55 protein-coding genes (2 of these 55 running past the window's edge) are annotated in these 57,091 nt (G+C 59.2%); 30 read left to right on the forward strand and 25 right to left on the reverse strand.

Going from position 1 to position 57,091, the window contains the following annotated elements; genetic code table 11:
- The 3 genes in view from T3A99_RS15445 to T3A99_RS15455 are tightly spaced (at most 1 nt apart) and all read left to right on the forward strand, a layout consistent with a single transcriptional unit that may run on beyond the window.
- A protein-coding gene (locus tag T3A99_RS15445) for an ABC transporter ATP-binding protein (RefSeq protein ID WP_171061294.1) crosses the window boundary here: on the forward strand, positions 1–791 show its 3' portion. Its footprint begins 16 nt before the window's first position; only the last 791 of its 807 coding nucleotides appear in the window; its start codon lies off the left edge, out of view; its stop codon occupies positions 789–791.
- A 1-nt stretch (position 792) separates the two neighbouring features.
- On the forward strand, positions 793–1,731 hold the full coding sequence (locus tag T3A99_RS15450; RefSeq protein WP_047229799.1) for an MlaD family protein: 939 nt from the start codon (positions 793–795) through the stop codon (positions 1,729–1,731).
- Entirely contained in the window at positions 1,728–2,363 is a 636-nt protein-coding gene (locus T3A99_RS15455) for an ABC-type transport auxiliary lipoprotein family protein (protein WP_076383144.1), read from the forward strand. The genes T3A99_RS15450 and T3A99_RS15455 overlap by 4 nt, the downstream gene beginning before the upstream one ends.
- A gap of 43 nt (positions 2,364–2,406) precedes the next feature.
- On the opposite strand, the gene T3A99_RS15460 is transcribed toward T3A99_RS15455, so the two are convergent.
- The 5 genes from T3A99_RS15460 to T3A99_RS15480 form a co-directional block, all read right to left on the reverse strand.
- Positions 2,407–3,636, reverse strand: coding sequence for a nucleoside recognition domain-containing protein (locus T3A99_RS15460; protein ID WP_047229797.1), 1,230 nt, complete (start codon positions 3,634–3,636; stop codon positions 2,407–2,409).
- Between the two features lie 226 nt (positions 3,637–3,862).
- Positions 3,863–5,194, reverse strand: a complete 1,332-nt coding sequence (gene gltP, locus T3A99_RS15465) for a glutamate/aspartate:proton symporter GltP (RefSeq protein WP_047229796.1) — start codon at positions 5,192–5,194, stop codon at positions 3,863–3,865.
- A 704-nt stretch (positions 5,195–5,898) separates the two neighbouring features.
- Positions 5,899–6,363 carry an inhibitor of vertebrate lysozyme family protein gene (locus tag T3A99_RS15470; RefSeq protein WP_274090622.1) on the reverse strand — a complete coding sequence of 155 codons (465 nt, stop codon included), beginning with the start codon at positions 6,361–6,363 and terminating at the stop codon, positions 5,899–5,901.
- Positions 6,364–6,365: 2 nt separating this feature from the next.
- Entirely contained in the window at positions 6,366–6,530 is a 165-nt protein-coding gene (locus tag T3A99_RS15475) for a DUF1328 domain-containing protein (protein ID WP_003177151.1), read from the reverse strand.
- An 80-nt stretch (positions 6,531–6,610) separates the two neighbouring features.
- Positions 6,611–6,892 (reverse strand): hypothetical protein, encoded by a 282-nt coding sequence (locus T3A99_RS15480; protein ID WP_047229794.1) that lies wholly within the window; start codon positions 6,890–6,892, stop codon positions 6,611–6,613.
- A gap of 438 nt (positions 6,893–7,330) precedes the next feature.
- Between T3A99_RS15480 and algB the strand changes: the two genes are divergently transcribed.
- Both algB and T3A99_RS15490 read left to right on the forward strand, forming a co-directional pair.
- Positions 7,331–8,677, forward strand: a complete 1,347-nt coding sequence (algB, locus tag T3A99_RS15485; RefSeq protein WP_047229793.1) for a sigma-54-dependent response regulator transcription factor AlgB — start codon at positions 7,331–7,333, stop codon at positions 8,675–8,677.
- Positions 8,678–8,687: 10 nt separating this feature from the next.
- Positions 8,688–10,478, forward strand: coding sequence for an ATP-binding protein (locus T3A99_RS15490; RefSeq protein WP_322834536.1), 1,791 nt, complete (start codon positions 8,688–8,690; stop codon positions 10,476–10,478).
- Between the two features lie 6 nt (positions 10,479–10,484).
- Here the strand turns inward: T3A99_RS15490 and T3A99_RS15495 are convergent, their stop codons facing one another.
- The 7 genes from T3A99_RS15495 to T3A99_RS15525 all read right to left on the reverse strand — a co-directional run bounded on the left by T3A99_RS15495 (position 10,485) and on the right by T3A99_RS15525 (position 17,803).
- A complete protein-coding gene (locus T3A99_RS15495; protein WP_076386507.1) occupies positions 10,485–12,098 on the reverse strand; it encodes an EAL domain-containing protein in 1,614 nt (537 codons plus the stop codon).
- 75 nt (positions 12,099–12,173) lie between these two features.
- Entirely contained in the window at positions 12,174–12,953 is a 780-nt protein-coding gene (locus T3A99_RS15500; RefSeq protein WP_047229791.1) for an N-acetylmuramoyl-L-alanine amidase, read from the reverse strand.
- 99 nt (positions 12,954–13,052) lie between these two features.
- Complete coding sequence (locus T3A99_RS15505) at positions 13,053–15,125, reverse strand: diguanylate cyclase (protein WP_322834537.1); 2,073 nt, start codon at positions 15,123–15,125, stop codon at positions 13,053–13,055.
- Positions 15,122–16,000: an endonuclease/exonuclease/phosphatase family protein gene (locus T3A99_RS15510; protein ID WP_047229789.1), complete on the reverse strand. Its 879-nt coding sequence runs from the start codon at positions 15,998–16,000 to the stop codon at positions 15,122–15,124. Before T3A99_RS15510 ends, T3A99_RS15505 begins: the two co-directional genes overlap by 4 nt.
- A 14-nt stretch (positions 16,001–16,014) precedes the next feature.
- Complete coding sequence (locus T3A99_RS15515; RefSeq protein ID WP_322834538.1) at positions 16,015–16,659, reverse strand: thiol:disulfide interchange protein DsbA/DsbL; 645 nt, start codon at positions 16,657–16,659, stop codon at positions 16,015–16,017.
- A gap of 198 nt (positions 16,660–16,857) precedes the next feature.
- A complete protein-coding gene (locus T3A99_RS15520; protein ID WP_160891461.1) occupies positions 16,858–17,466 on the reverse strand; it encodes a c-type cytochrome in 609 nt (202 codons plus the stop codon).
- A gap of 46 nt (positions 17,467–17,512) precedes the next feature.
- Complete coding sequence (locus T3A99_RS15525) at positions 17,513–17,803, reverse strand: c-type cytochrome (protein WP_003196231.1); 291 nt, start codon at positions 17,801–17,803, stop codon at positions 17,513–17,515.
- Between the two features lie 191 nt (positions 17,804–17,994).
- Between T3A99_RS15525 and yihA the strand changes: the two genes are divergently transcribed.
- Positions 17,995–18,636 carry a ribosome biogenesis GTP-binding protein YihA/YsxC gene (gene yihA, locus T3A99_RS15530; protein ID WP_047229786.1) on the forward strand — a complete coding sequence of 214 codons (642 nt, stop codon included), beginning with the start codon at positions 17,995–17,997 and terminating at the stop codon, positions 18,634–18,636.
- A gap of 319 nt (positions 18,637–18,955) precedes the next feature.
- Here the strand turns inward: yihA and polA are convergent, their stop codons facing one another.
- On the reverse strand, positions 18,956–21,724 hold the full coding sequence (polA, locus tag T3A99_RS15535; protein WP_322834539.1) for a DNA polymerase I: 2,769 nt from the start codon (positions 21,722–21,724) through the stop codon (positions 18,956–18,958).
- Between the two features lie 74 nt (positions 21,725–21,798).
- On the opposite strand from polA, the gene T3A99_RS15540 reads away from it, so the two are divergent.
- Positions 21,799–22,086, forward strand: coding sequence for a DUF2782 domain-containing protein (locus T3A99_RS15540; protein WP_047229784.1), 288 nt, complete (start codon positions 21,799–21,801; stop codon positions 22,084–22,086).
- A gap of 60 nt (positions 22,087–22,146) precedes the next feature.
- The gene (locus tag T3A99_RS15545) at positions 22,147–23,097 is read left to right on the forward strand and encodes a homoserine kinase (RefSeq protein WP_288915657.1); all 951 of its coding nucleotides are present in this window, start codon (positions 22,147–22,149) and stop codon (positions 23,095–23,097) included.
- 127 nt (positions 23,098–23,224) lie between these two features.
- On the opposite strand, the gene znuA is transcribed toward T3A99_RS15545, so the two are convergent.
- On the reverse strand, positions 23,225–24,154 hold the full coding sequence (gene znuA / locus T3A99_RS15550; RefSeq protein WP_107323309.1) for a zinc ABC transporter substrate-binding protein ZnuA: 930 nt from the start codon (positions 24,152–24,154) through the stop codon (positions 23,225–23,227).
- Positions 24,155–24,220: 66 nt separating this feature from the next.
- Between znuA and zur the strand changes: the two genes are divergently transcribed.
- Genes zur through T3A99_RS15570 form a run of 4 tightly spaced genes read left to right on the forward strand, consistent with a single transcriptional unit; the run spans position 24,221 to position 27,017 of the window.
- Positions 24,221–24,703 (forward strand): zinc uptake transcriptional repressor Zur, encoded by a 483-nt coding sequence (gene zur / locus T3A99_RS15555; RefSeq protein WP_047229782.1) that lies wholly within the window; start codon positions 24,221–24,223, stop codon positions 24,701–24,703.
- Positions 24,703–25,485 (forward strand): zinc ABC transporter ATP-binding protein ZnuC, encoded by a 783-nt coding sequence (gene znuC / locus T3A99_RS15560; RefSeq protein ID WP_047229781.1) that lies wholly within the window; start codon positions 24,703–24,705, stop codon positions 25,483–25,485. Before zur ends, znuC begins: the two co-directional genes overlap by 1 nt.
- A complete protein-coding gene (gene znuB / locus T3A99_RS15565; RefSeq protein ID WP_047229780.1) occupies positions 25,478–26,266 on the forward strand; it encodes a zinc ABC transporter permease subunit ZnuB in 789 nt (262 codons plus the stop codon). The genes znuC and znuB overlap by 8 nt, the downstream gene beginning before the upstream one ends.
- Before the next feature lie 37 nt (positions 26,267–26,303).
- On the forward strand, positions 26,304–27,017 hold the full coding sequence (locus tag T3A99_RS15570; RefSeq protein ID WP_047229779.1) for a PA5502 family lipoprotein: 714 nt from the start codon (positions 26,304–26,306) through the stop codon (positions 27,015–27,017).
- Between the two features lie 116 nt (positions 27,018–27,133).
- Here T3A99_RS15570 and katE read toward each other — a convergent pair whose 3' ends face one another.
- Positions 27,134–29,272, reverse strand: coding sequence for a catalase HPII (katE, locus tag T3A99_RS15575; protein WP_322834540.1), 2,139 nt, complete (start codon positions 29,270–29,272; stop codon positions 27,134–27,136).
- 265 nt (positions 29,273–29,537) lie between these two features.
- On the opposite strand from katE, the gene T3A99_RS15580 reads away from it, so the two are divergent.
- From T3A99_RS15580 to T3A99_RS15595, 4 genes are all read left to right on the forward strand, one after another.
- A complete protein-coding gene (locus T3A99_RS15580) occupies positions 29,538–30,545 on the forward strand; it encodes a methionine ABC transporter ATP-binding protein (protein WP_274090627.1) in 1,008 nt (335 codons plus the stop codon).
- Positions 30,545–31,219 carry a methionine ABC transporter permease gene (locus T3A99_RS15585; protein WP_047229776.1) on the forward strand — a complete coding sequence of 225 codons (675 nt, stop codon included), beginning with the start codon at positions 30,545–30,547 and terminating at the stop codon, positions 31,217–31,219. The genes T3A99_RS15580 and T3A99_RS15585 overlap by 1 nt, the downstream gene beginning before the upstream one ends.
- Before the next feature lie 79 nt (positions 31,220–31,298).
- Positions 31,299–32,072 (forward strand): MetQ/NlpA family ABC transporter substrate-binding protein, encoded by a 774-nt coding sequence (locus T3A99_RS15590; RefSeq protein ID WP_288916446.1) that lies wholly within the window; start codon positions 31,299–31,301, stop codon positions 32,070–32,072.
- 249 nt (positions 32,073–32,321) lie between these two features.
- Positions 32,322–33,161 (forward strand): DUF3800 domain-containing protein, encoded by an 840-nt coding sequence (locus tag T3A99_RS15595; protein WP_052915353.1) that lies wholly within the window; start codon positions 32,322–32,324, stop codon positions 33,159–33,161.
- A gap of 86 nt (positions 33,162–33,247) precedes the next feature.
- Here the strand turns inward: T3A99_RS15595 and T3A99_RS15600 are convergent, their stop codons facing one another.
- A complete protein-coding gene (locus T3A99_RS15600; RefSeq protein WP_274090629.1) occupies positions 33,248–33,607 on the reverse strand; it encodes a DUF6124 family protein in 360 nt (119 codons plus the stop codon).
- 243 nt (positions 33,608–33,850) lie between these two features.
- On the opposite strand from T3A99_RS15600, the gene T3A99_RS15605 reads away from it, so the two are divergent.
- The 4 genes from T3A99_RS15605 to T3A99_RS15620 all read left to right on the forward strand — a co-directional run bounded on the left by T3A99_RS15605 (position 33,851) and on the right by T3A99_RS15620 (position 37,129).
- On the forward strand, positions 33,851–34,225 hold the full coding sequence (locus T3A99_RS15605; RefSeq protein WP_080962942.1) for a lysozyme inhibitor LprI family protein: 375 nt from the start codon (positions 33,851–33,853) through the stop codon (positions 34,223–34,225).
- A gap of 458 nt (positions 34,226–34,683) precedes the next feature.
- The gene (locus tag T3A99_RS15610; protein ID WP_322834541.1) at positions 34,684–35,808 is read left to right on the forward strand and encodes a diguanylate cyclase; all 1,125 of its coding nucleotides are present in this window, start codon (positions 34,684–34,686) and stop codon (positions 35,806–35,808) included.
- Between the two features lie 421 nt (positions 35,809–36,229).
- Positions 36,230–36,649, forward strand: coding sequence for an organic hydroperoxide resistance protein (locus T3A99_RS15615; protein ID WP_003196182.1), 420 nt, complete (start codon positions 36,230–36,232; stop codon positions 36,647–36,649).
- A gap of 33 nt (positions 36,650–36,682) precedes the next feature.
- Positions 36,683–37,129, forward strand: a complete 447-nt coding sequence (locus tag T3A99_RS15620) for a phage infection protein (RefSeq protein WP_322834542.1) — start codon at positions 36,683–36,685, stop codon at positions 37,127–37,129.
- A 116-nt stretch (positions 37,130–37,245) separates the two neighbouring features.
- On the opposite strand, the gene T3A99_RS15625 is transcribed toward T3A99_RS15620, so the two are convergent.
- The 4 genes from T3A99_RS15625 to tag all read right to left on the reverse strand — a co-directional run bounded on the left by T3A99_RS15625 (position 37,246) and on the right by tag (position 40,446).
- Positions 37,246–38,034, reverse strand: coding sequence for an SDR family NAD(P)-dependent oxidoreductase (locus tag T3A99_RS15625; protein WP_076383157.1), 789 nt, complete (start codon positions 38,032–38,034; stop codon positions 37,246–37,248).
- 164 nt (positions 38,035–38,198) lie between these two features.
- On the reverse strand, positions 38,199–38,552 hold the full coding sequence (locus tag T3A99_RS15630) for a VOC family protein (RefSeq protein WP_076383158.1): 354 nt from the start codon (positions 38,550–38,552) through the stop codon (positions 38,199–38,201).
- Positions 38,553–38,958: 406 nt separating this feature from the next.
- On the reverse strand, positions 38,959–39,846 hold the full coding sequence (locus tag T3A99_RS15635; protein ID WP_047230111.1) for a lysophospholipid acyltransferase: 888 nt from the start codon (positions 39,844–39,846) through the stop codon (positions 38,959–38,961).
- Between the two features lie 42 nt (positions 39,847–39,888).
- Positions 39,889–40,446 (reverse strand): DNA-3-methyladenine glycosylase I, encoded by a 558-nt coding sequence (tag, locus tag T3A99_RS15640; RefSeq protein WP_047230110.1) that lies wholly within the window; start codon positions 40,444–40,446, stop codon positions 39,889–39,891.
- Positions 40,447–40,527: 81 nt separating this feature from the next.
- Between tag and glyQ the strand changes: the two genes are divergently transcribed.
- From glyQ to T3A99_RS15660, 4 genes are all read left to right on the forward strand, one after another.
- Complete coding sequence (glyQ, locus tag T3A99_RS15645; RefSeq protein WP_022641565.1) at positions 40,528–41,481, forward strand: glycine--tRNA ligase subunit alpha; 954 nt, start codon at positions 40,528–40,530, stop codon at positions 41,479–41,481.
- A complete protein-coding gene (gene glyS, locus T3A99_RS15650; protein ID WP_322834543.1) occupies positions 41,478–43,532 on the forward strand; it encodes a glycine--tRNA ligase subunit beta in 2,055 nt (684 codons plus the stop codon). The genes glyQ and glyS overlap by 4 nt, the downstream gene beginning before the upstream one ends.
- 4 nt (positions 43,533–43,536) lie before the next feature.
- The gene (gmhB, locus tag T3A99_RS15655; protein ID WP_171061292.1) at positions 43,537–44,076 is read left to right on the forward strand and encodes a D-glycero-beta-D-manno-heptose 1,7-bisphosphate 7-phosphatase; all 540 of its coding nucleotides are present in this window, start codon (positions 43,537–43,539) and stop codon (positions 44,074–44,076) included.
- Positions 44,077–44,156: 80 nt separating this feature from the next.
- Positions 44,157–44,936 carry a lysophospholipid acyltransferase family protein gene (locus T3A99_RS15660; RefSeq protein WP_047230107.1) on the forward strand — a complete coding sequence of 260 codons (780 nt, stop codon included), beginning with the start codon at positions 44,157–44,159 and terminating at the stop codon, positions 44,934–44,936.
- Positions 44,937–45,104: 168 nt separating this feature from the next.
- Here T3A99_RS15660 and T3A99_RS15665 read toward each other — a convergent pair whose 3' ends face one another.
- A complete protein-coding gene (locus T3A99_RS15665) occupies positions 45,105–46,622 on the reverse strand; it encodes a HAMP domain-containing sensor histidine kinase (protein ID WP_322834544.1) in 1,518 nt (505 codons plus the stop codon).
- A gap of 281 nt (positions 46,623–46,903) precedes the next feature.
- Between T3A99_RS15665 and T3A99_RS15670 the strand changes: the two genes are divergently transcribed.
- Positions 46,904–47,638 (forward strand): response regulator transcription factor, encoded by a 735-nt coding sequence (locus tag T3A99_RS15670; RefSeq protein WP_076386511.1) that lies wholly within the window; start codon positions 46,904–46,906, stop codon positions 47,636–47,638.
- A gap of 76 nt (positions 47,639–47,714) precedes the next feature.
- Here T3A99_RS15670 and gyrB read toward each other — a convergent pair whose 3' ends face one another.
- Genes gyrB through dnaA form a run of 4 tightly spaced genes read right to left on the reverse strand, consistent with a single transcriptional unit; the run spans position 47,715 to position 53,913 of the window.
- The gene (gene gyrB / locus T3A99_RS15675) at positions 47,715–50,132 is read right to left on the reverse strand and encodes a DNA topoisomerase (ATP-hydrolyzing) subunit B (protein WP_047230120.1); all 2,418 of its coding nucleotides are present in this window, start codon (positions 50,130–50,132) and stop codon (positions 47,715–47,717) included.
- A gap of 5 nt (positions 50,133–50,137) precedes the next feature.
- Positions 50,138–51,241 (reverse strand): DNA replication/repair protein RecF, encoded by a 1,104-nt coding sequence (recF, locus tag T3A99_RS15680; RefSeq protein WP_047230105.1) that lies wholly within the window; start codon positions 51,239–51,241, stop codon positions 50,138–50,140.
- 8 nt (positions 51,242–51,249) lie between these two features.
- On the reverse strand, positions 51,250–52,353 hold the full coding sequence (dnaN, locus tag T3A99_RS15685; RefSeq protein ID WP_007903001.1) for a DNA polymerase III subunit beta: 1,104 nt from the start codon (positions 52,351–52,353) through the stop codon (positions 51,250–51,252).
- A 39-nt stretch (positions 52,354–52,392) separates the two neighbouring features.
- Complete coding sequence (gene dnaA / locus T3A99_RS15690) at positions 52,393–53,913, reverse strand: chromosomal replication initiator protein DnaA (protein ID WP_047230104.1); 1,521 nt, start codon at positions 53,911–53,913, stop codon at positions 52,393–52,395.
- A gap of 569 nt (positions 53,914–54,482) precedes the next feature.
- On the opposite strand from dnaA, the gene rpmH reads away from it, so the two are divergent.
- The 5 genes from rpmH to mnmE form a co-directional block, all read left to right on the forward strand.
- The gene (gene rpmH / locus T3A99_RS15695; protein WP_003213577.1) at positions 54,483–54,617 is read left to right on the forward strand and encodes a 50S ribosomal protein L34; all 135 of its coding nucleotides are present in this window, start codon (positions 54,483–54,485) and stop codon (positions 54,615–54,617) included.
- A gap of 16 nt (positions 54,618–54,633) precedes the next feature.
- Positions 54,634–55,038 (forward strand): ribonuclease P protein component, encoded by a 405-nt coding sequence (gene rnpA / locus T3A99_RS15700; protein WP_047230119.1) that lies wholly within the window; start codon positions 54,634–54,636, stop codon positions 55,036–55,038.
- The gene (gene yidD, locus T3A99_RS15705; RefSeq protein WP_010465488.1) at positions 55,031–55,276 is read left to right on the forward strand and encodes a membrane protein insertion efficiency factor YidD; all 246 of its coding nucleotides are present in this window, start codon (positions 55,031–55,033) and stop codon (positions 55,274–55,276) included. The genes rnpA and yidD overlap by 8 nt, the downstream gene beginning before the upstream one ends.
- Positions 55,277–55,278: 2 nt before the next feature.
- The gene (yidC, locus tag T3A99_RS15710; protein WP_047230103.1) at positions 55,279–56,961 is read left to right on the forward strand and encodes a membrane protein insertase YidC; all 1,683 of its coding nucleotides are present in this window, start codon (positions 55,279–55,281) and stop codon (positions 56,959–56,961) included.
- A gap of 79 nt (positions 56,962–57,040) precedes the next feature.
- Positions 57,041–57,091, forward strand: partial view of a tRNA uridine-5-carboxymethylaminomethyl(34) synthesis GTPase MnmE gene (mnmE, locus tag T3A99_RS15715; RefSeq protein ID WP_107323176.1) — the beginning only. 1,320 nt of this gene lie beyond the right edge of the window; 51 of the gene's 1,371 nt are visible here — the first part of the coding sequence; the start codon lies at positions 57,041–57,043; its stop codon lies off the right edge, out of view.

Below are 57,091 nucleotides of genomic sequence, written 5' to 3' on the forward strand. Positions count from 1 at the left end.
CCAGGCCGCCCACCGAGGCGGTGATACAGGTACGTGGCTTGTGCAATCGCTTTGGCCTGCAGAGCGTGCACGAAAACCTCGACCTGGACGTATACAAGGGCGAGATCCTCGCGGTGGTCGGCGGCTCCGGCAGTGGCAAATCGGTGCTGTTGCGCAGCATTGTCGGCTTGAACCGGCCCAGTGAAGGGGCCGTGCGAGTATTCGGCCAGGATCTGCCGAGCCTGCCCCAGCAACAGCGTTCGCAAGTGGAACGACGCTTTGGGGTGCTGTTTCAGAAAGGCGCGCTGTTTTCTTCGCTGACTGTGACAGAGAATGTCGCCCTGCCCCTGATCGAACACGCCGGGCTCAGCCGGGCCGATGCCGAACATCTGGCGGCGGTGAAACTGGCGTTGGCCGGGCTGCCGCTATCGGCGGCGGACAAATACCCCGCCTCGCTGTCCGGCGGCATGATCAAGCGTGCAGCCTTGGCCCGGGCGCTAGCCCTGGACCCGGACATTCTGTTTCTCGACGAACCCACCGCCGGCCTCGACCCCATCGGCGCGGCAGCGTTCGACCAATTGATCCTGACGCTTCGCGACGCCTTGGGCTTGAGCGTATTTCTGGTCACCCATGACCTGGACACCCTCTACACCATCACCGACCGGGTGGCGGTGCTGGCCCAGAAAAAAGTGCTGGTGGCCGATGTCATCGACAAAGTGTCGGAAACCGACGATGCCTGGATCCATGAATACTTCCACGGCCCTCGCGGCCGCGCGGCCTTGACGGCCGCTACACAATTGAACGAGGTCTGACATGGAAACCCGAGCCCATCATGTATTGATCGGCCTGTTCACCGTGATCGTGGTGGTCGGCGCCCTGCTGTTTGGGTTGTGGCTGGCCAAGTCCAGCGTGGACAGCGAATTCAAGGATTACGAAGTGGTGTTCAACGAAGCGGTCAGCGGCTTGTCCAGAGGCAGCTCGGTGGAGTACAGCGGCATCAAGGTCGGAGACGTGGTCAATCTGCGCCTGGACCCGAATGACCCGCGCCGGGTACTGGCGCGGGTACGCTTGAGTGCTGAAACACCGGTCAAGCAGGACACCCAGGCCAAACTGGCACTGACCGGCATCACCGGCACCTCGATTATCCAACTCAGTGGCGGCACCCCCAATAGCCCGCCACTGACCGGGCACGATGGCGAGCCGCCAGTGATCATCGCAGCGCCCTCGCCCATCGCCCGCCTGCTGAACAACAGCGATGACCTGATGACCAGCATCAACCTGCTGCTGCATAACGCCAACGCGGTGTTTTCCTCGGACAATGTCCAGCGGTTGGGCAAGACCCTTGAACACTTGGAGCAAACCACCGGGGTCATCGCCGATCAACGCGGCGATATTCGCCAGGCCATGCAGCAACTGGCTTCTGTCGGCAAACAGGCCAGCGCCACCCTGGAGCAGACTACGGCATTGATGCGCAGCGCCAACGGTCTGCTCAACGATCAGGGCAAAGAGGTCATGAGCAGCGCAGACCAGGCCATGCAATCGCTGGCCCGCAGCACCGCAACCCTCGACAAACTGCTCAACGACAATCGCGACGCGCTGAACAATGGCATGCAGGGGCTCAATGCCCTGTCGCCGGCGGTGCGGGAGCTGCGCGACACCCTGAGCGCGCTGCGGGGTATTTCCCGGCGCCTGGATGCCAACCCCAGCGGCTATCTGCTGGGCAATGACAAGAACAAGGAATTCACGCCATGAAGCCGTTTGCTCGGTTCGTCCGCCCTATCCTCTTGCTGGCAGGATGTGTCCTGGTTGGCGGTTGCTCGATTCTGCCCCAGGCCGAGCCCGCGGACGTCTATCGCTTACCCGCGACTCAGGCGCCCGCAGCCCCAGGCACGCCCGTGAAGTGGTCGTTGCGCCTGGCCAGCCCGCAGGCCAGCGAAGTGCTCAACAGCCCTAAAATCGCGGTCATTCCCCACGGCAATCTGTTGAGCAGCTACGCAGCCTCACGCTGGAGCGACCCGGCACCGGTGTTGCTGCGCAATCGCTTGCTCGATGGGTTCGCACAGGATGGACGTGTCGGGCTATTGAGTGTCGCCGACAGCAACTTGCAAACGGATTTGGAGTTGGGTGGCCAATTGCAGGCCTTCCAAACCGAATATCAAGGCGCGGGGGCCAGCGTGGTGATTCGCCTGGACGCATTGCTGGTGCGAGGATTTGACCAACGCATCCTTGCCAGTCATCGTTTTGAAGTCCGCCAGCCCTTGAGCGACGTGCAAGTGCCGGCAGTGGTGCAAGGTTTCGGCCAGGCCAGCGATCGACTGACCGCCGAGGTTGTGAACTGGACGGTAGAACAAGGCCAGCGCTTGGCGATACCCGCACGCCCCTAAAGGCCCGTGACTGCAATCCGGGCCTGTGGCAAGGGGATATGGTTCAGCCAAAGAACCAGTAGCAAACCCCGATCGCCGCCACGACGCCGCTGAACTCGGCCAGCAGCGCGCAGCCCACCGCATGCCGCGCCCGCTGGATACCGACGGCGCCGAAGTACACCGCCAGCACATAGAAGGTGGTTTCGGTGCTGCCCTGAATGGTCGCGGCCACCAGCGCGGGGAAGCTGTCCACGCCGGAAGTCTTCATGGTTTCGATCAGCATCGCCCGGGCGGCGCTGCCGGAGAATGGCTTGACCATGGCAGTCGGCAAGGCGTCGACGAAACGGGTGTCCCAGCCGGCCCACTGCACCAGGTGCCGGATGCCGTCCAGGCCGAAGTCCAGCGCACCCGAGGCCCGCAGCACGCCGACGGCGCATAACATGGCCACCAGGTATGGCAGCAACGTCTTGGCGACGTCAAAGCCCTCTTTGGCACCTTCAATGAAGGCTTCATAAACCTTGACCTTGCGCAGCGCGCCCACCACCAGAAACATCATGATCAAGCCGAACAGCGTCAGGTTGCCGAGAATCGAAGACAGCCCGGCCAGCGCCGTGGCTGAGAGCGTCGCCAGCAGCGCCATGAAACCGCCCAGTACCAACGCACCCGGAATCAGATAAGCCAGCACTACCGGGTCCCACAGGCGCAGGCGCTGCATGAACGCCACTGACAGCAGCCCCGCCAGGGTTGAGGCGCTGGTGGCGAGCAGGATCGGCAGGAATACCAGGGTCGGGTCCGGCGCCCCTTGCTGGGCGCGATACATGAAAATGGTCACCGGCAACAGCGTCAGCGATGAGGCGTTGAGCACCAGGAACAGGATTTGTGCATTGCTGGCGATGGTCGGGCTGGGGTTCAAGTCCTGCAGGGCTCGCATGGCCTTCAGGCCGATCGGGGTCGCCGCGTTATCCAGCCCCAGGCCGTTTGCCGCAAAGTTGAGGGTAATCAGGCCAATCGCCGGATGGCCCGCCGGCACCTCCGGCATCAGCCGCAAAAACAATGGCCCGAGCGCCTTGGCCAGCCAGTCGACAATACCGGCCTTTTCGGCGATCCGCAGAAACCCCAGCCACAGGGTCAAGGTGCCGAACAGCAGGACCATCACCTCCACCGACAGCTTGGCCATGGCGAAAATGCTTTCCACCATGGCGGCGAAGATCCCGGCGTTACCGCCGATCAGCCACTGCGCCAGCGCCGATACGGCTGCCACGATAAAGAAGCCAAGCCACAGGCCATTGAGCATCGGTTAAGTCCCCCGGAAGATGCCGCGAATGATAGCGGGGCTGGCAGAAACGACAAACCCCGGATTTCTCCGGGGTTTGTTTGGCGTTGCGCAGGGGCTACAAAAATCCTATGGCAGATCCTGTGGGAGCCGAGCTTGCTCGCGATGGGGCCGGATCAGTCAGCATTGATGTTGGCTGACACACCGCAATCGCGAGCAAGCTCGGCTCCCACAGGGATCATGCGCCTCAACGGCTGGCAGTTTCTCCCGCCGGCATCGGCTCTTTGCTGCGCCAGTGGGGCAGGGAATTCCAGTAGCGCTGGCCCTTGGCATCGTCGTACATGCCTTCCCAGCGGGAAATGACCAGCACGGCCAGGGCATTGCCGATCACGTTCAGCGCGGTGCGGGCCATGTCCATGATGCGGTCGACACCGGCAATGAACGCCAGACCTTCCAGCGGAATACCGACACTGCCGAGGGTCGCCAACAGCACCACGAAAGAGACACCCGGTACGCCGGCGATGCCTTTGGAGGTCACCATCAAGGTCAGCACCAACAGCAATTGCTGGCTGATGGACAGATCGATGCCGTACAACTGAGCGATGAAAATCGCCGCGATGCTCTGGTAAAGGGTCGAACCGTCGAGGTTGAACGAATAACCGGTCGGCACCACGAAGCTGCAAATCGCCTTGGGTGCACCGTAGGCTTCCATCTTCTCGATCACGCGTGGCAACACGGTTTCGGAGCTGGCGGTGGAGTAGGCCAGCACCAGCTCATCCTTGAAGATGCGCATCAGTTTGACCACGGAGAAGCCGAACAGACGTGCAATCAACCCCAGCACCACGAAGGCGAAGAACGCGATGGCGACGTAAACCAGGATCACCAGCTTCGCCAATGGCAACAGCGAAGCGAAGCCGAAGTTGGCAACCGTCACCGCGATCAGGGCGAACACGCCGATCGGGGCGTATTGCATGATCATGTGGGTGACCTTGAACATGCTTTCCGAGACGCCCTGGAACATTTTCACCAGGGGGTCGCGCAGGTCCGATTGCAGGCTGGACAGACCCAGGCCAAACAATACGGAGAAGAAAATGATCGGCAGCATCTCGCCACGCGCCACCGCCGCGAAGATGTTCGACGGGATCAGATTGAGAATGGTCTGGATGAACGCATGTTCATGCTGAACCTCGGCGGCCGTGGCCTGGTACTTGGAAATATCCACCGTACCCAAGGTGCTCATGTCGATGCCGCTGCCCGGCTGGAAGAAATTGGCCAACAGCAAACCGACGACGATGGCGACAGTGGTGACGATTTCGAAGTAGAGGATGGTCTTGAGGCCGATACGCCCGAGTTTCTTGGCGTCACCGACCCCGGCAATACCGACGATCAGCGAAGAAATCACGATCGGGATCACGATCATCTTGATCAGACGGATAAAGATATCGCCTGCCGGTTGCAGCACGTTGCTGATCCACCAGGCCTTCTCGGTACTGAAATGGTTGAGCAGCGCGCCAATTGCAATCCCGAGCACCAGACCGATGAGGATCTGCCAGGCGAGGCTTAGTCTTGCCTTCTTCATATCTTTACCCTTACTTCAGTTGGACTCGGGCAACTGCCACAAACCGAACCACCCGATGGCGATACGAATGCGTGCCGCTGCCCCCATATAAGGTCACCCCGAGTACGCGCCAAAGGCGCACTGGCAGGCGAAAAAAGGCGCAACTATTGCGATGCAAAGGAGGGGCGTCTAATGCCGTAAACGCCTACCCTATGCCGAATCGGCATGATGTCTTTGAAATAAAACGTGCGTACCCATCGGTTCGAATACGCCATTTCGGCAGGCAAAAATGCCGTGAACCGGCCATTTTCCGCGCAACGGGGTTTTTGTCCGGCCTCGTAAAAAGCGCTCAAAGGACGGAAGAATGAAGCACACTTGAAAGAGCGGACCGGGCGGATAAATCTCCGATATACGGTCGGATGCGGGGGAGTGGAGCAGCGTGGAAAAACGATGGTGGTACGCAGGGGTGGCGCAGACGCCAGGATAGCCAACCGCTCTGGCATGAACTTTACAACGCACGAAGCTCCACGCAAGTTCGCCAGTCGTCATGACTGTGCGAACCTGCGTGGAAGCTTTTTCCTGACCCGGCCCTTTCGCAGGCACCCCTTGTGCCCGTAGGTCACTGCGCCCTTAGACGGGCAGAGCGTCCCGGCCCCCTGGTCATGCATCGGCCCTCTTCGGACTGTGCAGAGGAGAAAAACAACGTGCTTTTCTCGCTTTCAGAATCAGTACCAGTTCGGATCTTTCTTGAGTTGCTCCATTAACAGTTCTTGCATACCTTCATCAGGATTGCCGAGGAACCGGTAATCAGCATGACGTGTCGGCGACTTGTCGGCCGGAAGTCCGGCAGGGACTTCAACCAGCAATGCATAAGCCTCGTCCCTGTCGAAACTGAAAGCGACGAACAAGCGCTTGCTGCGGCATGTCGCCTGGGTTTCGCACAACGGACCGACCAAGTATTTGTCGCCATCTTCCTCGACAGCATTCATCTGCTGCGAATCGCCTGACAGGTTCATCACCCATTCCGGCAGGCGTTCTTCCTTTTTAACCACTTGCTGCCAAGTCTCGACATATTGCGGGTCGGCCTTGAGCAACTGATTGACCCGCATCTGTCCGTCGTTGGCAGCCATGGCCATGGTGCCGCCGCCCAGCAGCAGGGCAGCGACCAATCCTTTGAGTGCGACGCTCATGGTCAGCCTCGGCCACGGCGGCCAAAGAAGAAGGAAGCGATGAACATCACCAGGAACACGACAAAGAGAATCTTGGCGATGCCCGTGGCGGTGCCTGCGATACCACCGAAGCCCAGTACTGCGGCGATGATGGCAATGATCAGGAAAGTAATTGCCCAGCTCAACATGGTGATTCTCCTTACGCTTTTCTATTTAGTTAGGGTCTTGCAGTGATGGTTCCGGCGCAGTGGACGACCGGTTCATCGAGTTAAAACACCCAGCGCTCCTGGTGGGGCATGCCGTTCACAGACTGATCGACTTCCATCATTCGCATCGAGGCGGAAATATCCGAGAGGCTGCTGACAGCGCTGAAATGAGTTTGCGGGGCGCGCTGAATTGACAACAGAGGCGCTTCAGGCTGTTGGCTCTGATGCCAAAGCATCAACTGCTGGCCAGCCACAAGCGTGATCAGCAGGGCCACTGCTGCCCACAAACCCTGCTGAACATGCAGGGCAGAGATTCGAAACTGAGCGGCACGTTGACGATTCATCCTGAAATTCCTCCCCACCCCGAGTGGTGACCTGGTTGAGGCGCCTTGACGCCACGTTGAGCTAACCATTGCACTCGGCATGCCAGAATTTTTGGCGATATAAATATCTTTAAAATCAATTAGTTATGGATGACTTGCGAGCCAGCCGGAGCGCATCCTGCACGATGGCCACGACAAAGGTCGTGCGTAATGCACGAACGGCGGAGATAGACGCGATAGAATCTTTTTGAATTGCCCGTCGGAAATAGATGTCGGAATGGGCAAGCCATACCGTACGAGGCGGCCGCGGGCGCAAAAAAGGGACCTAAATCAACCTTTTAGGAGTCAGACACTCGCAAGTACGCTGTCGGTGGGTAATATCCCCTCAGAAACGACCATGCAACTTGCCCGATTTTTCTGACACTAACCAACATCATTCATTAAAGGAGCGTAGGAAAAATGGAATCCGCCACTGAGCATCAAGGCCGCATTCTGCTGGTAGACGACGAGTCCGCCATCCTGCGTACATTCCGTTATTGCCTGGAAGACGAAGGCTACAGCGTCGCCACCGCCAACAGCGCCGCCCAGGCGGACACCCTGCTGCAGCGGCAGGTGTTTGACCTGTGCTTTCTGGACTTGCGCCTGGGAGAAGACAACGGCCTTGATGTCCTGGCGCAAATGCGCATCCAGGCACCCTGGATGCGGGTGGTGATTGTCACCGCCCACTCGGCGGTCGACACCGCCGTTGATGCGATCCAGGCGGGCGCCGCCGATTATCTGGTCAAGCCTTGCAGCCCCGATCAACTGCGCCTGGCGACCGCCAAACAGTTAGAGGTGCGCCAGTTATCGGCGCGACTGGAAGCCCTGGAAGGGGAAGTGCGCAAACCCAATGACGGCCTCGACTCCCACAGCCCGGCGATGAAAGTCGTGCTCGAAACCGCTCGCCAGGTCGCCAGCACTGACGCCAACATTCTGATCCTCGGCGAGTCCGGCACCGGTAAGGGCGAACTGGCCCGAGCCATCCATGGCTGGAGCAAACGCGCGAAGAAGTCCTGCGTCACGATCAACTGCCCGTCGTTGACCGCTGAGTTGATGGAAAGCGAACTGTTCGGCCACAGCCGCGGTGCATTTACCGGCGCCAGTGAAAGCACGCTGGGACGGGTCAACCAGGCCGACGGCGGTACGCTTTTTCTCGACGAAATCGGCGATTTTCCCCTGACATTGCAGCCCAAGTTGCTGCGTTTCATTCAGGACAAGGAATACGAACGGGTCGGCGATCCGGTGACCCGTCGTGCCGATGTGCGGATCCTCGCGGCGACTAACCTCAACCTTGAAGACATGGTGCGCGACGGGCGCTTTCGCGAAGACCTGCTGTACCGCCTGAATGTGATTACCCTGCATCTGCCACCACTGCGCGAGCGGGCCGAAGACATTCTGACGTTGGCCGACCGCTTCCTGGCGCGCTTCGTCAAGGAATACGCCCGCCCGGCGCGCGGCTTCAGCGACGAGGCTCGTGAAGCGCTGCTAGGCTATCGCTGGCCTGGCAACATCCGGGAGCTGCGCAACGTGGTCGAGCGCGCCAGCATCATCTGCGCGCAGGAAAAAGTCGAAATCAGCCACTTGGGCATGGCCGAGCAACCCGTCAACAATGCACCGCGAATCGGGGCTGCGCTAAGCCTCGACGAACTGGAAAAGGCGCATATTGGCGCAGTGCTGGCCACGGCCGACACGCTAGATCAGGCCGCCAAGACCCTGGGAATCGATGCCTCCACGCTGTATCGCAAACGCAAGCAGTACAACCTGTGAGCGTCATCTTATGAAACTGGCGATGAAGCTGCGCACACGGCTGTTTCTGAGTATCTCGGCGCTGATTACCGTGGCATTGCTGGGGCTGTTGCTTGGCCTGGTCAGCGTGGTGCAGATGGCCAATACCCAAGAACAATCGGTGCGCGACAACTTCATCCTGCTCGACCTGGGCCTCAAGCTGCGTCAGACCCTGGGCGACCAGTTGATGATCATGCTCGATGAGAAGCCCGACCTGGTGGCACTGGAAGCATCCAAACGGCAATACTTCGAGTTGCTCGACGAGGGCATCGCCCACGAACAGGTGCTGGACGTTTCAGCCGACAGCTTCAGCAAGGCCAAAGCCGATTACATCAGTTTTCTGGAGGCTTTTTCAGCCTCTCGCCAGCTACCGGCCCAACTGTCCGGAATCCAGAACCTCACCGAAAAATTCAACGTGCTGCGCACGGGCTTGATCGACGCGTATCGGCAGGCGCTGAACAACATCAGCGACACCCAGAACAAAGCTCGCGAGCGCGCGTTGCTGATTTCCGGATTACTGGGGCTGGTAGGGTTGGCAGTGCTGATCATCGGCTTCATCACAGCCCACGGTATCGCCCGACGTTTCGGGGCGCCGATCGAGGCGCTGGCGGCGGCGGCGGACAATATCGGCCAGGGCAACTTCGAGGTGACGCTGCCGATCTCCTCGGCCTCGGAACTGAACTTGCTGACCCGTCGTTTCGGCATCATGGCCCAGGCTCTGCGCGAGCATCAGGCCACCAACGTCGATGAGCTGCTCGCCGGCCAGCAACGCTTGCAAGCGGTACTCGACAGCATCGACGACGGCTTGCTGATGATCGATCGCCAGGGTCGCCTGGAGCACCTCAACCCGGTGGCCCAGCGTCAATTGGGCTGGGACGAGGAGCGCCTGGGCCAGGGATTGGGCGAGGCGCTGGAACGCAAGGATTTGGATGAGGAACTGCAACTGGTGCTGCGCGGGGGAACGCTGGAGCGGGCGCCGGACGACTTGAGCATCGAAGTGGATGGCGAGTCGCGGTTGCTGACGTATAGCCTCACCCCCGTAAGCCATACCCAGGGGCACATCCTCGGGGCGGTGATGGTGTTGCACGATGTCACCGAACAACGCGCTTTCGAACGGGTGCGCAGTGAGTTCGTGTTGCGCGCGTCCCATGAGCTGCGTACCCCAGTGACCGGCATGCATATGGCGTTCGGCCTGTTGCAAGAGCGCGTGCATTTTCCTGAAGAATCGCGCGAAGCCGATCTGCTCAACACCGTCAACGAAGAAATGCAGCGCCTGATGCAGCTCATCAATGACCTGCTGAACTTCTCCCGCTACCAGAACGGCCTGCAAAAGCTGACGCTGGCACCTTGTTCCATCGAAGAACTGCTGGAGTCGGCCCGGCTGCGGTTTGCCGCACAGGCCCAGGCCAAGGGCATCCAATTGCTCGTGGCGATCCAGGGACCCTTACCACGCCTGCATGCCGACGCTGCGCAACTGGACCGGGTGCTGGATAACCTGATCGACAATGCCATGCGTCACACGGGCGACCACGGTCAGATCCGCCTGCAGGCCCGTCGCCACGGCGAACGGGTGATCATCAGCGTCGAGGACAATGGTGAGGGCATTCCCTACGGCCAGCAGGGACGGATCTTCGAACCTTTCGTCCAGGTCGGTCGCAAGAAGGGCGGCGCAGGGCTGGGGCTGGCGCTGTGCAAGGAAATCGTCCAGCTCCACGGTGGGCGCATGGGCGTTTATTCACGGCCGGGGCAGGGCACCCAGTTCTATATGGCGCTGGCGGTCTGAGTCGGTTCAGGCCTCATCGTCCAGGCGTCGCCCCAACAGGCGCCGGCCGCGGGTAATCAGCTCGATCAACTGCACGGCACTGAGCGCATGGGCAAACAGCCAACCCTGCCCGAAAGTCACGCCTTCGCTGCTCAGGTAAGACGCCTGGGCTTCATGCTCGATGCCCTCGGCAATCACCTTGAGCTCTAACGCGTGGGCCATGCGGATAATATGCGGGGCCACACCGCTGCTGGCGGCATCGTGCCCCAAGGCGTCAATGAAGGCTTTGTCGATTTTCAAGCAGTCCACCGGCAAGGTTTGCAGATAGGCGAGGCTGCAATAGCCCGTGCCGAAATCATCGATCAACACCTGATGCCCGACATCGCGCAGCGATTGCAGATTATCCCGGGCGACCAGGACATCGACCAATCCGCGTTCGGTCACTTCAAAGGCTATCTGGTGCGCCGACACCCGATGCAACGCCAGCAGGCGGGCGATCACTTCGCCGATACGTGGCACCATGACGTCGCACGCTGCCAGGTTCACCGAGATGTACAGCTGCGGATTGGCCCGCAGCAGCTGACCCAACTGGTCGAACAGGCGTTGCAGCACGAAGTCTGTGATCTGACGGATCTGCCCGGTGTTCTCTGCCATCGGAATGAACAGATCCGGGCTGGTGAGGGTGCCGTCCGGGCGCCGCCAGCGCAACAGGGCTTCAGCACCGACGCAATTGCGACTGCGCAGGTCGAAGATCGGCTGGTACAGCACCTGCAATTCCCCGCGCCGGATGGCCCCGTGCAGTTCGGCGTCCATCGATTGGCGCTGACGCGCCAGCAGGAATACCTGGAAACCAATCCCCAGGCCCAGCATCAGGCTGATGGGCAGCAACCACCAGGCGTTGGAGGGAATATTGAAACCATTGCGTTGAGCAATCAGCACCAGTTGATATTCCGGGCTGTCGGTCTGCATCCGATAGATCAGGCGGTTCTGCGTCACTTGCAATGCATTGCGGCTTTTCGAGGGCCAAGGCTCCGTGGGCGGCCAGTACTGATCGGTGCCCAGCACCGGTATCGCCCGCTCGCCATGATCGAGCACCACAAGCAGGCTACTGCCGGGGGGCAGGTCGACCACGTCGGTCAGATGCCCGCGGGAAGTCGCAACACGAAAATTGCCACGCCCCAGCATCAATGCAGCACGGTTTTCATCTGGCTCGGTGGTGGTATTGAGCCAGTAGCTGTAGGTCGGCCCCCGGATGTCAGGCGGTCGGATCACCGATAACCCGCTGCGGCGTGGACGATTGGAACAAACCCCGCTGCTATCGATATACGCCGCTTCGTAGACGAAACGATAATTGAAGCTGACCTGCTGCAACGTCGCGATCATGTCGTCGTCGCATCTGCGCAACGGCTGGTTTTGCAGATCGTCGAGGCTTTCGCGCAACTGTCCGAAAAGCTGCTCAAGTCGCTGCAGAAAGCGCTCGCCCTGAGCATTCATCTGGTCGCTTTCGCGCTGCTGGATTTGCTGCATCACCACGAACAGACTGGCGCCCAGCAATAGCACGGTACTCAGGACAGCCGCCATCATCGCCAAGAGAAACGGGCGATGGAGCCAGCTTTGCAGGGTTTCGCGGGCAGGCGTCATCATTGGTAATCCGAAAGTTACCAATGAGTTATAGCTTCTGATTTGGATTTAGCCCTGACCGTCGGACGGGCGTCATTATTTTGTCTGGTTGAGCACCTGCAGGATAGCCGCACTTTGCGCATCCGGCATGCCGTCGAACCGGGTCGGCCGGAAGCGCATCTGGAAGGCAGCGAGCACATGATGAGTGGCCACATCCCATTCGCCGGTGCGGGGCGTCGGGTAACCGAAACGGGCCAACTCGGCCTGGAACCAACTGGCGTTCGGTACCTGCGCCGCGAAAACCGCCTGCTGGCGGATTACGGCCTGCTCGTCTGGCCAAATCCCCACCCCAGCTTGCGCCAGGCGCTTCCAGGGAAACAGCGGCCCAGGGTCAAGCTTGCGCATCGGGGCAATATCGCTATGCCCAATGATGTTGCGCGGGTTGATCCCATTACGCTGGGAGATGTCCTTGAGCAAGGCGATCAAGGCCTGGACCTGAGCTTCGCTGTAGGGATACCAGAGGCGCCCGGTGGGCGTATCGACGAAACCGGGATTGACGATCTCAATGCCGATGGAGCTGGAATTGAGCCAGGTCCGGCCATCCCATTCACTGTCTCCGGCGTGCCAGGCGCGCCGGCCTTCATCTACCAGCTTGTAGACGGTCGCGCTTTTATCATCGCCGATCAGGTAATGCGCACTGACTTCGCCGTGGGTGAGCAGAGCCAGGGACCGCTCCAGGGAAGCGGAAGTGTAATGCAGCACCACGAACTGGATACGGTTGTCATGATTGACTGAAGGGTGGCTGGTATCGAGCCTGGGGCCGCTGGCGCAACCGGCCAGAACCAGTAAGAAGGCAATGAGCGAAAAAAATTTCATGGCAGGTGCATTACGCGCTGAGGTAATGCAACAGTGTAACGTATCGCGTTGCGATGATCTGGCTCGTATAGCGGGATTCACAAAATGGAACAATTGCCTTCAGCCCCATTCCACTCGGTTGCGCCCGGCATTTTTGGCTCTATATAGCGCCTGATCGGCTCTTTTAAGCACCGAATCGCTGTGCTCCCCGCTTTTGAACGCGGTCATGCCCACGGACACCGTGATCGTGACCGGCTCACCCTTGAAGTGAAACGGGCAGGCCTCGATGGCTGCGCGCAGGGACTCGGCCAGTCTTGCCCCGGCCGCCAGCGGTGTGTCGGGCACCAGCAGGACAAATTCCTCACCACCAAAGCGGGCGATGAAATCGCTGCCACGCAGACGTCTGCGCAGCACCGAAGCGATGATCTTCAGCACCCGATCACCTGCCAGGTGGCCGTAGTTATCGTTGATGCGCTTGAAGTGATCCAGATCGAGCATGGCCAGCAGCAGACTGTTGCCGTGCCGCTGCCATTGGGCAACTTCCTGTTCGAGACGCTCAGACCAGGCGGCGCGGTTAGGCAGCCCAGTGAGCGGATCAATAAGCGCTTTTTGCCGCTGCTCTTCAAGATTATCCCGGACAACCTGGGCATCCTGCTCCATCAGCGCGACGCGCTCGGCCAGGCTTTTGAGGCGAGCCGACACTTCCTGCTCGCGCTGATCGCGCTGCTTCTGGTGCTGGTCCATCGTGCCAAGCAGGCCTTCGAGGTGGTTCTCCAGCACTTGCTTGAGACCTTCCAGGTCATCAGCTTCCTGCACGCTGCTTTGCAAGCCATCCACCTGCTCGCGAATCTGCGTGTCCATTTCCCGGGAGGCCGACTGGTTATCGGCATGGTCTTCACTGGCTGCCCGTAAACTGCTCTGGAAGGACTCAAGCCGATCATTGAGGCGCTGCAGGTACGCTTCGAATTCATGTTGGCCGGTGTCGGTAATTGCCAGCATAAGCACGGCAAGATCGTCGAGAATTGGCAGTAATTCATACCAGTTCAAGCCATTTTGCAGCCGTTCGCGCATGGCCTCGGCCTGGGGACGATGACGCTCGGGCAGGGTTAGATCGCCCAGCAGGCCCAACAGGGTGTCTTCTATATGCCTGGCCACCGAACTGTAGGACGGCTCCGGTGAGTCGGGCAGTTCATAATGGTCGTCCTCCGGCTCAGACGCTGCCGGCTCGACCGCGGCCGAGGGTTCGACGGGCTCTTCCGGGAGGGGCAGCGACTCGTCCAGCGCTTGCGGCGGCTCCTCGGGCATCAGCTCATCAGGGTTCCCAAGGGCGGCTACCGGCACCGCCTGTTCCGTGGGAATCGGCGCCGGCTCGGTTGCCTCCTCCTGCTCGGTAGCTTCATCTCGTTCCAGAGTCGGCTCGGCAGCTTCGGATACCGGCGACGGAGAGCGTTCTGGATCGGGATCGACCATTGGCGGAATGAACGCGACCGGTTCAGGCGCTTCATCGACCGTTGCCGCGGGTCCGGCTAACACTGCCGGGGCTGGAACTGGAGTTATGACAGGCGCAGCGTCAGTCGCTAACTGTGCCGGTGCCGGCGGTGTCGTTTCCAAAACCGGTACCGCGCTGCGCTGGGCAGGTTCGTGCGGCGGAGGCGCCGCTTCTTCCTGGCCGTGGCCACCAAACAACCGTTGCAGCAGGCCGGGACGATTCGGTTCAGTGGGCGCTTCCAGCACACTCAGCGCCTGGCCCTGCAAGCTGCTCAGTTCACTGAGCAGCAAAGGAATCTCCCGAGCCTGGTCCACCCGGTCTTCCAACTGCTTGGAAAACTTTTTCAAGGGCCGGCTGACTTCCTTTGGCAGCGGCAAGGTTTGCAACTGAGCGACCAGGGAAGTCAATGCGGCGCTCACCTGTTCGACCCGAGTCTCGCGACGCTGCTCGGAATCAAGCACAGCTTTTTCCAGGCGGGGCAAAAGAGCGGCGAGGGCGGCATCCATGTCATCGCTGCGCACCACTTCGCGCATTTCTTTCATGCACTGATCGACCGCCCGGTCAGTGCCTTCGGCGGCCAGCGTACTGCGCACCAGGCCGCGACGCAGCAAGTCGAGCCGAGCCGCCCAGCGGCGCTCGAGCTTTTCTTGCTGTTCGATGCTCTTGAAGTACTTCTCTCTCCAGCGTTCGGCTTCGTCGCTCATTCATGGGATCCGCGAGGGGCAGGACTCAGTGCGGGGAATGCATCCGCCGTGAGCGAACCCGGCAGACGAATTTCGACCGCGACAGGCAGGTGGTCGGAAATGGGGTGAGCCAGCACCTCGAACCGTTCGAGGGTCAAGGTGGGGCTCAGCAGAATATGGTCCAGACAGCGCTGGGGGCGCCAGCTGGGGAATGTGGCTTCGAGTTGTGGGGCGAGCAGCCCAAGATCACGTAACGGCGAATTTTGCAGCAAGTCGTTGGCATGGGTATTCATGTCGCCCATCAATACCTGGTGCTTGTAGTCACCAATCAGCTCGCGGATGTAGGCCAGTTGCATCGTTCGGGTACGAGCCCCGAGGGCCAGGTGCATCATGACCACGATCAACGCCTCCGGACCTTCGCCAAAGCGCGCCAGGATCGCTCCGCGTCCCTTGGGACCGGGTAACGGGTGGTCTTCTATCGCCCACGGCCGCAGGCGGCTCAACACACCATTGCTGTGCTGGCCCAGGCGTCCGAGGTTGCGATTGAGTTGTTGGTACCAGTAGGGGAAAGCACCCAGTTGAGCCAGATGCTCCACCTGATTGACGTAGCCCGATCTCAGGCTCCCACCGTCGGCCTCTTGCAAGGCCACCAGGTCGAAATCTTTCAGTAGGTCGCCGATCTTCTGCAGGTTGACGGCGCGTCCGGTGTGCGGCAGCAGATGTTGCCAGCCACGGGTCAGGTAATGCCGGTAACGCTCTGTGCTGATGCCCACCTGAATATTGAAACTGAGCAGCCGCAGGCAGTTGTCGGCAGGCAGGCCCGTGGAGGCGATATGATGCTCATTGACCCGCGGTTCATGCAGGCCAACGACGCGTTCGGTGCTCCAGCGGGCCATGGTCAGCGCCGCGCTTAGTTGGCGGCGGCCTTGGTTGCCGCTCGCTCTTTGGCAATCAGCTGGTCGGCCAGCTCCAACGCCTGGTTAGCACCACCGGCCGAACCGATATCAAAGCGGTATTTGCCGTTGACGACCATGGTGGGTACGCCAGTGATCTCGTATTTCTTGGCAAGTTCTTTGGCTTTGTTGATCTGGCCCTTGATGGCGAAGGAATCGAAGGTGGCGAGGAACTTGTCCTTGTCGACGCCTTGAGTCGCAAGGAAGTCAGCCATGTCTTCTTTCTTGACCAGTTTTTTGCCTTCCTTCTGGATCGCGTTGAAAACCGCCGCGTGAACCTTTTGCTCGACGCCCATGGCTTCGAGGGTCAGGAACATCTGGCCGTGGGCGTCCCATGGGCCGCCGAACATGGCCGGAATGCGTACGAAGTTAACGTCCGAAGGCAGTTTCTCGACCCATGGGTTGATGACCGGCTCGAACGCGTAGCAATGCGGGCAGCCGTACCAGAACAGTTCCACCACTTCGATCTTGCCAGGCACGGCCACCGGAACGGGATTGCTCAATTCGACGTAAGGGGCTTTCGATTCCTCGGCGTTGGCTTGGGCGGCCATGCCGAACAGGCTGACAGCGGCGAGCGCGGCGCTGATGATCAGATTACGCATGCTTTACTCCTGGACAATGAGGTGACCTCGCGAGGCGTGTTTTTCAGACAGGCCGTGACGGGTTCAAGTTCGCTAGTGTAACGGTAGCGGCCACAAAAAAGGGCGGCCAAAGCCACCCTTTTGATGTTCGCATCGACAGATTAATCGAGCGTTAACGTTGCAAGAGATGTAAACCCTCACAACGCCCGGCCAACGGTCTTAGTGCAGGCCCTGAATGTAACTGGCCACCGCCGCGATCTCTTCGTCGCTCAGCTTGCGGGCAATGGTGCGCATCATCGCCTCGCCATCATTGTTACGACCGTCTGCTTCCTTGCGGAAGTCAGTCAACTGCTTGGCAACGTACTGAGCGTGCTGGCCCCCAAGGTGCGGGAAGCCGGCCGCTGCGTTACCTTTGCCGTCAGGCGAGTGGCAACCGGTGCAAGCTGGAAGCCCCTTTTCCAGGTTGCCTCCGCGAAACAGCGCTTCACCACGTGCGACCAGTTTTGGATCGGCGGCGCCAACGCTGCCCTTCTGGCTGGCGAAATAAGCCGCCATGTCCGCCAGGTCCTGATCGTTCAGGTTGGTCAGCAGGCCGGTCATTTCCAGCACGACACGCTTGCCGTCCTTGATGTCCTTCAACTGCTTGGTCAGGTAACGCTCGCCCTGGCCCGCCAGTTTCGGAAAGTTTGGTGCCATGCTGTTGCCATCCGGACCATGGCAGGCCCCACATACGGCGGCTTTCGCCTGGCCGGCGGCGGCATCGCCAGCGGCATGGGCTACGCCGGATATCCCCAATGTCAACAGCAGACTCACGATCAGTTTGTTCATCAGCTAATCCAACTACGGCTAAGGGTTAAAGAGTTATGGACCGGGTTTACTCGCTCATCCACTGGATGATGGCTCGGTAATCCTCGGCACTGCAGTCCATGCACAAACCACGCGGCGGCATCGCCTTGAAACCCTGGGTCACGTGTTGCACCAGCGTCTCCATACCTTTCGCCAACCTCGGCGTCCAAGCTTCCTGATCACCCTTGCGGGGTGCCATGGGGAGTTGGCCGGAATGACAGGCACCACAAACACGGTTGTACACAGCTTCCGGATCCTGTGTAGCCTGAGCGCTGTAAAGCGGCATCAAGACACCGGCAGCTAGCAGCCATTTCGTCATAAAACGACCTTTTCAGGGTTGAGAGCGAGCTGCGTTCTAGTGCGCAATTTCAGTCGGTCGCTCCCGTGAGCTTCATCCTACGCTGGGACAAAGCGCACACAAAATCTGCGGCATTATATACTGGCGTCACTGAAACGGAAACGACACAGCTTGCCGCGTCCATTCCCGACGCCGCCCACATCGGAAATCCCATGCAACTGAAGAACCCCATCCTTGGCCTGTGCCAACAGTCCACCTTCATGCTCAGCGCCGCCAAAGTCGATCAATGCCCCGACGACGAAGGCTTTGAAGTGGCTTTCGCCGGGCGTTCCAATGCCGGTAAATCCAGCGCGCTGAACACCCTGACCCATGCAAGCCTGGCACGCACCTCGAAAACTCCGGGCCGCACGCAGCTCTTGAACTTCTTCAAGCTAGACGATGAACGCCGTTTGGTCGACCTGCCCGGCTACGGCTACGCGAAAGTACCGATTCCGCTCAAGCAGCATTGGCAGCGCCATTTGGAAGCCTATCTGGGCAGCCGCGAGAGCCTCAAGGGGCTGATTTTGATGATGGACATCCGTCATCCAATGACCGACTTCGATCTGCTGATGCTCGACTGGGCTGTCGCCAGCGGCATGCCGATGCACATCCTGCTGACCAAGGCAGACAAGCTCACCTACGGCGCAGCCAAGAACACCCTGCTCAAAGTGCAGTCGGAAATCCGCAAGGGGTGGGGCGAGACGATCACCATCCAGTTGTTCTCGGCGCCCAAGCGCATGGGCCTGGAAGAGGCCTACACTGTATTGGCCGACTGGATGGAATTGGCAGACAAGGGCAGCGAAGAGGCGGAATAAGCCAAATCGCGGGCAAAAAAAACCCCGGACTTCGTATGGGGAGGGGGAAGTTCGGGGTCCAAGTTCCGGACCGCTAGGGCGGGGTCCAGATATCTGCCAACACTTAACACAACATAGGAGCATTGAAGGGCTTCACCAGCCTTTCAGAAACTCTGAGTAGCAATTCACGGTTTTAGTTCAGATTATTTTTGGAAATAACCTTAGGAATTTTCCGAACTAATGAGGCCAGGATTCGATTTGGCGAGGGGATTTCCCTCGCCACAGGGCCTACCATATCCCCCCGACCCACACAGGTCCCCGCAATTTCAGCAGTTGAGACTCAGTGAGCCTCATCCCAGTTATTGCCCACGCCCACTTCCACCAGAAGCGGCACATCCAGCGTGGCGGCGGCGCTCATGTGCTGGCGTATTTCCTCGCGCACCTGGTCGACCAGATCCTCGCGCACCTCCAGCACCAATTCGTCGTGGACCTGCAGGATGACCTTGGCATCCAGCCCCGACGCAGTCAGCCAGCGATCCACCGCCACCATGGCTTTCTTGATGATATCTGCCGCTGTGCCCTGCATCGGAGCGTTGATGGCCGTGCGTTCTGCGCCTTTGCGCAAAGCCGGATTTTTCGCGTTGATATCCGGCAGGTACAACCGACGACCGAAAATGGTCTCGACGTAACCTTGCTCGGCTGCCTGGGCACGGGTGCGCTCCATGTAGGCCAGTACGCCTGGGTAGCGGGCAAAGTAGCGGTCGATGTAAGCCTGGGACTGCTTGCGATCCACACCGATCTGCTTGGCCAGACCGAAAGCACTCATGCCGTAGATCAGGCCGAAGTTGATCGCCTTGGCGCTGCGGCGCTGGTCATGAGTGACGGCGTCCAGCTCTACGCCGAAAACCTCGGCGGCGGTGGCCCGGTGCACATCCAGATTATTGCGGAAGGCGTGGAGCAGGCCTTCATCCTTGGCCAGGTGCGCCATGATCCGCAGTTCGATCTGCGAGTAGTCCGCCGCCAGCAGCTTGTAGCCTTTCGGCGCAACGAATGCCTGACGAATCCTGCGGCCTTCGGCGGTGCGAATCGGAATGTTCTGCAGGTTGGGGTCGATCGAGGACAGTCGCCCGGTAGCGGCGACCGCTTGCTGATAATTGGTATGGACGCGGCCCGTGCGGCTGTTGATCTGCTCTGGCAGGCGGTCGGTGTAGGTGCTCTTGAGCTTGCTCAGCGAGCGGTACTGCATCAATACCTTGGGCAGCGGATAATCCTGCTCGGCCAGCTCGGCCAACACCGCTTCGGCGGTAGACGCCTGGCCCTTGGCGGTTTTGCTGAGCACCGGTAAGCCAAGTTTTTCGTAGAGGATCACCCCCAGTTGCTTGGGTGAACCCAGGTTGAATTCCTCCCCGGCGATGGCAAATGCCTCGCGCTCCAGGGCCACGAGCTTCTCGCCCAACTCAACGCTCTGCACCCCCAGCAGGTTGGCATCGACCAGCGCACCCTGGCGCTCAATGCGTGCCAGGACCGGCATCAACGGCATTTCGATTTCGTTGAGCACCTTGCCCAGACTTGGCGTGGCAGCCAGTTTTTCCTGCAAGGCCTGGTGCAGGCGGAAAGTCACGTCCGCGTCTTCGGCGGCGTAAGGGCCGGCCAGTTCCAGGGCAATCTGGTCAAAGGTCAGCTGTTTGACGCCTTTGCCGGCGATGTCCTGGATATCGGTCTTGCTTTGTCCCAGGTACTTGAGCGCCAGGCTGTCCATGTCGTGACGGGTTGCTGTGGAGTCCAGTACGTAGGACTCAAGCATGGTGTCGAAGGCAATGCCTTGCACAAGAATGCCGTTGTTTTGATCACCACCGATGGCGCAGTTGGCCAGGATGTTGGTTTCGAATTTGGCATGCTGGCCGACCTTGAGCTTGTTCGGGTTCTCCAGCAATGGCTTGAGCGCCTTGAGCACCGTGTCGCGATCCAGTTGCTCCGGCACGCCCATGTAGGAATGGGTCAAGGGAACGTAGGCCGCCTCAAAGGACGCGACGGCAAACGACAACCCTACGAGTTGCGCATGCTGGGCGTCGTTACCATTGGTTTCGGTGACGAAAGCAAACAGCGGCGCCTGTTCAAGCTTGGCGAGCCAGGCGTCGAAACGTGCCTGGTCGAGAATGATCTCGTACTTGGCCTCAGCGGCGCCGGGTTGTTCGTCGGCAGCTTCGACGATCTCCTGACCGGCACGCTTGGCATCGCGCTGGTTTTCTTCGAACCAGCTCTTGAACTCCAGCAGGGTATACAGCTCGGCGAGTTTCTCGTGATCCGGCTGGCCCATTTGCAGGTCGTCGAGACCGACATCCAACGGCACGTCGGTCTTGATGGTCGCCAGCTCGTAGGAGAGGAGGGCCATTTCCTTGTGTTCTTCGAGTTTGGCGGCCAGGGTCTTGGCGCCACGAATCGGCAAGGTGGCGACGATCTCCAGTTGCGCATACAGCTCGGTCAGGCCGCCATTGACGCCCACCAGCAGGCCCGAGGCGGTCTTCGGACCGATGCCCGGAACACCGGGAATGTTGTCGGAAGAATCGCCCATCAATGCCAGATAATCGATGATCTGCTCCGGAGCGACGCCAAACTTCTCCTTCACGCCAGCCACGTCCAGGGCGCTACCGGTCATGGTGTTGACCAAGGTAATGTGCCCGTCAACCAGTTGCGCCATGTCTTTGTCGCCGGTGGAGATCACCACCGGACGGTCGGCTGCGGCGCTGCTGCGGGCCAGGGTGCCGATCACGTCATCGGCTTCGACGTTGTCCACGCACAGCAGCGGGAAGCCCAGGGCCTTGACGCTGGCATGCAGCGGCTCAATCTGCACGCGCATGTCGTCGGGCATGCTGGGGCGGTTGGCCTTGTATTCGGCGTACAGCTCATCGCGAAAGGTCCCACCCTTAGCATCGAACACCACGGCGAACGGGCTGTCCGGATACTGTTTGCGCAGGCTCTTGAGCATGTTCAGCACGCCCTTGACCGCGCCTGTCGGCAGGCCTTTGGAGGTGGTCAGCGGTGGTAGCGCGTGAAAGGCGCGATAAAGATAAGAAGAACCGTCCACCAGGACGAGGGGGGCTTGGCTCATGAGCAGGATCAACCTTTTCGGCGGGTCCGGGGCTAGAATAGCGGGACCGTTGACGACAAAGGGACAAGGTTATCATGCGTACACTAAATCGCCTGTTACTGGCTGGCTTGTTTGCAATCACCCCGCTGGCCGTCATGGCGGCGGACGACGCCCCCTCGGCGGACCCGGATGTCACCATCCGCACCGAAGGCGATAGGACCATTCAGGAGTACCGGCAAAACGGCTTTCTGTACGCGATCAAGGTCACGCCCAAGAACGGCAAGCCTTATTTCCTGGTCCGTGCCGATGGCAGCGACGGGAATTTCATCCGCTCGGATCAGCCGGATATGCTGATTCCATCGTGGAAAATCTTTGAGTGGTAATACCGCTCTCGACTTCAACCGGCGCTCGCTGATGGGCGCCCGTACTGGCAGTTTTTAACCATGTCTGTGTTCACTCCCCTGGCTCGGCCCGAGCTGGAAACCTTTCTCGCCCCTTATGGGCTCGGCCGCCTGCTTGATTTCCAGGGGATCGCCGCCGGCAGCGAAAACACCAATTTTTTTATCAGCCTGGAGCAGGGTGAATTTGTCCTGACCCTGGTGGAACGCGGCCCGGTGCAGGAAATGCCGTTCTTCATCGAGCTGTTGGATGTGCTGCATGACGCCGACCTGCCGGTGCCTTACGCCTTGCGTACCACCGACGGCATTGCGCTGCGAGAACTGGCTGGCAAGCCGGCGCTGCTGCAACCGCGCCTGGCCGGCAAGCACATCAAGCAGGCCAACGCACAGCATTGCGCCCAGGTGGGGGAGTTGCTGGCCCATCTGCACCTGGCGACCAAGGAAAACATGATCAAGCGCAAGACCGATCGCGGCCTGGACTGGATGCAGGAGGAGGGCGCGAAGCTGTTGTCGCACCTGGATACCGAACCCCGCCGGTTGCTGGAGGCTGCGCTGGATGAAATCGCCCAACAGAAGGTAAAAATTCTGGCGCTGCCCCGGGCCAACATCCACGCGGACCTGTTCCGCGACAATGCGATGTTCGAGGGCACACACCTGACCGGGCTGATCGACTTCTATAACGCCTGCTCCGGGCCCATGCTGTATGACGTTGCCATCGCCCTGAACGACTGGTGTTCGGATGACAACGGTGTGCTCGATGGCCCACGGACGCGGGCCTTGTTGGGGGCTTATGCGGCGCTGCGCCCATTCACCGCTGCCGAGGCCGAGTCATGGCCGACGATGCTGCGCGTGGCATGCGTGCGCTTCTGGCTGTCGCGGTTGATCGCCGCCGAGTCTTTTGCCGGGCAGGATGTACTGATCCACGATCCGATGGAGTTTCAGCAACGCCTGGCGCAGCGGCAGACGGTCAGTGCGATGTTGCCGTTCGCCCTCTGACGCAACTGAATGCCTCTGTGGCGAGGGAGCTTGCTCCCGCTGGGGTGCGCTGCAGCCCTAAGATTTTGCGGTCGCTGCGCAACCGAGCGGGAGCAAGCTCCCTCGCCACAGGGTTTGCGCTCGGCAGTTATAGCGACTCCAGACACCCCGCCAGATCATTCCCCAACTTCTCCAGCAACTGCTCATACCCTTGCGCCGTCGCAGGGGTATAGCCGCCCAGCGCATCCAGCTCCGCCAATTTCACCGGTAACCCGGCCACCAGGGTTTCGGCCAGGCGCGGGCGCAGGGGCGGTTCGCTGAAGACGCACGTCTTGCCCACGGCCTGCAAGCGATTGCGCATCGCCGCCACGTGTTGGGCGCCGGGCTGGACTTCGGTGGCCACGGCAAAAACTCCGGCGTGCTTGAGGCCGTAGTGGTCTTCGAAATAGTCGAACGCTTCGTGGAACACGAAATACGGCTTGCCCGCGACGCCGGCCAGACGGGTCTTCAAACGCGCATCCAGCGCATCGAGACGCTGGTTGAAACCCTTGAGGTTGCTTTGATAGCGGCTGGCATTGGCCGGATCGGCCGCGCTCAGGTCGGCAGCCATCTTGGCGGCAATCACCCGGGCATTGGTTGGCGAGAGCCACAGATGGGCATCGATGGTACCGGGGCGATGGTCGTGATCATGCTCATCGGCGTCATGCTCATCTTCGGCGTGGGAATGACTGTCCTGGGCGAAGTGACGCAACTTGAGCCCCGGCACATCCTGCACCGCGACGGACGGCAACGTACGACCGTTCAGCACGCGCGGCAGGAAACTTTCCATGTCGGGGCCAATCCAGTAGAGCAAATCCACCGACTGCACCTTCCGTACGTCGGAAGGCCGCAGGGCGTAATGGTGAGGTGAAGCGCCGGGCGGCAGCAGGACCTCAGGAACCGCCACGCCGTCCTGCACCGCGGCGGCAATCAGTTGCAATGGCTTGATGCTGGTAAGCACTTTGACTTCGGCCTGGGCCGGGCCGATCAGCAGAAAACTGGCGACAAAAGCGACAAAGATCGAAAAATTTCGGGACACGATGACCACTCGAAGAGGCGAGAACGGGTAACATAATAACGTCTCTCACTAAAATCGTCGCTGCCCATGCCTATTACGCCCCTTGCCAGTCGTCCCCATGACCATTCTCACTGCGTGCACACCGCGCTGTCCGAGGCCGACGCCATCTGCGCGCGCCAAGGGTTGCGCCTGACCGCTTTGCGTCGACGCGTGCTGGAGCTGGTCTGGCAAAGCCACAAGCCGCTGGGCGCCTACGACATACTCGCGGTGCTCAGTGAGCAGGACGGCCGCCGCGCCGCGCCGCCCACGGTTTATCGGGCGCTGGATTTCCTGCTGGAAAACGGCCTGGTGCATCGCATCTCGTCGTTGAATGCCTTCGTTGGCTGCAATCATCCGGAACACGCGCACCAGGGCCAGTTCCTGATCTGTCGCGAATGCCACGCAGCCATCGAGCTGGAGCAGAAGTCCATCAGCGATGCCATCGTTGCCAGCGCCAAAGAAGTGGGTTTCGTGGTTGATACCCAGACCGTCGAAGTGGTCGGGCTCTGCTCCGGTTGCCAGGGGGCCTGATGAGCAATGCGTTGATCCGTCTCGAGCACGTAGGCGTGACGTTCGCCGGCCAGAGCGTGCTGGATAACATCCACCTGAGCGTCGAGCCGGGGCAGATCGTCACCCTGATCGGCCCCAACGGCGCCGGCAAGACGACCCTGGTGCGTGCCGTGCTGGGGTTGCTCAAACCCGACAGCGGCAGCGTCTGGCGCAAGCCGAAGCTGCGGGTCGGTTACATGCCGCAAAAGCTTCATGTCGACCCGACGCTGCCCCTGTCGGTACTGCGCTTCTTGCGCCTGGTGCCTGGCGTGGATCGCGCACGGGCCCTGGCGGCGCTCAACGAAGTCGGTGCCGAACAGGTGATCGACAGTCCGGTACAAAGTGTTTCCGGCGGCGAAATGCAGCGCGTGTTGCTGGCTCGCGCGCTGCTGCGCGAACCCGAGCTGCTGGTGCTCGACGAGCCCGTACAAGGGGTCGACGTCGCCGGTCAGGCCGAGCTGTACAGCCTGATCACCCGCCTGCGCGACCGTCACCGCTGCGGCGTGCTGATGGTTTCCCATGACCTTCACCTGGTCATGAGCACCACTGACCAGGTGGTCTGCCTCAATCGCCACGTCTGCTGTTCCGGGCATCCCGAGCAGGTCAGCGGCGATCCGGCATTCGTCGAACTGTTCGGAAAGAACGCACAAAGCCTGGCGATTTATCACCACCATCACGATCACGCCCATGACCTGCATGGTTCGGTGGTCAGCGACTCGTCTGTTACTACCCATGTTCATGGAGATGGCTGCAAGCATGGCTGATTTTCTGTTGTACGCCCTGCTCGCAGGCCTGGCCCTCGCGATGGTGGCCGGCCCCCTGGGCTCGTTCGTGGTCTGGCGGCGCATGGCCTATTTCGGCGATACCTTGTCCCACGCGGCCTTGCTGGGCGTGGCCCTGGGCTTTTTGCTGGACGTCAGCCCCGCAGTGGCGGTGACCGTCGGCTGCCTGTTGCTGGCGGTGCTGCTGGTGACGCTGCAACAGCGTCAACCGCTGGCGTCCGACACGCTGCTGGGCATTCTGGCGCCCAGCACCCTGTCTCTCGGGCTAGTGGTACTAAGCTTCATGCATGACGTGCGGATTGATCTGATGGCCTACCTGTTTGGTGATCTGCTTGCCATCAGCCCCATGGATCTTTCGTGGATCCTGGGTGGCAGCGCGGCCGTCCTGCTGCTGCTGGTAGCGCTCTGGCGCCCGTTGCTGGCGGTTACGGTGCATGAGGAACTGGCGCGGGTCGAAGGCTTGCCCGTGGTGGGTTTGCGGCTGGCGTTGATGCTGTTGATTGCGGTGGTCATTGCCGTGGCGATGAAAATCGTCGGTGTATTGCTGATTACTTCTTTGCTGATTATCCCGGCGGCCGCAGCACAGCGGCACGCCCGCTCCCCGGAGCAGATGGCCCTGGGCGCCAGCCTGCTGGGCATGCTCGCAGTGTGCGGTGGGCTGGCGCTATCGTGGTTCAAGGACACCCCGGCCGGGCCGTCGATTGTGGTCAGCGCCGCCGCGCTATTTCTGCTGAGTTTTGTCCTGCCCCGCCGAGGGGTGTAGACTTGCTCGCTTTTTGCGCAAATAGAGAGTCGCAGGAATGAAGCCGTTCGCCTCCCGTTATCTGCTCCTTGTCGCATTTTCCCTGCTGCTGGGCGCCTGCCAGAGTTCGCCGCCGGTCGCCGAAGCCCCCGACACCCGGGGCCCGGCCCTCGCGCAGTTTGAACAAAGTCTGGCCGGCAATGAGCTGGCCACTGCTGAAGACCAGCTGGCCGCCTTGCAGGCCCAGTCGCCGGAAGACCCGGCGCTGGAACCCTACCAACGGCAACTGGCCGAGGCGTATCTGCGCCGCAGCCAAATTGACCTGCAAAAAGGCGATGTAAACGCCGCCGCCACCGCCCTGAGCCGAGCCCGAGCCTTGATGCCCAAGGCGCCGGCGCTCTCCGGTGAGGTCAACAGCGCCATTGCCGAGGCCCGCAAGGTCGAGCTGGAAAAAGCCGAAGCCGCCCTCAAGGCCGCCGAAGCCAAACCGGTCGCCAAAGTGATCGACCCGAGTGCTGAAAGCACGACAGTTGCGCTGAATATCGGCGATATCCAGAAAATGCGTCGACAACTGGATGCCATTGCCGCCGACGTGGTGAATTTTCAATGTGACGTCAGCATCCAGGCGCCGCGCACCGACGATTATCCGTGGTTGGCGACTTTGCTGACCAAGCGGGTTAAGAAACTGGACCCGGGGTTTGATTTGAAACTGCAGAAGCAGATTCTGCGCAACGTGCCGGCGCAAATGGTGCTGACACCGCGCAATCCCTAAAAAGCATCGCGAGCAGGCTCGCTCCCACATGAGGCTTTGTGATCGACACAAAACCACTGTGGGAGCGAGCCTGCTCGCGATAGCGTCCTACCAACAAAAGCTCTGTCAGCCGCCCATCAAACCGGAATCGCCTTGGCCTTAGGCTCCCGCGCCCACACCCGATGTTGGGCAATAGCGTCGAAAAATGCCGGGAACTGGCTGGCATCCGCGTCAGGAATCAGCCCCGCATCCGCCTCCAGCTTCAACAGCACCAGCAATTGCCGGGCCTCGCCGTTGAGCGCGATGGCTTTCAGGTGCTTGTAGGCTTCCAGTACGTAATGCAACGCCACGCCGTCCGCACTCAAGGCTTTGATCGATTCCGCGCCACCTGGGACGAACACCGCATCAAAGGCAATGGACGGCATACCTTCCATGGACGCATCCACCGGCAGCTTTTGCCCAGCGGCTGTGGTGACCGGTGCGGAGGTTGGCCCCAGCACTTTGGCGTGAGCCCCCTTGGCTTCCAGGGCTTGCTTGAGCGCATCGATAATCGCTCCATCGACACCGTTGGCCACCAGCACAGCCACCTTACGGGTCTTGATGTCCCCGGACAGCAGGTTCGCCTGACTCAAGGCGGGGGATTGTTCCAACGAAGGTTTCGGTACGTCCACGGTGCAGGCGGTCGGTGCTGGCAGCCCGAGGTTTATTGCCACCCGCTCGGCCAACTTCAGATCAATGTTGGCGAGGATTTCATTGACCTGTCGTGCCCGAATGAACTCCCGCTCCACCTTGCCCAGTTCGAAACTGTAGGCGGCGATGATGTGTTCCTGCTCGTGGGGGCTCATGCTGTTGTAGAACAGCCGCGCTTGGGAAAAGTGATCGCCAAACGACTCGCTGCGTTGACGAATCTTGTGGGCATCAATGCGCTCTGGATAACTTTCGAAGCCGCCGTCCTGCGGGCCGGGCGGGGTTTCCTTCGGCCAGCCGCCATCGATGGAGTTCGGCTCGTAGGAAGCGCGGCCCTTGTCGATGGTGGTGCGGTGCATGGCGTCACGCTGACCGTTATGCACCGGAGTAATCGCCCGGTTGATCGGCAGCTCATGAAAATTCGGCCCACCGAGTCGGCTGATTTGCGTATCGGTGTAGGAAAACAGCCGGCCTTGCAGCAGCGGATCATTGGTGAAATCGATGCCCGGCACGATATGCCCAGGGCAGAACGCGACTTGCTCGACCTCGGCAAAGAAGTTATCCGGGTTGCGGTTCAATACCATCTTGCCCAGGGGCGTGATAGGAACGAGCTCTTCGGGAATGAGCTTGGTGGGGTCGAGGAGGTCGAAGTCGAACTTATGCTCGTCTTCCTCGGGGACAATTTGTACGCCAAATTCCCATTCCGGGTAGTCCCCCATCTCGATCGACTCCCAAAGATCGCGACGGTGGTAGTCGGTATCTTTACCGGCGAGCTTCTGCGCTTCGTCCCACACCAGCGAACAGGTGCCGACTGTGGGGCGCCAGTGGAATTTGACGAAGCTGCTCCGGCCCTCGGCGTTGATCATGCGGAAGGTGTGTACGCCGAAACCCTGCATGGACCGCAGGCTTTTGGGAATGGCCCTGTCAGACATGGCCCAAATCACCATATGGGCCGACTCCGGCACCAGCGAGACAAAATCCCAGAAGGTGTCGTGGGCCGAACCGCCCGTAGGAATTTCATTGTGGGGTTCGGGTTTCACCGCATGGACGAAGTCTGGAAACTTCACCGCATCCTGGATGAAAAACACCGGCATGTTGTTGCCCACCAGGTCGAAGTTGCCTTCGTCGGTAAAGAACTTCACCGCAAAGCCCCGCACATCTCGCACGGTGTCGCCGGATCCTCGTGGACCTTGCACCGTGGAAAAACGCACAAATACCGGCGTTTTTTTGCTCGGATCCTGTAGGAAACCAGCCTTGGTCAGCGCCGAATGCGCTTCATAACTCTGAAAGTATCCATGGGCGCCGGTGCCGCGGGCGTGGACAATACGCTCCGGGATGCGCTCATGGTCAAAGTGCGTGATCTTCTCACGCATGATGAAGTCTTCCAGCAACGAAGGCCCGCGCGCCCCGACCCGGAGGGTGTTCTGGTTGTCGGCAATCTTCACGCCCTGATTGGTGCGTAGCGCCTGCTCGGTGGCGTCGGAGCGAAACTGTTCCAGGCTTTCAAGCTTGGCATTGGTGTTGCCGCGATCCAGCGTGTCGGTCCCGGCCAGTTGGCTTTCGGTGCCGGTGGGCTTGTTGGTACTCATCAGACATAACTCCTCGTTGCGATCCCCGCCGTGGCCAGGACTCTTGAGTTCGATGCCGCAGGCACGGTACCCGGGCATTTTCGAGTTGCTTAGTGAGTGACCGATACCGGTTCGCCGCGTTCCTTTTTTATGTCCTTTGATCGCCTTATTGCCAAATGGCTGGTTCAATCGCAAATAAATGCTAAGAACCTCTATACGGACAGGCTAAAATGCGCGCCCGGCTAACCGCTGATCCTTTTCCAACGCGCCCCACAAGGTTCGCTACGTGATCGAGTTTCAAAACGTCCATAAAACCTACCGGGTCGCCGGTAGGGATATCCCCGCCCTGCACCCGACCAGTCTGACGATTGAGAACGGTCAGGTCTTCGGCCTGATTGGCCATTCCGGTGCGGGAAAAAGTACCCTGTTGCGCCTGATCAATCGCCTGGAAGACTCCAGCGGCGGCAAGATCATCGTCGACGGCGAGGAAGTCACTGCCCTGGACGCCAGCGGCTTGCGGCGTTTCCGTCAGCAGGTCGGGATGATTTTCCAGCACTTCAATTTGCTGGCGTCCAAGACCGTGGCCGACAACGTGGCGCTGCCACTGACGCTGGCGGGTGAATTGTCCCGCAGCGAAATCGACCAGCGCGTCGCCGAATTGCTGGCGCGGGTGGGCTTGTCCGACCACGCCAAAAAATACCCGGCGCAGTTGTCCGGTGGCCAGAAGCAGCGCGTCGGCATCGCCCGCGCCCTGGCGACCAAGCCCAAGATCCTGCTGTGCGATGAAGCCACCAGCGCACTGGACCCACAAACCACCGCATCGGTGTTGCAACTGCTGGCGGAAATCAACCGCGAGCTGAAGCTGACCATCGTGCTGATCACCCATGAAATGGACGTGATCCGCCGCGTCTGCGATGAAGTGGCGGTGATGGACGCCGGCGTGATCGTCGAGCAAGGACCCGTGGCCGAGGTCTTCTTGCATCCCAAGCACCCGACCACCAAGCGTTTCGTCCAGGAAGACGAGCAGATCGACGAAAGCGAACAGCGCGACGACTTTGCCCACGTACCAGGGCGCATCGTGCGTCTGACGTTCCAAGGCGAAGCGACCTACGCGCCATTGCTCGGCACCGTCGCCCGGGAAACCGGCGTGGACTACAGCATTCTGGCCGGTCGTATCGACCGCATCAAAGACACCCCCTACGGGCAACTGACCCTCGCCGTCACTGGCGGTGACATGGAGGCGGCATTCGCCCGTTTCACCGCGGCTGACGTCCACATGGAGGTGCTGCGCTGATGGAACTGTTGAATTCATTCTTCGCCAACATCGATTGGCTGGAAATCTGGCTGGCGACCGGCGACACCCTGCTGATGCTCTTTGGCTCGCTGCTGTTCACCGTGCTACTCGGCCTACCGCTGGGCGTGCTGCTGTTCCTCTGCAGCCCGCGCCAGTTGCTCGAAGCCCGCGGCGTTTATGCGCTGCTGTCGCTGATCGTCAACATCTTGCGCTCGCTGCCGTTCATCATCCTGTTGATCGTGATGATTCCGTTCACGGTATTGATCACCGGCACATCCCTGGGCGTGGCCGGCGCAATCCCGCCACTGGTGGTCGGCGCAACACCCTTCTTCGCCCGCTTGGTGGAAACCGCCTTGCGTGAAGTCGATCGCGGCATCATTGAAGCGACCCAGGCCATGGGCGCGACCACGCGCCAGATCATCGTCAACGCCTTGCTGCCGGAAGCCCGTCCAGGCATTTTTGCCGCGATTACGGTGACAGCGATTACGCTGGTGTCCTACACGGCCATGGCCGGTGTGGTCGGTGCCGGTGGTTTGGGTGACCTGGCGATCCGTTTCGGTTACCAGCGCTTCCAGACCGATGTGATGGTGGTCACGGTGGTGTTGCTGCTGGTGCTGGTCCAAGTCCTGCAAACCGTGGGCGACAAACTGGTTGTGCATTTCTCTAGAAAGTAAGGCCTCGCGGCCAATAAACCATGAGCCGGCCATTCGCTGGCAGGCGCCGAGAGCGGGCGCCCCACAAGGAGTTAGCTGAATGAAAAAACTACTGGTTGCCTTCGCTGCCGCCGCAGCATTTTCCGTCCACGCCGCCGAGACCCTGACCGTCGCGGCGACGCCGGTGCCGCACGCGGAAATCCTCGAATTCGTCAAACCGGCCCTGGCCAAAGAAGGCGTGGACCTCAAGGTCAAAGTCTTCACCGACTACATCCAGCCGAACGTACAGGTCGCGGAAAAGCGCCTGGACGCCAACTTCTTCCAGCACCAGCCGTACCTGGATGAGTTCAACAAAGCCAAGGGCACCCACCTGGTGAGCGTGACCGGCGTGCACCTGGAACCTTTGGGCGCGTACTCCAGCAAGTTCAAGACACTGGCAGAAGTGCCAGGCGGTGCCAACGTGGTCATCCCTAACGATGCCACCAACGGCGGCCGTGCGCTGTTGCTGCTGGCGAAGCACGGGGTGATCAAGCTGAAGGATTCCAACAACATCCTGTCGACGACCAAGGACATTGTTGAGAACCCGAAGGATTTGAAGTTCCGTGAGCTGGAAGCCGCGACCATTCCGCGGGTGCTGACTCAGGTGGATCTGGCGTTGATCAATACCAACTATGCGTTGGAGGCCAAGCTTGATCCGTCCAAGGATGCGTTGGTGATTGAAGGGAACGACTCGCCGTATGTGAATATTCTGGTTGCCCGTGAGGACGACAAGAACAGTGAGGCGATGAAGAAGCTGGCGGCGGCGCTGCATACGCCGGAAGTGAAGGCTTTTATTCTTGAGAAGTACAAAGGGGCGGTTTTGCCGGCGTTTTGATCTGATCGGGTGGTAAAAAAAACGGGGCTGCGTGGGAATGCAGGCCCGTTTTTTTGCTCGGAAATACGGCGTTACGGAAAGGCCCTCAAGATCATGGGCATTCATCAAACTTGATTGACATAGTGTTTGTTCCGCAATAATAATTGTCCCCAACGCATGAGGGTTTAACTCTCGTGCCTACCTTCCGAGGCCCGCTTGAGAGAAATCTCTGCGGGCTTTCGTGTTTCTATGACAAGGAGTCCGGTCACTATGACGCATTACGTCGCGTACCTGGATGAGTTCGGGCACGTCGGCCAGTACGTCTCACGCCACCATCCAAGGTACAAAACGCATCCCGCTTTCGGGTTTGCTGGTCTGATCCTTCCAGCTACCGAAATCCGCGAGTTCGCAATCTATTTCTACAAGCTAAAATGCCACCTCCTTGCGTTCGACCTTGCCAACGATAACCCCAAGAATCTGCCCGCCTATCAGTGGGAAAAGAAGGGCTCTCAGCTATACGCCCTCCGCAACGTCACCAAATATGAGCAACTCCGGCGCTCCACGTTCCGTCTCCTGAGCCACATTGAGAAAATCGGCGGTCACGTGTTCTACACAGGAGAGCACAAGACCACTGATCCTGGTGCCCATGACTCCACCGAGACGTTCAAACGGCAGCTTCTGCAGGCCGTGCGCAAAATAGACCGATTCTGCGTACAGAGCGGCTCAACCTTCATGTTGATGCTCGATGAACAACGCTGCGGTAACGAATGGCGGGAAACCAACGTGGAGGTCTGCACGCTGGCCATGTTCGAGGATGCCTCGCAAAAATGCAGGGCACTCATTGAGCCGCCAATTCAGGCCGAAAGCCATCTGTTCCAAACCATCCAGTGCGCCGACTGGATCTGCGGCCTTATCGGGCGCCTGACGGCCTTGTTGGTTGCCCCTGATGAATATCCGGAGCTGGAACCATTCGACAAATATTTTTCTGATCGTATCGCCAAAGTCACAATGCCAAGCAGCGGCCTGGAACATCAGAAGACCGCTGAGGTACCCGCCGAGCAGGCCGGAGAGACTATGCCCGATGCAACTGGTGCCCTCGCAGGCGACTAATGTCCCTCATGTAAGGCCCATAGAGCGTTAGTAAAGCAAACCCGACACAAGATGTCGGGTTTGCTTTTCGGGAGGATATTTACCTGCTATCGCGGATCGACGTTATCCAACACCCGATTCGTCAGCAATGAACTCAATTCGATCAATTGCTGGATGCCGAGAAGGATATGACGGCGCGGTCCTTCCAGGTCAAAGGCCAGGTTGCTGACCGTCGCGTCGGCTGCCGCCAGGGTTTCGCTGAGGTTGGCGAGGAGGGATTCGTTGTCGGCGCTTTTTGCGACGGTGAAGAGTTGGCCCGGTTGGGACGCATCTTCGGACTTTTCCGGTTTGGGTAGCAGGTAGTAATCCAAGGTGCGTTTGGCGGCTTCGTCGTGTTTTTTGCCCTTGGATTTGCTGCGCGAGGCGGTATGGTCTGTTTCAGGCGGATTCGGTGTAGGTTTGAACATGCACTAAGTCCTGTAAGTGAAGCCGTAACCCTCTAGCTACTAAACAAGGGGTGGCAGCTGTACGCAGGTTAGCGAGAGCTACGCAGCCTTTTTCAGCAATCACTTGCTCCCGACCCCCTAGCAGCATTTGCCCGTTGTTCAGGCCGAATAAGCCCTAGGATCTGCTTCATTGTTCTACAACCCTCATGATAAATTCCCCGCCGCGACCTCTAATGAATAGAGGGCATTCAGGGAGTGAAGTGAGTGATCAAGTCTTTGTTGGTTGGGACATTGCTGGCAATGGCATCAGCATCGGCATCTGCGATGAGTTGCGATAACCCTAGAAACGCCTATGACAGGACCTATTGCGCGTCGCTGAAAATGGTTCAGTCGGATCAGGAAATCAACGAGCAATACAAGAAGACGATGAGTGCTCTGAACCCGGAGCAAAAGAAAAAAGTGAAAGCCGCTCAAATCCAGTGGATCAAAATCCGTGACAACGCCTGTTCCAACGATGGCCTGCTCTACCTGGACTGTGCCAATGAGAAGACCGAGGCGCGTATCGTCATACTCAAGGCTGTCGAGCGCGAGTGCCGTGCTGCCGGTTGCGACGACGCTAAGCTGTCGCAAGTCGAGTAACCCGTAAACAATGAGCGCGTCGGGCTTGCTCGCGTTCATTCGACATTGCGCTCCATCCCTTCTGCACCCGTGACTCACGCGCGGGTCGGAATAAGCTGCGTTTGAGCCGCTCCACGAAAAACCCGACGTAAAGCGTCGGGTTTTTCTTTGGCGGGTTTACCCGCTATCGCGGCTCAACGCCACGCTCGACCATGGCACGCCATGTCTGCACGCTAAAGCGTTCCTGCATCCTGGCATGCCATGTGCGACACATTCTTCAGGAACGCACCCGCGAGGATGATGCGATTTGTCTGTAGGAATGGTTGGCGCTGCTTCGCAGCCCAGCGGGAGCAAGCTCTCTCGCCACGGGGCTCGGTTTAATCGGGATATCGGGGCGGTGGGTGTAATTCAGTTGTTCGCCTTACTGGCAGGGTGCCACAATCGCTCTCTTTCAGTTGCGTCACGATCAGGTGGATCACATGGATTGCCCAGGATCTCGGAATGACCAGGCTTTCTTCATAGCCGAGCAGGTGCGAACTGACCGGCTGCAGCAACTGTTTCGCCAATCGGTTTCTGCGGTGTTCGGTAGCTACCTCGCGGCCATCATGCTGTGTTGGCTGTGCTGGAATCGGTTTGAGCACAGCGTCATCTTTTGGTGGTTGGCCATCTTGACTGGCTCGACGCTGTTGCGCATTTCGTTGTTCGTTGCCTATGTTCGCAGCGACGAAAGCGAGCGCACCCCCCAACGCTGGGAGCGCAAATACTGGATCACACTGGTATTGTCCGCCAGCATCTGGGGAGGAGGCGCATTAGCGGTCATGCCGGCGGACGATCTGTTGTCCCAGGCATTGGTCATGCTTTTTACTGTCGGCATGTCCGTCAGCGCGGTGTCCTGCTACTCCGCCTACCGTGATATGACTCTCGTCTCCATTGGCCTGGTGCTGTTGCCGTGCACCGCCTGGCTGCTGTTTCAACCGTCGCCGATTCAAGTGGGCATCGCACTCTCGATTTTGGTGTTCGCAGCATTTGCCGCCCGTGCTACACACAAAATGTCCCAGGCACTGGAAACCGCTTTTCGACTCACCCGCGAAATGGAACAGGCCAACAGCATTTCAACTCGCGCAGCCCAAACCGATGAACTGACCGGCCTGAAGAGCCGTCGGGCTTTTTTCGAGCATGCCCAACAGCTCTACGACGAATGCAAGGCCAAGCGGGTAGGGTTGTGCGCCGTCATGCTGGACATGGATCACTTCAAGCACATCAACGACACCTACGGCCATCAGGTGGGGGATCAGGTTCTGCGCCAGATGGGGGCGGTCATCAGTTCGTCGTTTCGGGGAACGGATATTCATGGCCGGCTAGGCGGGGAAGAGTTCGCCATCCTGCTTCCGGACACTTCCATCGAAGTCGCTACCCAAATTGCAGAACAGCTCATCGATACGATTGCGGGTTTGATGATCGAGCCTGTTCACTGCATATCAGCCAGCCTCGGCGTCGCGTCGACGGAGGCTTGTAATAAGGACCTTCACAGCCTGATGAACGATGCGGACAAAGCTCTGTATCGAGCAAAGGCCTTGGGGCGTAATCGAGTGGCTGTTGCTTAGTCGGATTGGCTTACATCATCAGTTGGAATTTGATCGTGTCCACGCTCTGCATCACCTTCCAAAAGCGGAACGCGGAGCGTCCCTGGCGGCATTCCCACGCAGGAGCGTGGGAATGATCGAGAAGCCCATCATTCTACTTTGAACGCCCTTTCTCCGAAGCTCTGCAATTACGCTGGCCCTGCTGATACCCCTAGCACCTCCTTCCCCTTGAATCACTTCGCGGCCCACACGCTCTGTCGACACGGCGGCGCTTAAAAATAAATTTCCTTTTGGATCAACTGGTTAATTCAAATTCGGCAAATTTTCAAAAATTTATCTTGCGCGCAAACTATTTGCCCTTTAACTTTATCTCAACTGGTTAGCGCACAAACATTTAGCGCAAACCAAATCGGTCAAACCAATCAGCAAGCGAGGAAACACCATGAACGTTCTCTATACCGCAGTCGCAACCTCCACCGGTGGCCGTGATGGCCGTGCTGTTTCCAGCGACAAGATTCTCGACGTGAAACTGGCCACACCAAAAGCCCTGGGCGGCGCCGGTGGTGAAGCCACCAACCCTGAGCAGTTGTTCGCCGCCGGTTACTCGGCCTGCTTCATCGGCGCATTGAAGTTTGTCGCCAGCCAAAGCAAACGCAGCATCCCTGCTGACGCCTCGATCACGGCACACGTCGGCATCGGCCAGATCCCTGGCGGTTTCGGTCTGGACATTGACCTGCACATCAATCTGCCGGGTCTGGATCAAGCCGATGCTCAAGCGCTGGTCGACGCGGCTCACCAGGTCTGCCCGTACTCCAACGCGACACGCGGCAACGTCGACGTCCGTTTGCACGTCACCGTCTAACTCACTTCATCTACGAATAAAAAGGATCAGGACATGAACACTTTCAACAAAACGCTTGTTGGCTCGCTTCTCGCACTGGCGCTCGGCAATGCATTCGCAACTTCTTTTGTTCAACCTACGGTCGCTGAGGGCGGCTCGGACCGGCTGATCGAAAAACGTGTCGCTGAAGGTGGTTCGGATCGGCTGATCGATAAACGTGTCGCCGAAGGCGGCTCGGATCGGCTGATCGATAAACGTGTCGCTGAAGGTGGTTCGGATCGGCTGATCGATAAACGTGTCGCTGAAGGTGGTTCAGATCGACTGATCGAAAAACGTGTCGCCGAAGGCGGTTCGGATCGGCTGATCGATAAACGTGTCGCTGAAGGTGGTTCAGATCGGCTGATCGAAAAACGTGTCGCCGAAGGCGGTTCGGATCGGCTGATCGATAAACGTTTAGCCGAAGGCGGCTCGGATCGCTTGATCGAAAACCGGGTAGGCTGAACAAACCCTTCAACGCTCCGAAAACGGGTCAAATCAACCCATGTTGCTTCCAAAAGAAAAAACGCCGCTTATCTCTCATGAGGAAGCGGCGTTTTTTTGCAACGTGTCATTGAGCCCTAAACGATGCTATCCACCACACCACCATCCACACGCAACGCCGCACCGGTGGTGGCCGAGGCCTGTTCCGAGCTGGCATAGATGATCATGTTGGCGACTTCCTCGACGCGCGCCGCACGCTGGATGATCGAGGTGCTGCGGTGCTGGTTGACGAAATCCGCCGCGACTTTTTCCAGGCTTTCCCCGCTGCGCTCGACGTCTGCCTGGAGCATCTGGGCAACTCCTTCGGAAAGCGTCGGCCCAGGCAGTACCGAATTCACCGTAACGCCGGTGCCGGCGAGGCGCTTGGCCAGGCCGCGAGCAATGGACAGTTGGGCGGTTTTGGTAAAGCCGTAGTGGATCATGTCGGCGGGGATGTTCAGACCCGATTCCGACGAGACAAACACAATCCGCCCCCAACCGCGCTCGACCATGCCAGGCGCGTAGGCCCTGGAAACCCGCACGCCCGACATCACGTTGGTTTCGAAAAAGCGCTGCCATTCGCTGTCCGGCGTTTCGAAAAAGTCTTCCTGTTTGAAAATGCCCAGGTTGTTGATGACGATATCGAAGCTTGGGTGCTTGGCGATCAGTGCCTGGCAGCCAGCCTCATGACTAAGGTCACCCACAAAGCCAGCGGCATTTGAAGCAAGGTCGCCCAACCGCTGCAACGCGTCCTCCACGCTGCTCTCGCTGCGACCATTGATGACCACGTGGGCGCCGGACTCGAGGAAGCCTTTGGCTGTGGCGAAACCAATGCCGCTGGAGGAGCCGGTGACTAAGACGTGGCGTCCGGTGAAGTCGATTTTCATGAGGGGACTCCTTGATTAATGAACCAGAGGAAGTGCGATATTTCTGAACGGACGGTAATCCGACGGATTTAGAGATGGCTTTGCCATTCCAACGTCACCGATATCGCAGGTCCTTAATCATGGACACGATTGAGGCTTTGCGCCTCCTCGTGATCAATCAGCCATCAGGAAGCCGACCACACCGCCAGCTCATAGCCATCCGGATCGATAAAGTGAAAACGTCGGCCACCGGGGAAATCGAACACTTCACGGCTGATGATCGCCCCAGCGGCCTTGAGTCTGAGTTGGGTGCCTTCAAGGTCATCCGCGTACAGGATGATTAACGGGCCGCCTGGGCGCACAGGTTCACCGGTCGTGAAGCCACCGGTCAGACGACCGTCGCTGAATTCGGTGTAGGTCGGGCCGTAGTCGACGAAACTCCAGCCGAATGCGCTCGCATAGAAGGCTTTGCTTCGGGCGATGTCGCTGACATTGAGCTCGATGTTGTCGATCTGGCGGTCATTACCTCGAATGCCCATTGACGCGTCCTTGGCTGATTGGGGCTAGGCGAGATTAGGACATTCAGCCCGCACTGTGCTTGGAAAAATAGACCTCTGTGCCTGAAAGAATGTGTCAGCTTGGTTGGGGCTGCTGCGCAGCCCAGCGGGAGCTAGCTCCCTCGCCACAGGGTGAGCCGTTCGGTTGGATATGTGTTGTCTGTCAGGCTCGCTCCCACAGTTTTTCCGGGTTGTTCACAGATATCGCATCCATCACAAATCCCCGTGGGAGCTGAGCTTGCTCGCCATAGCGGTGGTTCAGCTTGCACTGATGTTGAATGGGCCGCCGTCATCGCGAGCAAGCTCGGCTCCCACATGGGTTCTTGGGTGTTCGCATATCCTGCATTCACCACAAATCCCTGTGTCACTCATATGCAGCAACAGGCCTTCAGTACCACCGCGCCTCGCCTGGCGGGCGTTTTTTGAAGCGTTTCATGCTCCACATGTACTGGCTCGGGTAGGCGCGTACATAACGCTCCACAACCTGGCTCATGGCGGCGCAGGCGGTTTCGGTGTCGGTGCTGTACATGGCGTCTGGGGCGGCTTCGAGGATGACTTTGTAGCCGGAGCCGTCCGGCAGGCGCAGGGCGTGGAGGAATACGCCGACGGCCTTGCCACCGGCGAGCATGTTCGGTACGAACTTGCTGGTCAGGGCCTGGGTGGCGAAGAAGGGGACGAAGATGCCGGCAGACTCGGCCGGTTCCGGGTCGGCGGGAATGCCCACTTGACCGCCCTTTCGGACCTCTTTGATGACGCTGAGGATACCTTCCTTAGTCGACGCCGCGACTTTGTTGCCCAGTTGCACGCGCTGTTTGCGCAGCAATTCATCCACCGCTTTAAGCTTGGGCGGACGGTAGAAAATGATCGGTTTGCACTGGCTGCAATAGAAGTGGTTGAGCACTTCCCAGTTGCCCAGGTGGCTGGTGATGCCCACCACGCCTTTGCCGGAAGCGAGCGCTTCTTTTAATACGTCCAGGCCTTCGACTTCCCGCACCAGGTCGATGGAACGCTGGGCCGGCCAGATCCAGGCGCAGGCGCTTTCAGTCAGGGATTTGCCGATGTCCTTGAGGCTTTGGCCCACCAGGCGTTCGCGCTCGGCCGGGTCCATCTCGGGGAAACACTTGGCGAGGTTGATCCGCACCACGTCGCGGGAACGATTGGGCAGCTTCCACATGAGCCAGCCGATGGCCGAACCCGACGCCTGCACCGCGCGCCAAGGCAGCATCGCAAACAACCGCAGAGCGCCGACCAGCAAGGCGCCTTTCAACTTATCCACAGGTCACTCCTGAATTCATGGGCGTGTTGCGAGCCGGCTATTCTAACCGCCGTTTGCCAGCTCCGCGTAGCGGTCGCAGTCCTGGGTGTGGTCCATGACCATTCCCGAGGCCTGCATCAAGGCGTAACAAATGGTCGGCCCGACAAAAGTGAAGCCGGCTTTTTCCAGGCCCTTGCTCATCTGCACGGCCTGGGGCGTGATGGCCGGCACTTCGGAGCGATCCTTGAAGTGGTTGATGACCGGCTTGCCGTCCACGAACGACCAGAGGAACGCCACCGGATCCTCCAGGGCCAGCCAGGCTTGGGCATTGCGCCGGGCCGCATTGAGCTTGAGGCGGTTGCGGATGATGCCGGGGTCGAGCATCAGCTCATCGATTTCTGCATCGCTCATCTGCGCCACGCGCTGGACGTCAAAGCCGAACAGCACTTGCCGGTAGCGCTCGCGTTTGCGCAAAACGGTGATCCAGGACAGCCCGGCCTGGAACCCTTCGAGCAAAAGCAACTCGAACAAACCCTGCGCATCGCGCAGCGGCGTGCCCCACTCCTGATCGTGATAAGCCATGTACAAAGGATCGTCAGAACACCAAAAGCAGCGTGGCATAAGGCTCCAGGGGGCGTGCGCACGAACGAATCGGGTATACTCCCGCTCTTTAAATCGCAGCCCAAGAAACAGGTGAATTTCGTGAGCCAGCCTACGCCAGCCGTGCGTACCTTCCAAGACTTGATCCTCGCCCTCCAGCAATACTGGGCCGAGCAAGGTTGCGTGGTACTTCAGCCCTACGATATGGAAGTAGGCGCCGGCACTTTCCACACTGCCACGTTTCTGCGTGCCATCGGCCCGGAAACCTGGAACGCCGCTTATGTGCAGCCCAGCCGCCGCCCGACTGACGGCCGCTACGGCGAAAACCCGAACCGTCTGCAGCACTACTACCAGTTCCAGGTGGTCCTGAAACCGAACCCGGAAAATTTCCAGGAGCTGTACTTGGGCTCGCTCAAGCACGTCGGCCTCGACCCGCTAGTGCACGACATTCGTTTCGTTGAAGACAACTGGGAATCGCCAACCCTGGGCGCCTGGGGCCTGGGCTGGGAAGTCTGGCTCAACGGCATGGAAGTGACCCAGTTCACTTACTTCCAGCAAGCGGGTGGCATCGAGTGCTACCCGGTGACCGGCGAAATCACCTATGGCCTGGAACGCCTGGCCATGTACCTGCAAGGCGTGGACTCGGTCTACGACCTGGTATGGGCCGACGGCCCGTTCGGCAAAGTGACCTACGGCGACGTGTTCCACCAGAACGAAGTGGAGCAATCGACCTACAACTTCGAACACGCCAACGTCGACAAGCTGTTCGAGTTGTTCGATTTCTATGAAAGCGAAGCCAAGCGCCTGATCGAACTGGACCAGCCGCTGCCGTTGCCGAGCTATGAAATGGTGTTGAAGGCGTCCCATACCTTCAACCTGCTGGACGCACGCCGGGCGATTTCCGTGACTGCGCGCCAGCAATACATCCTGCGTGTACGCACCCTGGCGCGTTCCGTTGCGCAAGCCTACCTGCTGGCCCGTGCCAAGCTGGGCTTCCCGATGGCGACCCCGGATTTGCGTGATGAAGTGTTGGCTAAGCTGGAGGCTGCACAATGAGTGCTCAAGATTTTCTGGTTGAACTGGGCACCGAAGAACTGCCACCCAAAGCCCTGAACACCTTGGCCGATGCGTTCCTGGCCGGTATCGAGAAGGGCCTGCAAGCCGCTGGCCTGAACTTCGAAGCCAAGCATGTCTACGCCGCACCGCGTCGTTTGGCCGTGCTGATCACCGCCCTGGCGACCCAGCAGCCGGACCGCAGCATCAACCTCGACGGCCCGCCACGCCAGGCCGCGTTCGATGCCGACGGCAACCCAACCCAGGCCGCCCTCGGTTTCGCCAAGAAATGTGGCGTGGACCTGAGCGAAATCGACCAGAGCGGGCCGAAGCTGCGCTACAGCCAGAGCATCAAGGGCAAGCCGACCGCCAGCCTGTTGCCGACCATCGTCGAAGATTCCCTGAACGACCTGCCGATTCCCAAGCGCATGCGCTGGGCCGCGCGCAAGGAAGAGTTCGTGCGTCCGACCCAATGGCTGGTGATGCTGCTCGGTGACCAAGTCATCGACTGCACGATCCTGGCCCAGAAGGCCGGTCGCGATTCCCGCGGTCACCGCTTCCATCATCCGCAGAGCGTGCGCGTCACCTCGCCGGCCAATTACCTGGCCGACCTGCGTTCCGCCTACGTATTGGCTGACGCCAACGAGCGTCGCGAACTGATCAGCAAGCGCACCGAAGAGTTGGCCACCCAGCAGGAAGGCACCGCCATCGTGCCGCCAAGTCTGCTGGACGAAGTGACCGCGCTGGTGGAATGGCCAGTGCCGCTGGTGTGCTCGTTCGAGGAACGTTTCCTTGAAGTGCCGCAGGAAGCGCTTATCACCACCATGCAGGACAACCAGAAGTATTTCTGCCTGCTGGACGCTGAAGGCAAGTTGCTGCCGCGCTTCATCACCGTCGCCAACATCGAAAGCAAGGACCCGCAGCAGATCATCGCCGGTAACGAGAAAGTCGTTCGCCCGCGCCTGACGGACGCCGAGTTCTTCTTCAAGCAGGACAAGAAGCAACCGCTGGAAAGCTTCAACGAACGCCTGCAGAACGTGGTGTTCCAGGAAAAACTCGGCAGCGTCTACGACAAGGCCGAGCGCGTTTCGAAACTGGCTGCTTTCATCGCTCCACGCATTGGCGGCGACGCCCAGCGCGCCGCCCGTGCCGGCATCCTGTCCAAGTGCGACCTGTCCACAGAAATGGTCGGTGAGTTCCCGGAGATGCAAGGCGTTGCCGGTTACTACTACGCCCTCAACGACGGCGAGCCGCAAGACGTGGCCCTGGCGCTGAACGAGCAGTACATGCCCCGCGGTGCCGGCGCTGAACTGCCGACCACCCTGACCGGTGCGGCCGTGGCCATCGCCGACAAGCTCGACACCCTGGTGGGTATCTTCGGCATCGGCATGTTGCCTACCGGCAGCAAAGACCCGTACGCCCTGCGTCGCGCGGCGTTGGGTGTGCTGCGGATCCTGATCGACAATCAACTGGACCTGGACCTGAACGACGCTGTGGCGTTCGCCGTCAATGCGTTCGGCAGCAAGGTCAAGTCTGCCGGTCTGGCCGACGCGGTGCTGGAATTCATCTTCGACCGCCTGCGTGCGCGTTATGAAGACGAAGGCGTCGATGTCGCCACCTATCTGTCGGTGCGTGCCCTCAAGCCCGGTTCGGCCCTGGACTTCGACCAGCGCGTCCAAGCGGTGCAGGCTTTCCGCCAACTGCCGGAAGCAGCAGCGCTGGCGGCGGTGAACAAGCGGGTGTCGAATCTGCTGAGCAAGGCCGAGCCTACAATTTTCGCCGTACCTGAGGCGCGGTACTTTGATAACGCCGTGGAGTTCTCACTCAACTCGGCTATCCAGCAGGCGTCTACGTCCGTGCAACCGCTGATGGAAAAGCGCGAGTATGCCGAAGCGCTGGCACGCCTGGCAGCACTGCGCGATCCTGTCGATGCGTTCTTTGAAGCCGTGATGGTGAATGCGGACAACGAAGATGTTCGCAAGAATCGCTATGCACTGCTGGCGCGCCTGCGGGGCCTGTTCCTCAATATTGCCGACATTTCCATGCTGGGTTGAGGGGCTGCTTTTGAAACTGCTGATTCTCGATCGGGACGGAGTGATCAACCACGACTCCGACGCTTATATCAAATCGGTGGAGGAGTGGTTGCCGCTCCCCGGTTCGATCGAAGCCATCGCGCAGTTGAGCAAGGCCGGCTGGACGGTGGCGGTTGCCACCAACCAGTCGGGCATTGCCCGCGGTTACTACGACCTCGCGGTCCTTGAGGCCATGCATGAGCGCTTGCGCGCATTGGTGGCCGAGCAGGGCGGTGAAGTCGGGCTGATCGTCTACTGCCCGCACGGGCCGGACGAAGGTTGTGATTGCCGCAAGCCCAAGCCGGGCATGTTGAAAACCATTGCCGCTCACTACGATGTAACGCTGGCGGGAGTGTGGTTCGTCGGCGACAGCCTGGGTGACCTGGAGGCGGCCAAAGCCGTCGATTGTCAGCCCGTTTTGGTAAAGACCGGCAAAGGCGAGAAGACTCTGGGCAAGACCCTGCCGGTGGGCACCCTGATTTTTGAAGACTTGGCGGCGATTGCCGCTGAACTTATCCACAATTAGAGCTCCCAAGACATCCTGATCAAGGACTGTTCGGGAAGCGCTTAAACAGTCGGGCACTGCCCGCAACGGTAAATGCCGCTATGTCGATATTGCAGGCCATCAGAACCTTTCTCTTTTACCTGCTGCTGGGCACCAGTTCGTTGTTGTGGTGCACGTTGAGTTTTTTTGTAGCGCCTTTCATGTCGTTCAGGACGCGCTACCGTTTTATCAATGTGTACTGGTGCCGTTGCGCGCTGTGGCTGAGCAAGGTTTTTCTGGGGATACGGTATGAAGTAAAAGGCGCCGAAAACGTGCCTGAGCGGCCGTGCGTGATCCAGTCCAACCACCAGAGCACCTGGGAGACTTTCTTCCTTTCGGCTTACTTCGAGCCCCTGAGCCAAGTGCTCAAACGTGAGCTGCTGTTCGTACCTTTCTTCGGCTGGGCCATGGCAATGCTGCGCCCCATCGCCATTGACCGGGACAACCCCAAGGTTGCTCTCAAGCAAGTGGCGAAAAAAGGTGATGAGCTGCTCAAGGACAAGGTTTGGGTTTTGATCTTTCCAGAGGGTACCCGTGTTCCCTACGGGACGATCGGCAAATTCTCCCGCAGTGGCAGCGCATTGGCGGTAAACGCTGACCTGCCGGTGCTGCCGATTGCACACAATGCCGGCAAGTTCTGGCCCAAGGGTGGCTGGCTCCGGACACCGGGCGTCATCACCGTGGTGATCGGCAAGCCCATGTATGCCGAAGGTAGCGGGCCCCGTGCTATTGCCGAGCTCAATGAACGCGTACAAACCTGGAACGAACAGACCCAACGGGAGATGGGTTCGCTTCCACCCGGTCCTGTCGCGGAAGTGCCCACGGAACAAGCCGCTGTTTGATATCTGTGGATAACCTGTGCACCGTTTTTTCGAAATCCGTTACTTTTCTGTTTTATGTCTTTGTTTTTAATACATATTTCATAAACACATAAAAGCCACGTACAGGTGCATAAGTTTTTTATAGCACCAAAAGATCGTCCGAAGGCTCGGGCCGCGTTCGGGCGATCTTTACTCCGCCAACAACGGGAATCGCAGGCTGAACGTCGTGCCTTTGCCTACCACGCTATGGCATTCGATTTTCCCCTCGTGATGGTCCACCACGGCCTTGACCATCGACAGTCCCAAGCCAATGCCATCCACACCGTGAGCCGAGGAAAACCGTCGATACTGGCTGAACAGGTTCGGTAGTTCTTCGGCGCTGATGCCCTTGCCCTGGTCGGCGACGTTGCAGGTCAACCAACCCGACGTGCAATGAACCTGCAGGGAAATGCAGGCGTCGGGCGGGCTGTACTTGATGGCATTTTCCAGCAGATTGAACAGGGCACGGGTCAGCAATGATTGATCCGCGCTCACCATCGCCTCTTCATCCTCTATTTCATGAATCAACTGGATGCGTTTTGCCTGGGCGATGGGCAGCGCCTGGTCAAGTACATCCAGGACCAACATGGCGAACAGCGTCGGTTGGAATTGATACGCCTCAGACTCGGCCTTGGCCAGTTGCACAAAGCCGTCGGTCAATTCCAAGGCGCGACGCACCTGCCGCTCGATCTGATCGAAGAGCGGATTATTCGCCCCGGCCTGATGCCGCTGCACATCCAGCAGGGCCAGGATCGCCGAGTGGGGCGCGCGCAAATCATGGGACAAAAAACGCAGCATGACGCTGCGCTGCTCTTCGGCTTCGCGCTCCGCGCTCAGGTCGATGAGGCTCAGTAACCAGCCTATCGGCGCCTCTCCATCAACCGGCAATAGCGGGGCTCGTTCCAGACGCAGGCTGCGCTCCCGGCTGTCGCGAAACTCCACCAGGGGCAATGTGGATAACCGGTGAGGCACCCCGCGTTCCAGTCCTGGGTAACCCAACTGCGCGAGATGCTCCAATACATCGCCCCCCGCCAAGCCACGGCCGAAGAGATCACGCGCTTTGCGGTTACCCAGCAATATCTTGCCCTGAGGATCGCTGATCATTGTTGCCACCGGCAGGTATTCGAGGCCATCGGCAATAAAGCGACGGGTGTCCCGGGTTCTCCCCATGGCTTGCTCCAGGGCCATGATCTGGCCCTGCAAGCGGTCGCTGCCCGTGTAGGGCGCACGACGCCGTTCGGGGAACACCTTGGGCTCCGCATCCAGGCGCGCCAGTTCCCAGCCAAAGTAGGCCAGCACCACGCTCAGCCGCCGCCAATTCCAGATCAGATAACCAAACACGATGCCCAGCACGCTCGCCATGGGCGACCACCACCAACCTTCAGCCGCGAGTACGACACTGATCAGCAGGGCCATGCTCATGCCACCCACTGTCGTCCACAGCGCCAGGCGAGGGCGCAGCAATAGCAACCCCAGCACAACAGCGACCACAAACACCGACAACAACGCCGCTTCTGGCCCGTGGCGTGTTGGCTGGGTACTGAACGACAACAACGCGGTGAGCGGTAATAGAAGAAGACTTATCCACAACCATTCCCGTACCAATTGGCGAAACATGCGTTGGACTTGGGTCGGTTCACGGCTTTCACGACGACGCTGGTTGCTCATAAGCACCCTGACAGAACATAGGAACGGGGGATTTTTTTCATGGGGGGTCGCGTGTCGCACCAGCAGGCTGAAGACCAAAGACTATAGCGGACTCGATAGGTGGCGCGCTGCTACCTTTCCCTGCGCGTCATGAGCCGGTATTGTCACTGCCAGCGACAGGGGACCTGCAACCCGACAACTTATCGGCCCGCCGAGGTTACATCGGGCAAGTGGAATATTTGTTCAGATTGCAGGCCACCCTGATGATGTCCGTTACTCTCGAGATCAAGGAATCGCATCCCATGCGTGTCGCCATACTGGATGACGAACCGGCCGAGCTGCGCCGGGTGGAACAGACACTGCAACAAATCCCCGGCAGGGGAGAGCAAGCCTGGACCTTGCACAGTTTTGAGCGCGGCGAAGACCTGTTGCGGCAGCTGCGCCGGGAAACCTTCGACCTGTTGATCCTCGACTGGCAATTGCCCGACATCAGCGGGTTGTCGCTGCTGCGCTGGACGCGGGAGCACATGGACTCGCCCCCGGCCGCCATCATGCTCACCAGCCGCGACGGCGAGCACGATGTGGTCCAGGCCCTCAACGCCGGGGCCGACGACTACGTGAGCAAACCCTTCAGGCCTAACGAACTCAAGGCCCGGGTCACAGCCGTGTTGCGACGCCATAACCTGCAACGTGCTCCAGCCAGCGACGTGCTGGTATTCAACGACCTGGAATTCGACGACGCCGAACTGACCGTCACCCGCGCCGGTATCCCCATCAGCCTGACCGAACGGGAATACCGCCTGGCCCGCTGCCTGTTCGCCAACCTGGGCCGTCCACTGTCCCGGGAGTATTTCTACGAGCGCTTCTGGACCCACGAGGAAATGACCTCGTCGCGCCCGCTCGACACCCACATCTACCGTCTGCGCAACAAACTCGGGCTAACGGCGGATCGGGGTTGGCAGTTGCTGACGATTTATGGGTATGGGTATCGGTTGGAGAGTGTGGCGGCGGGGAGTGAAGCTTCGGTGGCGAGTTAGGGTTAGGGCCAACGGGCGAAAAAAAAGGCCAACGCATATGCGTTGGCCTTTTTCGTTGGGGCAGGGTGGCTGTGGATCAGAAATCCAGGTTAGACACCGCCAAAGCATTGCTCTCGATGAAGTCACGACGAGGCTCGACCGCATCACCCATCAGGGTGTTGAAGATCTGGTCCGCGCCAATGGCGTCTTCGATGGTGACTTTCAGCATCCGGCGCGAGCCTGGGTCCATGGTGGTTTCCCACAGCTGGTCCGGGTTCATTTCACCCAGACCTTTATAGCGCTGGATAGTGTGGCGCTTGGTGCTTTCGGCCATCAGCCACTCAAGGGCTTCCTTGAACTCGGTAACGGCTTTCTTGCGCTCACCACGCTGGATGTACGCGCCTTCGTCCAGCAGGGTGCTCAGTTGCGCGCCCAGGGAGACGACAGTCTTGTAGTCGTTGCTGCCGAAGAAGTCGCGGTTGAAGGTGACGTAGTTCGACAGGCCGTGGGAGATCAGTTCGACCTCTGGCAGCCAGACGTTACGTTCACGGTCTTCACGCAGGCTGGCTTTGTACACCAGGCCAGACTTCTCTACGGTGCGCAGACGAACTTCGTACTGGGCCAGCCAATCCTGCATTGCAGCGTGATCTGAGAGCTGTTCCATGCTGACAGCCGGCAGGTAGATGAAGTGCTCGGTCAGCTCCTGTGGGTACAGGCGCGACAGGCGCTTGAGAGTCTTCATCACCAGGCGGAAGTCGTTGACCAGGCGCTCAAGGGCTTCGCCGGAAATGCCTGGGGCCTCTTCGTTCAGGTGCAGGCTCGCATCTTCCAGGGCCGACTGCGTCATGTACTCTTCCATGGCGTCGTCGTCTTTGATGTATTGCTCTTGCTTGCCTTTCTTGACCTTGTACAGCGGAGGCTGGGCGATATAGATGTAGCCGCGCTCGATCAGCTCCGGCAACTGACGGAAGAAGAACGTCAGCAACAGGGTGCGGATGTGCGAACCGTCGACGTCGGCGTCGGTCATGATGATGATGTTGTGATAACGCAGCTTGTCGATGTTGTACTCATCGCGGCCGATGCCACAGCCCAGCGCAGTGATGAGCGTGCCGACTTCCTGGGAGGAGATCATCTTGTCGAAGCGCGCCTTCTCGACGTTCAGGATCTTGCCCTTGAGCGGCAGGATGGCCTGGGTACGGCGGTTGCGGCCCTGCTTGGCGGAACCGCCAGCAGAGTCACCTTCCACGAGGTACAGTTCGGACAAGGCAGGGTCTTTTTCCTGGCAGTCGGCCAGCTTGCCCGGCAAGCCTGCGATGTCCAGCGCGCCTTTGCGGCGGGTCATCTCACGAGCCTTGCGCGCTGCTTCACGAGCACGGGCGGCGTCGATCATCTTGCCGACCACCAGCTTGGCTTCGTTGGGGTTTTCCAGCAGGAAGTCGGAGAAGTATTTGCCCATTTCCTGTTCGACCGCGGTCTTCACTTCGGAAGAAACCAGCTTGTCCTTGGTCTGGGAACTGAACTTCGGATCCGGCACTTTCACCGAAATGATCGCCGTCAGGCCTTCACGGGCATCGTCACCGGTGGTGGCGACTTTATGCTTCTTCGCCAGACCTTCCTGTTCGATGTAGTTGTTCAGGTTACGGGTCAGCGCCGAACGGAAACCCACCAGGTGAGTACCGCCATCGCGCTGTGGAATGTTGTTGGTGAAGCACAACAGGTTCTCGTTGAAGCTGTCGTTCCACTGCAGGGCGATTTCCACGCCGATGCCATCTTCGCGCTGGACGTTGAAGTGGAACACCTGGTTGACCGCAGTCTTGTTGGTGTTCAGGTATTCAACGAATGCACGCAGGCCCCCTTCGTACTTGAACAGCTCTTCCTTGCCGCTGCGCTCGTCCTTGAGGACGATGCCGACACCGGAGTTGAGGAAGGACAGTTCACGAATCCGCTTGGCCAGGATGTCCCAGCTGAAGTGGATGTTCTTGAAGGTTTCGCTGGAAGCCTTGAAGTGAATCTGGGTGCCGGTGGTTTCGCTGTCGCCTACGATCGCCATCGGCGCCTGAGGCACACCGTGGACGTAGGTTTGTTCCCAGATCTTGCCACTGCGGCGAACGGTAAGAACAAGCTCTTCGGACAGTGCGTTCACGACCGATACACCTACGCCGTGCAGACCGCCGGAAACCTTGTAGGAGTTGTCATCGAACTTACCGCCGGCGTGCAGCACCGTCATGATGACCTCGGCTGCGGAAACGCCTTCTTCCTTGTGTACGTCTACCGGGATGCCACGACCGTTGTCACGAACAGTGATGGACTCATCCGGGTGGATGATGATGCTGATGTCATCGCAATGACCGGCGAGGGCTTCGTCGATGGAGTTGTCGACCACCTCGAACACCATGTGGTGCAGACCGCTGCCATCGTCGGTGTCACCAATGTACATACCGGGACGTTTGCGTACGGCATCCAGGCCTTTCAGCACTTTAATGCTCGTTGAGTCGTACGTATTTTCTTCGCTCAATGCCTTCACTCCCGATGGTCGTGGGTCTGGGTGATACGGCCCTGTTCCACGTGGAACAGAGCGACTGGCGTTTCCGTCTGCCAGCCTTCCCTCAATAATTCGTGATCTACACAGGTGATAAAAACCTGGCAGCGTAAGTCTTCCAGCAAGCGGCAGAGTGCGCGGCGGTGGGCTTCGTCCAATTCGGACGGCAAGTCATCCACCAGATAAATACACTGACCGCGTCGAGCCTGGCTGACCAAATGGCCCTGGGCAATACGCAATGCACACACCACCAACTTCTGCTGCCCCCGGGACAAGATGTCCGCGGCATTATGTGCGCCCAATCTAAGGCGCAAGTCAGCGCGTTGCGGTCCAGCCTGGGTATGGCCCATCTGCTGGTCCCGCTGCAGCGAGCCAGCCAGTACGGTGCTCAGTTCCCGGTCCTTGTCCCAGCCTCGGTAATAGCTGAGCGTCAGGCCCTCAAGCTCAACCAGTTCGCTCAAGGTCTGCTCGAAGACCGGTTTCAAGGCTTTGATGTAAGCGCGGCGGTATTCATCTATTTCAGCGCTGGCCTGGCACAGTTCCCTGTCCCAAACCGCTTGCGAAACGGCGTCAAGTGTACCATGCCGCAGCCAGGAATTTCGCTGGCGCAGCGCCTTCTGCAAGCGCTGCCAAGTGGCCATGAACCGCGGTTCCACGTGGAACACGCCCCAGTCGAGAAACTGTCGACGAATCTTCGGCGCGCCTTCCAGCAAACGGAAACTGTCCGGGTTGATCAACTGCAACGGCAGGATCTCCGCCAGTTGCGCGGCGCTGCGGGCATTCTGCCCATCGATGCGGATCTGGAATTCGCCTTGCCGGTCCCGTGATATCCCCAAGGCACTGTGACCGCCTTGCGCCAACTCCACCTGTCCGAACACGGTGCAGGCCAACTGATCGTATTGGATGACCGGTAACAGACGGGTGCTACGAAACGAACGAGCAAGCCCCAGCAGGTGAACAGCTTCCAGAACGCTGGTTTTGCCGCTGCCGTTAGCGCCGTAAAGGATATTGATGCGGGGGGAAGGGGAGAAGGTCACCGGGTGCAGATTGCGCACCGCGGTGACCGAGACGCGACTTAAGGACATCTAGCTGATTACAGACGCATCGGCATGACAACGTAGGCCGAGTCGTCGTTATCGGATTCCTGCACCAGCGCACTGCTGTTGGAGTCCGACAGGATCAGACGCACTTGCTCAGTGGTCATCACGCCCAGTACGTCGAGCAGGTAGCTGACGTTGAAGCCGATTTCCAGAGAGCCGCCGTTGTATTCAACGCCCACTTCTTCTTCCGCCTCTTCCTGCTCCGGGTTGTTCGCCTGGATTTTCAGCTGACCGTTGGCCAATTGCAGACGAATGCCGCGGTACTTCTCGTTGGACAGGATCGCGGTACGGCTGAACGCCTCGCGCAGCGCCTGGCGGTCACCCAAGACCAGTTTGTCGCCGCCTTTGGGCAGCACGCGCTCGTAGTCAGGGAACTTGCCATCGACCAGCTTCGAGGTGAAGGTGAACTCACCCGTGGTGGCGCGGATATGGTGCTGGCCCAACACGATACTGACATTGCCGTCCGGCTCGGTCAGCAGGCGCGCGAGCTCCAGGATACCTTTGCGCGGAACGATGACTTGGTGGCGGTCTGGCTGACCGATATCGGCCTGCATCGAGCACATGGCCAGACGGTGACCGTCGGTGGCGACGGCGCGGATGATACCGGCGGACACTTCCAGGAGCATGCCGTTGAGGTAGTAACGCACGTCCTGCTGCGCCATGGCGAAGCTGGTGCGTTCGATCAAACGGCGCAATTTGCTTTGCTCGAGGCTGCAGGTCAGCGAGCCTGGGCCTTCTTCCACCGTCGGGAAGTCGTTGGCCGGCAGCGTCGACAAGGTGAAACGGCTGCGACCGGCCTTGACCACGAGCTTCTGCTCATCGACCTTGATGTCGATCAGCGCATCGTTGGGCAGGCTTTTGCAGATGTCCATCAGCTTGCGCGCCGGCACGGTGATGGAACCTGGATCGGCCGGTTCCTCAAGCTGTACACGACCGACCAGCTCGACTTCCAGGTCGGTACCGGTCAGCGACAATTGCTGGCCTTCGACAACCAGCAGCACGTTGGAAAGTACCGGCAAGGTCTGGCGGCGTTCGACGACGCCTGCGACCAGTTGCAGGGGTTTCAACAGGGCTTCGCGTTGAATGGTGAAATGCATGGTCTAGTCCCTTGCCTTAATAAGCTGCGCTGGTGGTCATCAAGTGGTCAGTGTTCGCAGCAGGTTCTTGTAGTCCTCGCGGATGTCCGCGTCGGATTCCTTAAGTTCGTTGATCTTACGACAGGCGTGCAACACCGTGGTGTGGTCGCGTCCGCCAAACACATCGCCAATTTCCGGCAGACTGTGGTTGGTCAGCTCCTTGGACAAGGCCATCGCCACCTGACGCGGGCGAGCCACCGAACGCGATCGGCGTTTGGACAGCAGGTCGGATATCTTGATTTTGTAGTATTCAGCGACAGTGCGCTGAATGTTATCCACAGAAACCAGCTTGTCCTGGAGCGCTAACAAATCCTTCAAGGACTCGCGAATCAACTCGATGGTGATGTCGCGGCCCATGAAGTGGGAATGAGCGATGACCCGCTTAAGGGCGCCTTCGAGCTCACGGACGTTCGAGCGGATACGCTGGGCAATGAAGAATGCGGCATCGTGAGGCAGTTCGACCTTGGCCTGATCAGCCTTCTTCATCAGGATCGCCACCCGGGTTTCCAGCTCCGGCGGCTCGACGGCAACCGTCAGGCCCCAGCCAAAACGCGACTTGAGACGTTCTTCCAGACCTTCGATTTCTTTCGGGTAGCGGTCACTGGTAAGAATGACCTGCTGCCCGCCTTCAAGCAATGCGTTGAAGGTGTGGAAAAACTCTTCCTGGGAACGCTCCTTGCGGGCGAAGAACTGAATATCGTCGATCAGCAAGGCGTCCACCGAACGGTAGAAGCGCTTGAACTCATTGATCGCGTTCAGCTGCAGCGCCTTGACCATGTCGGCCACGAAACGCTCGGAATGCAGGTACACGACCTTGGCATTCGGGTTCTTCTTTAATAGGTGGTTACCCACCGCGTGCATCAAGTGGGTTTTACCCAAGCCTACGCCACCATAAAGGAAGAGCGGGTTGTAGCCATGCTTGGGGTTGTCCGCGACCTGCCAGGCTGCCGCTCGCGCCAGTTGGTTGGACTTGCCCTCAACGAAGTTCTCGAAGGTAAAGGTGCGGTTCAGGTAACTGGTGTGCTTGAGCGCGCCTTCGACCTGGACGGTGCGCTGTTCGGCGCGTACCGGAGCTTGTTGGGAGCTGGCGCCGGCCATTGGGTCGAAGCTGTCCCGCGAGGGCTCTTCGCTGACCTCGGCCACTTTTTGTGCATTACGCTTGCTCGGTGCCGGCGTGGGGGCCGGTGCGGCATGGTTAACCGGCGCCGCGACAGCCTGGGCCTGGGAGGCCGCAGCGGCCAACGGGGCGTTGGGGGCGGCGCGCGGCGCAGAGCTGCGTTTGCTGCCTATTAATAAGGACAGCGCAGGCGCCATGCCATTGCCATGCTCATCGAGCAGTTCCATGACCCGTCCCAGGTACTTTTCGTTGACCCAGTCAAGAACGAAACGGTTCGGTGCATAGACGCGCAACTCGTCGCCTTCGGCTTCGACCTGTAGCGGACGGATCCAAGTGTTGAATTGTTGGGCAGGCAGCTCATCGCGCAAAAGCTCCACGCACTGCTGCCAAAGTTCCACTGACACGGATATCCCCTAAGTTGAAAGCCGGTGAGGCAAAAACAAGCGGCCATTGTAGCGAGCGGACGCCCACTTATCCACATGCAGGTTGCTCATCCACCATGATTTATCAATGCCTTAACAACGAGCAAGACGACAGGCGGTCGGTGGATAAGCTCTGTGGATAACCGCCCGTGAGGTCGTTGCACAAGTGGGGGTTGAAGTCGGTGGATAACCTCCCTGTGGATAAGTAGCCATTCCACACACAGCTTATCCGACAGCGCAGCACAGGCTGAACACCGCTTTCCCCTGTAGTTGTCATTCTCTGTACATGGCGGACTACAAGGCCTAGGGATGGTTATCCACAGATAGGTGCCAGCCTTGCTTTTATAAGCTTTACAGAAAAGCTTTAAATAATTCCCTTCTTTTTATTTCTATATCTGGAGTCCTGCGATGAAGCCGCTATCCAGGCGCGATATCTATTTGAAGTAAACGCTGGTTGGAAATTGACCTAGAGGCTTGCTTTCTCTAGAATCCCCGGTCTCTTAAAACGGGGGCCATTCCGGCCCGTTGTGGACGAACCCAGGTAACACGACATGAAACGTACTTTCCAACCAAGCACTATCAAACGCGCTCGTACCCACGGTTTCCGTGCTCGCATGGCTACCAAGAACGGTCGTGCCGTCCTGTCGCGTCGTCGCGCCAAAGGTCGTGCGCGTCTGGCAGTTTGATAATCCGGCACTGGAGGTGAGTCAGGACTTCAGTCGGGAAAAGCGTCTGCTTACACCCCGGCATTTCAAGGCAGTCTTTGACTCCCCTACCGGCAAGGTTCCGGGGAAAAATCTCCTGCTCCTTGCGCGCAGCAACGATCTTGATCACCCCCGACTAGGGCTGGTTATCGGGAAAAAGAGCGTCAAGCTCTCCGTTCAGCGCAATCGCCTCAAACGTCTGATGCGCGAATCGTTTCGCCTGAACCAGGATTCTCTGGTCGGTTGGGACATTGTTATCGTCGCGCGCAAAGGTTTGGGTGACGTAGAAAACCCCGAATTGATTCAGCATTTCGGCAAACTCTGGAAGCGCTTGGCTCGTAACAAGCCAGCACCGCCAGCAGTCAACACCGAAACTGTAGGGGTAGACAGTCCCGATGCGTAAACTGGCACTCGTTCCGATCCAGTTTTATCGCTACGCCATTAGTCCCCTGATGGCCAGTCACTGTCGTTTCTACCCCAGTTGTTCTTGCTACGCGTATGAAGCCATAGAAAATCATGGCCTTCTGCGCGGTGGCTGGCTGACCTTTCGTCGTTTAGGTCGCTGTCATCCGTGGAATCCCGGCGGTTATGACCCGGTTCCGCCTATCCCTACCTCCCGTTCTTCTTCGATGGCCGAGTAATCATGGATATCAAACGCACGATCCTGATCGTCGCCCTGGCAATCGTGTCCTACGTAATGGTTCTTAAATGGAACCAGGACTATGGCCAGGCTGCCCTGCCGACTCAGAATGTTGCAGCCAGCAATACCGCACCGAGCTTGCCGGACACCACGACTGGCAATAGCACCGCCAGCAATGACGACATCCCCCGCGCGGCAAACGATACCACTGCTCCTGCCGAAGCCCCTGTGGCTGCAAGCAAGGATCTGATCCAGATCAAGACTGACGTGCTTGAGCTGGCAATCGATCCACAAGGTGGTGACGTCGCTCAGTTGAAGCTGCCGTTGTATCCGCGCCGCCAGGACCATCCGGAAATTCCATTCCAGTTGTTCGATAACGGCAATGAGCGGACCTATCTGGCCCAAAGTGGTCTGATCGGCACCAACGGCCCGGATGCAAACCCGGCCGGCCGGCCGGTTTACTCCTCCGAGAAGAAGACTTATCAACTGGCTGACGGTCAGGACCAGTTGGTCGTGGACCTGAAGTTCAGCAAGGACGGCGTCAATTACATCAAGCGTTTCACTTTGAAACGTGGCCTGTATGACGTGACTGTTTCCTATCTGATCGACAACCAGAGCGCACAGCCCTGGTCTGGTGCGATGTTCGCGCAGCTCAAGCGTGACGCCAGCGATGATCCTTCCTCCAGCACCGCCACCGGTACCGCGACTTACCTGGGCGCTGCCCTGTGGACAAGTTCGGAGCCGTACAAGAAAGTGTCCATGAAAGACATGGACAAGGCGCAGCTCAAGGAAACCGTACAAGGTGGCTGGGTTGCCTGGTTGCAGCACTATTTTGTAACCGCCTGGATCCCGCAGAAAGGCGAGAACAACGTCGTCCAGACGCGTAAAGACAGCAAAGGCAACTACATCGTCGGTTATACCGGCCCGGCATTGACCGCTGCACCAGGTGCAAAAGTCGAGACCAGCGCGATTCTGTATGCCGGTCCAAAAAGCCAAGCGGTGTTGAAAGAGTTGTCCCCAGGTCTGGAACTGACCGTGGACTACGGGTTCCTGTGGTTCATTGCCCAGCCAATCTTCTGGCTGCTGCAACATATCCACAGCATCGTCGGTAACTGGGGCTGGTCGATCATCTTCCTGACCATGCTGATCAAGGGGATCTTCTTCCCATTGTCGGCAGCCAGCTACAAATCCATGGCTCGCATGCGCGCAGTGGCACCGAAACTGGCCGCCCTGAAAGAACAACATGGCGATGACCGGCAGAAAATGTCCCAGGCCATGATGGAGCTGTACAAGAAAGAGAAGATCAACCCGTTGGGTGGTTGCTTGCCGATTCTTGTCCAAATGCCTGTGTTCCTGGCGCTGTACTGGGTGCTGCTGGAAAGCGTCGAGATGCGCCAGGCACCGTTCATGCTGTGGATTACCGACCTGTCGATCAAGGATCCGTTCTTCATCCTGCCGATCATCATGGGCGCGACCATGTTCATTCAGCAGCAGCTGAACCCAACGCCTCCGGACCCTATGCAGGCGAAGGTCATGAAGATGATGCCGATCATCTTCACCTTCTTCTTCCTGTGGTTCCCTGCGGGCCTGGTGCTGTACTGGGTTGTGAACAACGTGTTGTCGATTACCCAGCAGTGGTACATCACGCGTAAGATCGAAGCGGCTACGAAAAAAGCCGAGGCGTAACTTGCTCTGTGGATAACCACACAAAACGCCCCCTAGTGGGGCGTTTTGCTATCTGCCACTTTTGTCTGGATACCGGTTTATGAGCGCACCTCGTGAAACCATCGCCGCCGTTGCTACTGCCCAAGGTCGC

Origin of the sequence: Pseudomonas sp. N-137, assembly GCF_034555295.1 — a bacterium.
Lineage (GTDB): Bacteria > Pseudomonadota > Gammaproteobacteria > Pseudomonadales > Pseudomonadaceae > Aquipseudomonas > Aquipseudomonas rhizophila.

Coding starts and splice junctions, on each gene's coding strand:
- T3A99_RS15450 (WP_047229799.1), top strand. CDS start 793: ATGGAAACCCGAGCCCATCATGTATTGATCGGCCTGTTCACCGTGATC.
- T3A99_RS15455 (WP_076383144.1), top strand. CDS start 1,728: ATGAAGCCGTTTGCTCGGTTCGTCCGCCCTATCCTCTTGCTGGCAGGA.
- T3A99_RS15460 (WP_047229797.1), bottom strand. CDS start 3,636: ATGCTCAATGGCCTGTGGCTTGGCTTCTTTATCGTGGCAGCCGTATCG.
- gltP (WP_047229796.1), bottom strand. CDS start 5,194: ATGAAGAAGGCAAGACTAAGCCTCGCCTGGCAGATCCTCATCGGTCTG.
- T3A99_RS15470 (WP_274090622.1), bottom strand. CDS start 6,363: ATGAGCGTCGCACTCAAAGGATTGGTCGCTGCCCTGCTGCTGGGCGGC.
- T3A99_RS15475 (WP_003177151.1), bottom strand. CDS start 6,530: ATGTTGAGCTGGGCAATTACTTTCCTGATCATTGCCATCATCGCCGCA.
- T3A99_RS15480 (WP_047229794.1), bottom strand. CDS start 6,892: ATGAATCGTCAACGTGCCGCTCAGTTTCGAATCTCTGCCCTGCATGTT.
- algB (WP_047229793.1), top strand. CDS start 7,331: ATGGAATCCGCCACTGAGCATCAAGGCCGCATTCTGCTGGTAGACGAC.
- T3A99_RS15490 (WP_322834536.1), top strand. CDS start 8,688: ATGAAACTGGCGATGAAGCTGCGCACACGGCTGTTTCTGAGTATCTCG.
- T3A99_RS15495 (WP_076386507.1), bottom strand. CDS start 12,098: ATGACGCCTGCCCGCGAAACCCTGCAAAGCTGGCTCCATCGCCCGTTT.
- T3A99_RS15500 (WP_047229791.1), bottom strand. CDS start 12,953: ATGAAATTTTTTTCGCTCATTGCCTTCTTACTGGTTCTGGCCGGTTGC.
- T3A99_RS15505 (WP_322834537.1), bottom strand. CDS start 15,125: ATGAGCGACGAAGCCGAACGCTGGAGAGAGAAGTACTTCAAGAGCATC.
- T3A99_RS15510 (WP_047229789.1), bottom strand. CDS start 16,000: ATGGCCCGCTGGAGCACCGAACGCGTCGTTGGCCTGCATGAACCGCGG.
- T3A99_RS15515 (WP_322834538.1), bottom strand. CDS start 16,659: ATGCGTAATCTGATCATCAGCGCCGCGCTCGCCGCTGTCAGCCTGTTC.
- T3A99_RS15520 (WP_160891461.1), bottom strand. CDS start 17,466: ATGAACAAACTGATCGTGAGTCTGCTGTTGACATTGGGGATATCCGGC.
- T3A99_RS15525 (WP_003196231.1), bottom strand. CDS start 17,803: ATGACGAAATGGCTGCTAGCTGCCGGTGTCTTGATGCCGCTTTACAGC.
- yihA (WP_047229786.1), top strand. CDS start 17,995: ATGCAACTGAAGAACCCCATCCTTGGCCTGTGCCAACAGTCCACCTTC.
- polA (WP_322834539.1), bottom strand. CDS start 21,724: ATGAGCCAAGCCCCCCTCGTCCTGGTGGACGGTTCTTCTTATCTTTAT.
- T3A99_RS15540 (WP_047229784.1), top strand. CDS start 21,799: ATGCGTACACTAAATCGCCTGTTACTGGCTGGCTTGTTTGCAATCACC.
- T3A99_RS15545 (WP_288915657.1), top strand. CDS start 22,147: ATGTCTGTGTTCACTCCCCTGGCTCGGCCCGAGCTGGAAACCTTTCTC.
- zur (WP_047229782.1), top strand. CDS start 24,221: ATGCCTATTACGCCCCTTGCCAGTCGTCCCCATGACCATTCTCACTGC.
- znuC (WP_047229781.1), top strand. CDS start 24,703: ATGAGCAATGCGTTGATCCGTCTCGAGCACGTAGGCGTGACGTTCGCC.
- znuB (WP_047229780.1), top strand. CDS start 25,478: ATGGCTGATTTTCTGTTGTACGCCCTGCTCGCAGGCCTGGCCCTCGCG.
- T3A99_RS15570 (WP_047229779.1), top strand. CDS start 26,304: ATGAAGCCGTTCGCCTCCCGTTATCTGCTCCTTGTCGCATTTTCCCTG.
- katE (WP_322834540.1), bottom strand. CDS start 29,272: ATGAGTACCAACAAGCCCACCGGCACCGAAAGCCAACTGGCCGGGACC.
- T3A99_RS15585 (WP_047229776.1), top strand. CDS start 30,545: ATGGAACTGTTGAATTCATTCTTCGCCAACATCGATTGGCTGGAAATC.
- T3A99_RS15590 (WP_288916446.1), top strand. CDS start 31,299: ATGAAAAAACTACTGGTTGCCTTCGCTGCCGCCGCAGCATTTTCCGTC.
- T3A99_RS15595 (WP_052915353.1), top strand. CDS start 32,322: ATGACGCATTACGTCGCGTACCTGGATGAGTTCGGGCACGTCGGCCAG.
- T3A99_RS15600 (WP_274090629.1), bottom strand. CDS start 33,607: ATGTTCAAACCTACACCGAATCCGCCTGAAACAGACCATACCGCCTCG.
- T3A99_RS15610 (WP_322834541.1), top strand. CDS start 34,684: ATGGATTGCCCAGGATCTCGGAATGACCAGGCTTTCTTCATAGCCGAG.
- T3A99_RS15615 (WP_003196182.1), top strand. CDS start 36,230: ATGAACGTTCTCTATACCGCAGTCGCAACCTCCACCGGTGGCCGTGAT.
- T3A99_RS15620 (WP_322834542.1), top strand. CDS start 36,683: ATGAACACTTTCAACAAAACGCTTGTTGGCTCGCTTCTCGCACTGGCG.
- T3A99_RS15625 (WP_076383157.1), bottom strand. CDS start 38,034: ATGAAAATCGACTTCACCGGACGCCACGTCTTAGTCACCGGCTCCTCC.
- T3A99_RS15630 (WP_076383158.1), bottom strand. CDS start 38,552: ATGGGCATTCGAGGTAATGACCGCCAGATCGACAACATCGAGCTCAAT.
- tag (WP_047230110.1), bottom strand. CDS start 40,446: ATGCCACGCTGCTTTTGGTGTTCTGACGATCCTTTGTACATGGCTTAT.
- glyS (WP_322834543.1), top strand. CDS start 41,478: ATGAGTGCTCAAGATTTTCTGGTTGAACTGGGCACCGAAGAACTGCCA.
- T3A99_RS15660 (WP_047230107.1), top strand. CDS start 44,157: ATGTCGATATTGCAGGCCATCAGAACCTTTCTCTTTTACCTGCTGCTG.
- T3A99_RS15665 (WP_322834544.1), bottom strand. CDS start 46,622: ATGAGCAACCAGCGTCGTCGTGAAAGCCGTGAACCGACCCAAGTCCAA.
- T3A99_RS15670 (WP_076386511.1), top strand. CDS start 46,904: ATGCGTGTCGCCATACTGGATGACGAACCGGCCGAGCTGCGCCGGGTG.
- recF (WP_047230105.1), bottom strand. CDS start 51,241: ATGTCCTTAAGTCGCGTCTCGGTCACCGCGGTGCGCAATCTGCACCCG.
- dnaN (WP_007903001.1), bottom strand. CDS start 52,353: ATGCATTTCACCATTCAACGCGAAGCCCTGTTGAAACCCCTGCAACTG.
- rpmH (WP_003213577.1), top strand. CDS start 54,483: ATGAAACGTACTTTCCAACCAAGCACTATCAAACGCGCTCGTACCCAC.
- yidD (WP_010465488.1), top strand. CDS start 55,031: ATGCGTAAACTGGCACTCGTTCCGATCCAGTTTTATCGCTACGCCATT.
- yidC (WP_047230103.1), top strand. CDS start 55,279: ATGGATATCAAACGCACGATCCTGATCGTCGCCCTGGCAATCGTGTCC.